Below are 57,671 nucleotides of genomic sequence, written 5' to 3'. Positions count from 1 at the left end.
GACACTCCAGTCTCTCCCGGCCCTAACTTTGATACACCCACCTACCCTTTATATGCGTTTTGCGGAGGGGTAAAGCGTTCTCAGATGTTTATGAATTATATGGATTATGTGGATGACAGAGCTATGTGTATGTTCTCCGCCAATCAAAAAACAAGAATGCGTGCGGTAGTAGCAGCATCCGGACCAAGATCCGGATTAAGATAACACTTTCCTGAATTAAATTTATATAAAAAGTCTGAACGAATGTTCAGGCTTTTTGTTTATCGTCCCAGAACCTTAAAGCTACCGGATCTTAAATATGATCAATGACAACTGAAAACCCGTCTGGAGCTGGCCTCATTCACTATTAAAAACTTTTTTTTCACTTGATTAAGAAATGAAAATGACACTTAAAAATATAAATCATTTTAGATATTATATAGTATTATTTTCAACAAAAATAAAATTAAAGATAAAATAATTAGACACACATTCGTGATATGATTAAAATTCAACTAAAACACCAAAAACATAAATAATATTCAACAACAGATCAAATTAGATGAAAAATATTTAAATATTTTTCAAATTATCTTGTTTATTAATTTTTTATACTATAAATTTGGAGACCAAACCATTAACAATTTATATATGAAAAAGCTATTATTTGGAGCTCTCATCCTGAGCTTCATGTCAGCCTGTAACAGCGATAATATCTCCAATCAGGAGGAAGCTTCACAGGATGTATCTACCTCTTCCGGTATGCCTGCCTCAAAAAGAGCCTGCCCTTCTGATCTTATCAGAGAAAAAGCCCTTAAAAGCGATCCTGCATTAAGAGCTAAGTTCGAGGCTAACGAATTACAGTCTGAAAACTTTTTAAGAGATCTTTCCATGGGTAAAGTACTTGCAGATGGTACTGTTGAAATACCGGTTGTCTTCAATGTTATCTACAATACAGCTGCCCAGAATGTTTCTGACGCAAGAATCGCAGAACAAATCGCAGTATTGAACGCAGATTATGGCGCAACCAATTCTGACATCAATAAAATCCCTGCTGCATTCCAGCCTTCTGCTGCCGGCAACGTAAAAATCAGTTTCAAACTGGTAGCTACCAACCGTAAGCAAAGTACAAAAACAGCATGGAGATCTGATCTGGAAGAAATGAAAAAAGCAACTACCGGAGGGATCAACGCTACAGACCCAACTAAAAATATGAATATCTGGGTAGTGAACTCTATCCTTGATGAGAACAACCAGCCTGGAACATTAGGGTATGCTTATTATCCTGAATCTGCTGGATTATGGTACGACGGTCTTGTAATAGGTTACCAATACATAGGAAAAACAGGTGCTTCTGCTCCGTTCAACTTAGGAAGAACCGTTACACACGAAGTAGGTCACTATTTAAACTTACCTCACCTTTGGGGATCATCTAATGCAGGTTGCCAGACAGATTACTCAAATGACACCCCAACTTCTCCTGGCCCTAACTACGGAACACCATCATATCCTTTAAACAGAACTTGCGGAGGAGTAAGCCGCTCTCAGATGTTTATGAACTATATGGATTATGTAGATGACAAAGCTATGTTTATGTTCTCTGCAAACCAAAAAACAAGAATGCAGGCCGTAGTGGCTGCAGCTGGCCCAAGAGCTGGATTAAGATAATACACACCAAATTAACTTTACATATAAAGAGCCTGAATGAATGTTCAGGCTTTTTTTGTATTAAAACCTCTCAACAAATTCACAAAAAAGAGATTTAACCACCTTATCGTACCTAATAATTTAAATTATAAATTCAATGAAACGTTATTTTTTTTAATGAAAAATAATTAAAATCACAGAATATTGATATAATTAAAAAACAAAACCTCGTTTGATTGCATTTCATATTCAGAGATAATAATTTTATCACACAAACCTAAACCTTAATTTATGAAAAAATTATTATTTGGAGCTCTGGTACTGAGCTTAATGTCTTCCTGTAACAGTGATAATCTATCCAATCAGGAGGAAGCATCACAGAGTGTTTCTACTTCTTCCGGGATGGCTGCCTCAAAAAGAGCCTGTCCTTCTGATATCATCAGAGAAAAAGCCTTGAAAAACGATCCTGCATTAAGAGCCAGATTCGAAGCCAATGAATTACAGTCTGAAAAATTTTCGAGAGATCTTTCCATGGGCAAAGTACTTGCAGACGGGACGATTGAAATTCCGGTTGTTTTCAATGTCATCTACAATACGGCTGCCCAAAATATCTCTAATGCAAGAATCGCAGAACAGATCGCTATATTGAATGCAGATTATGCTGCAAGCAATTCTGACATCTCCAAAATACCTGCAGAATTCAAACCTGCTGCCGCCGGCAACGTAAAAATCAGTTTCAAACTGGTTGCTACCAACCGTAAGCAAAGCCCAAAAACAGCATGGAGATCTGATCTGGAAGAAATGAAAAAAGCAACTACCGGAGGAATCAACGCTACAGACCCAACTAAAAATATGAATATCTGGGTAGTGAACTCTATCCTTAATGAGAACAGTCAGCCTGGCACATTAGGATATGCCTATTACCCCGAAGTAGCAGGATTATGGTATGACGGTCTTGTAATAGGTTACCAATACATAGGAAAAACAGGCGCTTCTGCTCCGTTCAACTTAGGAAGAACAACTACCCACGAAGTAGGCCATTATTTAAACTTACCTCACCTTTGGGGATCAACTGATGCAGGTTGCCAGACAGATTACTCAAATGACACGCCAGCTTCTCCTGGTGCGAACCTTGGAACACCATCATATCCATTAAACAGAACTTGTGGAGGAGTAAGCCGCTCTCAGATGTTTATGAACTATATGGATTATGTAGATGACAAAGCGATGTTTATGTTCTCTGCGAACCAAAAAACAAGAATGCAGGCCGTAGTAGCAGCAGCTGGTCCAAGAGCCGGATTAAGATAATACACACCACATTAACTTTACATAAAACGAAGCCTGAATAAATATTCAGGCTTTTCATTGATACCAACCTGTTTTATCATCAGAGTTTGTAAATGTTTTTTCAAAATAACAGACAAGGCTACATACGAACCAATCGCTTTATGTAATCAGCTTTGTGGACAATAAAATGATTACACCACCCATTCCTACTAATCCCATATGAGTAAACACAAAAAATTAGCATAAATTTCAAAAAATTAAAATTATGTTACATAAAAAAATGAAATCAAAGAATTTTTAAACAAATTCACCAATTACATAAAAATCAATCTGTAGTTAATTTACATATGAAATACATAGTATTTATAATGTTTCATTATCATATAATCAACAAAAAACCAGAAATACCTTGTATAATAATTTTTAATAATATAAATTCACTAACTGAAATTATATAAACAAAAGATTATGAAAAAACTATTATTTGGAGCCATTGTATTGGGTTTCATGTCAGCATGTAACAGCGACAGCCTTTCAAATCAAAACGAAAACCCCGCCAACAAGGAGGATGCATCTTCAGCAGATATGTTTAAAAGAGGCTGTGCATCTGAAGAAGTCAGACAGGAAGCACTAAAAAGCAACGCTGAACTTAGACAAAAATTTGTGACACTAGAAGCGAATACAGAAAAATTTGCTAATGAATTGAAACTTGGAAAAGTTCTGGCAGACGGAACGGTAGAAATTCCGGTGGTTGTAAATGTATTGTACAAAACAACTGCAGAAAATGTTTCTGACGCGAGAATTGCAGAACAAATCGCTGTACTGAACGCAGACTTTACAGGAACGAACACAGACGCAAATAAAATCCCTGTTGAATTCCAGACGGTAAGTGCCGGTGATACAAAAGTAAAATTCAAATTGGTAAATACAATACGAAAAGCTACCACCAAGACAAGCTGGGCAACCAATGATGACATGAAAAAAGTATCTAAAGGAGGAATTGCAGCTACAAGCCCATCAAACTACCTAAATATCTGGATCGTAGGAAAAATGACAAGTCAGGGAAAAACCATTCTCGGATATGCTACATTTCCTGAATCTGCAGGATTGTGGAATGACGGTGTAGCCATCGCCGCACCATACTTTGGAAAAACAGGAGCCTCTTCTCCTTTTAACTTAGGAAGAACTGCCACACACGAGGTTGGGCATTATTTAAATCTCAGACATATCTGGGGAGACGCCAACTGTGGTAATGACCAGGTTACGGACACTCCTACCCAGACAACGGCCAATTATGGAAAACCATCCTATCCGTTATACAACACATGTGGAGGTGTTCAAAGATCCGTAATGTTTATGAACTATATGGATTATGTAGATGATGCTGCTATGTTTATGTTCTCTGCAGGACAGAAAGCAAGAGTTCAATCAGTAATCGCTTCTACAGGAGCAAGATCAGGATTACGACTTTATTAAAATTCAAATTCATATAAACAAAGAGGTTGTACCAATGTGTACAACCTCTTTGTTTTTATAATGATCTTGTATTATTTTCCGGTGTATAATCCATAAAGATATCTCCGTCTAAAGTCACAGATTTCACTTTCTTTTTAATAGGAACGGTAAGGTCTGTCTGTTTCTGGTTTTTCTCCCAGATTCCAGGTGAGAAATGAAGCTTTTCAACAGATCCGTCCTCGTAATTAAGCACGGCATCAAAAGGAATGGCAAATCCGCCTACATTATCTACATTCACAGTAAGAAGGTCGTTAAGCTGTGAAGCACCGGTCACTTTTAAATCTATATAATTGTTGGTATAAAACCAGTTTTGAAAAAACCAGTTCAGATTTTTCCCGGAACCCGTATTCATTGAATTAAAATAATCCCACGGCACAGGATGCTTCCCATTCCAGTTATCCATATAATGAAGAAGCGCTTTTTTAAACAGATCGTCTCCTAAATAATCTTTCAAGGCAAGATAAGACAGAGATGCTTTTACATAAGAATTGTTTCCATATCCTGCACCGCTTACCTGAGTACTCATCGTAATAACAGGCTGGTCCTGCTCAGCGGAGGGGTCTTTGATCCACCTTTTAACGCGGAAGTTTTTATAGAATTCTTTTGCAGCAGCTTCACCGTTTTCATCAATTCCGATCAGGTATTCAAGCGTAGTTGCCCAACCTTCATCCATAAAAGCATAACGGGTTTCATTGATTCCCATATAAAAAGGGAAATAGGTGTGTGCAATTTCATGATCTGCGGTAAGTCTTGCATCGCGAAGATCATCAGGAATACTGGTATCATTGATCATCATTGGGTATTCCATATCCGCATATCCCTGAATAGCGGTCATCACATTATAAGGATATTCCACGCCCGGCCATTTCTTTGAGAACCAGTCCAGATTATAACGCATCCAGTCTACATACTGTTCAAAATCCTTTGCTCCTGTTTTATAGGCTGACTGAACACTGGCTCTTTTTGATTTCAACTGAACACTTGCCGCATCCCAAACATAATGGTTGCTTAGTGCAAAACAGAAATCTGTGATATGATTCGCTTTAAATTTCCAGATATTCCATTTGTTTGGCTTGGTTACTTTTCCGGATCTCATTTCCTGTTCGGAAGCAATTTGAATCACTTTATCGCTTTTGAGAGAAGCTTTGTATCTTTTTAAATATTCAGGCTGAAGTACAGCATCCGGATTCAGAAAGTCTCCGGTAGCCCAAACCACGAAATTTTTCGGAGCAGAGATGGTAAAACTATAATCATTAAAGTCATTATAAAACTCCTGTCTGTCTGAATGCGGAAGCATATCCCAGCCATTATAATCATCATACACGGAAACCCTCGGGAAAGAATAGGCTACATAAAAAGTTTCAGGATCTATCTGTCCTTCTCTTCCACTCTGAACGGAAAGCGGATATTCCCATTCTATTTTGATCTCTGTTTTAGATCCTGCTTTAAGGGCTTTATTCAGTTTTACTTTTTCAACGGTTCCCCAGTCATCACTGTTTACCGCATATTTTTCACCGTTTACGATGAACGATTTGATATGAAGACCTGAAGACAGGAAATCTTTGGACACCGTTCCTGATCTTGGTGATTGTGGTTTGTGAAGATTATTCACAAATCTGATGGCCAGCTCAGGAAGCTCATCCGGACTGTTGTTTGTATACGTGATGGTTTCTTTCCCTGAAACGGTTTTCGTTCCGGCATCCACTTTTACCTCAACATTATAAATTCCTTTATTCTGCCAATAGTTTTTGCCCGGTGCACCGAAAATATCCCGGGTTCCTTTTTCATAGGCTTTTTTAATATTTCTCGGCATATAAAGCTCCTGCGCAGAAACCTGCTGTATCGAAACAGTCACTGCCAGAGCATAAAGAAATCGTTTCATATCTCTAATTTTTAAAAATAAGTATCAAAATTAGCGAAAATGTAACACCGGACCGTTATTTCTTTTTATAATAATGTTTTATGGCTATTAGTTTTTTATTCTTCTTAAAGATTTCAGATATGCGACTTCAGACTTCAGACATCGCCATACTCATCACTTTCGGCGACAAAAACCTTAATTTACAACCATTTAATCTCTCCGGACCGACAGATTCAAAATTTGAATCTCATAACTCAAAACTCATCATTTATAACTCAAAAACGTTCCGACTCTCCCACCCTGTAACATGAACTCTACAACCTATCCTGTTCATCCGTCTTCTTAATTGTTTTGGCATTCTTCACCGCCTGATTTCCAAAATTGAATTTCAGTGAAAGCGTAAATCCCTGTGTGTCTCCGTAGTCCAGGAAGTAATTGTCCTGATTGGCATATTTCGTACTGATCTTCTGCCCCATGGTTCTGAAAATATCATTGACAATAAAGGAGGCTTCCAGTTTTTTATTAAAGAATTTACGGTTCATCACGAAATAAGCAGACCATGCGCTGGAAATCGTGAAAGTTCCCTGTATTCCCGGTGAATAGTATTTGTGCCCTACCTCCATTTTCCAGTCATTGCTTTTATCCAAAGTAACGGCAGTGGAAACATTAGATACCCAATTCCATACTTTATTTTTATACAGGAGACCATCCGTTCCTTTGAAATAATTTTCGTTGTGTTCCAGATTTTCAGAAAGGATAAGTGTCCACCATGGTTTGATCTGGAAGCTTTTGTACAGACTTGCTCCAAAGGCCTGTCCTTTTTCAATATTAGTGAAATAATAGATCAGACTATTTGTGCTTGGTTCCTGATACGAAATTTCCATAGACGGATAAATTTCTTTCCGGTAGTACATATCCAGGTTCCAGCCTTTCCACGAATACGTAAGATTAAGGTTGTGAATGATGGTGGCCTTCAGTTTCGGATCTCCCTGATAATAGGAAAATAAATTATAATATGACTTCGCCGGATTCAGCCATGAATAAGACGGTCTGCTGATTCTTTTTCCATAAGAGAACCCGAATTCATGCTTACTTTCGGTAGTATATTGTGCATAAAATGTAGGGAAAAGATTCCAGTACTTATTTTTATTCCGCTCATAAGGCTCGGAAACGACACCTTCCAGATCTGTCATTTCTGCACGGAGCCCTCCTTTAAAATTCCATTTTCCGAGATTGTAAGCCAATGAAGAATAGACGGCGAAATTATGTTCTTTGTAATCAAACAGGCTGCTTTTTTCAGGACGCAGTTGCATGATTCCGCTTTCATTGTCAGAAAAATCCAGTCCGCTTGTTGTTTTCACAAAACTATATTTCATTCCCGACTCCACTTCCAGTTTTTTATCTTTCCATTGATAATCGGCTTGTGTGGAATATAATTTAACATCAGCTTTATTCCGGGTAAAAAAATTATCTTCCCTCGGTGTCTCACCAGCAAAATTAAGATGAGTAAGAACGTTTTGGTATTTATCCACATTGTTTCCGGTAAAATAATTGATCCATGAAAGGTTGCTTTTCTTGTTCAATTTTCGGTCGATCTGAAAGCTCAGTGAATTATTGATTGTTCTGGACTGGTGATCATTAATAGTAGTATAATCCGACTCAGCAATATTCTGACTGTTGTAGATCAGTGTCGGCACCACATAAGTTCCAAAAGATTTAGGACCGAAGTATCCTGAGTAATTCAGACTCAGATTCGTCAGGCTGTCAATTTCGTATTCCGCATTGAAATTGAGGGTATTCTGTGCATTATTTTTATCTTTCCGGTTCATCGTACTCACCCACCTGGTCTGACTTTCCTGGTAATTGACGAAATCAGTTCCCTCACGGTAGTAGGTTCCAAAACCTCTGTAATAGCTCCCCATTAATGAAAGTTTATCTTTTTTATAATATTGGGATACACCTAAAACTCCTTTTGCATATTGAGTCTGAACATATTTTGAGGAAACAATTCCGCGGTAGCCTTCGATCTTATTTTTCTTCATGATGATATTCAGGACGGCGCTGCCTGAGGCTTCATATTTTGCAGGCGGATTGGTAATCACTTCTACCGATTTGATTTCGTCTCCCTGAGTGTTTTCAAGAAAGTTTTTGAGTTCATCCCCGGTCAGCATTACTTTTTTATCATTGATGGTCACCAAAATCCCCGTACCTCCTTTGATGGCAATCACATCATTGTTGATCGTTACATTGGGTGTTTTCTTTAATATTTCCCATGCGTTAAGTGAAGAAACATTGCTGTTTTCCACATTGAATTCCAGGCGGTCTACTTTTCTGGTGACTACCGGTTTCTGCTTGGTCATCACGACAGCTTCTATTTCCTGAGTCTCTTTCTTAAGGATGATTTTTAAAAGTTCTTTTTCCTTTTGCAGATCTACCATCTTCTCAAATGGAGCATAATCCGTTTTTTTGATGGCTATTTTTATGGAATCATCCGAGATCCCTTCTACACTGAAATAACCGTTTTGATCAGTTTTCAATGTTTTGATCAGTTCATTTTTTAAATTATAAATAGTGATATCTGCGGAAGATATTTTGCTACTCCCGGTATCCGTTACTGTACCTTTAATAATCTTCGGCTGGGCAGACAAGAGCATTGGAAACAGCAGTAAAAGAAAAACTTTATACATAATTAATTCTGAAAAGCATGGATGTGACTATGCTTCCCGGTTCAAAATTCAGTATTTGCAGAGAGAATCTCGGTTAATGGAAGGTTAATGATGGGTTAATGCCAACAAGGGGAAGCCTAAAGTTTTTATCTTTGTTTCAATGATCACCAAAAGCAAAAACCTTATCGCTCTTTTCGCTGCCCTGTTCCTGCTTCTGCTGGGGATACAGGCTTATTTTATGTATAAGACGTATCAGGTAAAGGAACGTGAGATCTACAGAGATGTTCATGCAGGACTTACCAACTATACCGACAGACTGGAAGATCTGGGTGGCATCAAAAGTAGGACAGATGATACCATTCAGAAAATCTTGATCCGATATCATGATAAAAAGATCAGTAAAAAAGATTTTCTGGAGTACTTTAAAAAAAATCGGAAGGAAAATGAAAAGCATCTCAGCGACTACGTAGATACCAGTTTTAAAAAAGAAGGCTATAAAATTGCCACCAAAACAGAATACATTTCCATCATTTATATCCCTGACAGCACCCGCCTGATTGATCAGCCGATCACTTTGTACGAAACCAGGAACAAAGTTTCCAATCCTAAAATTTCCAATACAGGTAAATGGGAAACCACATCAAGATCCACTACCAATGATGACACTCCCGGCAGAAATGACTCTTTTATTCTGAAAAGCAATACCGGTTTCGAGATTTTAAATATCAAAACCATCATATTTAAGGAACTTGCTCTGCTCACCATATGCTGTGCAGCTATCCTCGCCAGTGTGCTGTTACTATATATTTTCACCGTTAAAAATCTAGCCCGTCAACAGAAACAGGTAGAAGTTCTCCATACCGTTGTGGATAATATTTCCCATGAATTTAAAACGCCGATCGCTACTTTAAAAATAGCCTCCAAAACTTTAAAAAAGGAATGGAATCCTGAAACACTGCCCCTCATCGACCGGCAGATCAACCGTCTTGAAAACCTGATGCTTCAGCTCCACAAAGACGAAAATTCTGAGGAAACCCTTTCCATACAGCCAGAAGACTGGAACTTTTTTGTAGAGGATCTGGCTTTCACTTATCCACAAACCAGCTTTGATTTGTCCAATAAGGTCACAGAAGAACTTCCCTTTGATCATCATCTCATGGAAACCCTCATCAAAAATCTTTGCGAAAACAGTGTAAAATATGGAGCTTCCGATGTGAAAATCAATATCAGCAATTCCCTTCAAACTCTTAAAATAGAAATTAGCGACAACGGCTGTGGCATTGAGAAAAAAGAACTTGCCCACATTTTTGAAAAATTTTACAGAATCCAGGCTAATAATATTCACAACACCAAAGGATTGGGACTGGGGCTTTATTTTGTAAAAAAAATCGTCACTAAATACGGTGGCAACATAGAAGTTTCCAGCCTTCCCAAAACTGAAACGACCTTTAAAATATCTGTCCCTTATGAAAACTAAGATCCTTTTAGCAGAAGACGACCCGGATTTCGGGATGATCCTGAAACAGTATCTGGAACTGGAGGATTTTGAAGTAACGTGGTTTCAGAATCCGGAAGACGTTGTTGGTCTTTTAGGTACTGATTTTCCTTTCCATATCGGGATTCTGGACATTATGATGCCTTCCATTGATGGCTTTTCTTTAGCCAAAATGATTTTAAAGGAGAAAAATAATTTTCCTCTGCTTTTCCTCACGGCTAAGAATCAGAAAATAGACCGTCTGATGGGCCTGAAGATCGGAGCAGACGATTATGTTGCCAAGCCCTGCGATCCGGAAGAGTTGGTGTTAAGGATTAAAAATATCCTTAAGAGAACCCAACCTAATGCCCCGGCGAAGATCAAAATCGGGGATTATTATTTCGACACAGAAAAACTGTTGCTTTCCCATCCTGAAGGTAATGTACGGCTTACGATCAGGGAACGGGAACTTCTTCTGTATCTTCTGAAATACAACGGCACCATGATCAAAAGGGATGATATTCTGGATAGTCTCTGGGAAACGAACGATTATTTCACGGGAAGAAGCCTGGATGTATTTATCAGCCGTCTTCGGAAATATTTCATGAATGATCCCCAAATAAAAATCCAATCCCTGAGAGGAATTGGATTTGAAGTTGATTTTCCGTTGAACTGATCTGAAATCAAGTCAGGAAGTTTGAAGTTTGAAGCTGGAAGTTATCGAGGTAAGAAGGTAGAATTACGCGCGGCTTTATTTATCTTTATATTTAAAACCTAATATTAACAATATGTCAGTAGAATTAATATCTCAATTTTTAACCAAGTATCATCGAGCTAATTTGGTTTCTTTTAATAATTACATGGAGATGATAAAATCTAAATCACAGTTAACTAAAGAAGAATTGGAAAAACTTATAATTGATTCAAAGTATAGTCTACAAGGTGATTTTAACTCTAATCTTTATAAAATTGCTGAAGAAATAAATTTTGATTTAGATATAGAAATCACGCATCCTTTCATAAAAGATTTGCAAGTTAAGTTAATCGATTTATTAACAATTATGTCTATTCATTCGACAAACAAAGTAATACTTGAATGGTTTGACAATGAGACAAAGAAATTTATTTATTAGACTTTTCTATTAATTTAGTTAAGGCTTCAATATATTCATTTGATGAAGTATATAAAATTGTAAATATTTGCCTAAACCCTTACATCCTATTACAAGGTTTAACCTTTCAACTATCTTTACGATTCCTTTTAAGAAATCATCTTATTGAATCTTTAATATTGATAATATATGGGCATTAATAATGCTCCTTAATTAGAGCTTTAATTATTTATTTTTGTTGTTATTTTATTAAGTTATATGATTAATATTTGTATTTTTATCTAAACTAAAATCATAAAACTATGGCAAAGATCAGAGACGCAGGAACAGGTAAGTATGTAACAGAAGAATATGGTAAGAAACATCCTAAAACAACTGTTAAGGAAACTGACAAGTCCGCACCTAAAAAATCTCCACCTAAGACTCCAAAAAAGAAGTAATTTCAATTCTTTTACGTAAACACAACCTATTGGTATTCTATGGAGTCCTAAATATTTACCTGTTGATAAGTTAGTTAAGTTAATTCAATTGGTTTGCTAATACTATAAATGAATCTGTTTCTTTTATAATAAATCCAGCCTGTAAAACTGTAAAACTTTCATCAGCAAATATTCCGTTCATTTCTTCTGTATGCAATTCATCAGGAATAGAATATACATCTTCCCACTCAATGTATGTAGGTGAATATTTTTTTTATTATCATAATATAATTTTTAAATATTTTAAAGTATAATTATAAACTCTTTAACTATGGATTTACAAACAATTGCTATGGATTCTTATCAGAGTTCAATGATTATGGCTATTAAGCTAAATGCATTAATAGCCAGTTTGACAGATGAACAAAAAGTTATCTATCAAGATAGCATAAATGAACAAATTGCTGAAATAACAAAAAAATTAGAAAACAAAATGAACACAGAAGAAGTTCTTGAAATATTAAGATCAATGAACAAAATGTGATTTCCTAATTAATGAATTAATAAAAAAGAGAACTCAATCCAAGTTCTCTTTTATTTTTGTTAATTTAGTTTGGTGTATTGTTGGTACATTTGCCATATCTTTTAAGGTAACTGATAAAAATAACTTTCCAATATCAACTTTCCATCCTCCCTCTTCCAAACTTAACCTTATTATCTATTCCTAGCGACCTCTGCTAATTAATAGGAAAGCTCTGCCAATACCGGAAAATGATCCGACGGATACAGCAGATTGTCTCTTCTGTCATTGATATGTCTCTGGGACTTTATTTTAAAACCTTTCACGAAAATATAATCAATTCTGTCTTTTGGAATTTCATTGACATTGAAACCTGTGAATGTTCCTTTGGGTCCATAAGGTTTAGTTTCGGAATGATAAAAGCTGTCATCGAGATTCTTCGAAAGAATTTTTATCGGCTCGGAATCTTCCGTTAAATTAAAGTCACCCGTTAAAGTGACAGGAAGGTTTTTAGGATTCATTTCTTTGATTTTTCTCAGAATAAGTTCAGAGGATTTCACTCTTGCCACATTTCCGATATGATCAAAATGAAGGTTCATCGCCAGGAATTCTTTTTTTGATTTTTTATCTTTAAAAAACGCATAGGTACAGATTCTGTTGAGCGCAGCATCCCATCCTCTGGAAGGTGTTTCCGGTGTTTCCGAAAGCCAGAATGTTCCGGATTTTACAATCTGAAGCCTGTTCGTATCATAAAAAATAGCTGAGAATTCTCCTTTTTCTTTTCCGTCATCTCTTCCTACCCCTACATAGTCGTAATTCTTAAGGCCTGCTTTTATATCTTTCATCTGCTCCGGAAGCGCTTCCTGAACGCCGAAATAATCGGGGTGATAATAATTTAATAAATCCACAGCATCCTGTTTTCTTTCTGTCCAGGCATTTTCTTTATCCGAGGTCACCTGCAGCCTGATATTGAAGCTCATCACTTTAAGATCCTGCGAAAATCCCAGAGCAAAAAACAGCAGGGATACGATTGAAAATCTGAAATTCATAGTCCTATTTTTAAATTAGAATAACAAAAATAGGACATCTTTCTGAGAGGTGATGGAGGTTTGTGTTAATTTTAGGGAAGTTATGAGTTATGAATGATGAGTGATAAGTTTTGGATTGCGGGATATGGAGTTGGAGGATTTTCACATTCCACTTGCGAAGCAAAATTGACCACTCACGTCTGTTCCTCTTCCTTACTCATAAAAAAACCTGAACTTCAAATGAAGTTCAGGCCTCTCAATAGGAATAAGCTATGTTTTATTCTTTAGTAAATTTAAATTCTCTTTCGCCCTGTTTAAAAGCAATTTCTTTTTTGTCCTTGCTGAACACCATCGTCATATCTGCTTCTTCAAATGTAAACTGATTATTTCCTGTGTATTCCAGAGGAAATTCCGGCTGACTTCCTGCTTTAGCGTAAAGCTGACCGTTCTTATCGGTAAACACCAATTTGATAGGGACGCCTTTAGCCGCATAAGTTCCTGTAAAATCTTTTGCATTGATCTTTTCAACAGGTTTCGCCTGTGCGGAAGTCCATGTATTGTTTTTTGCATTCACATCAGGAATCATAGAATCTGGATCCAGCATCACCTCATCAATTTCTTTGGTTGAATTCAGTTTGAGCAGCCATTCCGTATTACGTTTCCAAACTTCAACCGGGATTTTCATGATCTGTTTTGTCCCGTCTTTGAATTTCACCTGAACCGTCGTTGGCATCGGTAGCTGGCCAAGGTTTTCAACAATGATCTGAGCTCCGTTTTTAAAGTCGCCATTCACATATTTCACATCTTTTACAGACTGATCGATTTTCCATTTATTGATGAACCATCCTCTCCAGAACCAATTCAGTTCTTCTCCTGCAACATTTTCCATCGTATGGAAGAAGTCCCATGGTGTAGGATGTTTGAAAGCCCATCTGTCGATATACGTTTTGAAAGCTTTGTCAAATTTTTCAGGACCCAAAATGGTTTCTCTTAAAATCTGCAGCCCCATTCCCGGCTTGTAGTACGCCAAAGATCCGATGTTTCTTTCCTTCATATTATCAGGACCCACCATGATTGGTTCAAGATTATCCCCCATCATAAAACCTCCGGCTCTGGCAATATTTTTCTTGCTGTAGTATTCTCCATTGTTAAAAGCCTTTGTGGATAACTCGTTGATAAAGGTATTGAAGCCTTCATCCATCCAGGCAAACAGTCTTTCATTAGAACCTACGATCATTGGGAACCAGTTGTGCCCAAACTCATGATCCGTAACTCCCCAAAGGTCTTCACCCGCAGAATCCATATGACAGAATACAATTCCCGGATATTCCATTCCACCTTCATTTCCTGCTACATTGGTCGCTGCCGGATAAGTGTATTCGTACCATTTCTGAGAATAATGCTCAATGGCTGCCTTTGTATATTCTGTAGATCTTCCCCACGCTTTTTCGCCTGCACTTTCTGCCGGATAAGCCGATATAGCTACAGATTTTTTACCGCTTGGAAGGTTTATTTTTGCAGCATCCAGAATAAATGCCGGTGATGAAGCCCATGCAAAATCACGGGTCTGGTCTATTTTAAATTTCCATGTTTTGGTCCCGGAAGCCTGGTTTTTCCCGATCTCAGATTCCGGACGGATCATTACTGTTTTATCACTGTTTCTTGCCTGCTCCCAACGGTTATTTTCTTCTTTGCTATACACTTCTTTAGAGTTCAAAAGCTCTCCGGATGCCACCACATAATGGTTAGCAGGCACTGTAATATTAGCAGAAATATGCCCGTATTCCAGATAAAACTCTGATGCTCCAACGTAAGGAAGCGTGTTCCAGCCCATCACATCATCATATACACACATTCTTGGATACCATTGGGCAACGGTAAATACTTTTCCGTTTTTCGTTTTCTGAACGCCCATTCTATCGGATCCATATTCAGGAGAAATAAAGGAATATTCGATTTTAATCTTAGCAACACCGCCTTTAGATTTCAGTTCTTTTGGAAGATCAATCTGCATTCTGGTATCCGTAATCGTGTATTTTACGTCTTTACCATCCAGCTTTACCGATTTAATTTTATAACCGCCTTCCAGTTCTTCACCGTGAGCTCCGTTTCTGCTTCCTGATGGAGGTACAACCGCATTTCCACGGGAATCTTTTGCAAATAAATTCTGATCAAGCTGCAACCATAGGAAGCCCAGTTGGTCAGGACTGTTATTCGTGTAAGTAATATCAGCCGTTCCGGTGATTTCATTTTTCGCTTCGTTAAGGCTTACATTCAGATCATAATCTGCTGAATTCTGCCAGTACGCATGTCCCGCCTGTCCGCTTGCAGAGCGGGTTTCTGTTCCGGTCTGAGGATAAAAGAAGGGTTTGAATGCCTCTACATAACTGTATTTTGGTGTTTCCTGTGCTAAAGCAGATCCTGAAAAAAGGAATAGGGCCGCTGCTGCCACAAGGCCTGGAAGTTTATAATTCATTGGGTTTAATTTATACTATTTCTATGATAAGTTATAAAAAAACCCGGAATCGTTACAAGTCCGGGCTATTTTTATAAAAAAATTAATGAATTGAAGTTCTAATGTGAGTTTGAGAGTCAGAGTGTTTGAGTGTTTGAGAGATGCACATTTGAGTTGGGTCTCATGTCTAAAATCTCATATTTACCCAAAAATATCATTTACTTACGAGGTAAAACTGACGATTAACGTTTCTCTTTGGAATCTCAATATCTTCCCTCTTCCAGCTTCAGACTTCTTGCCTTCTTCAACTAAAAATATTTTAATTTGTTTTCTTCGCTTTGATCATTGCTTCCAATGCATCCCACATTTCTTTTGGAATATCTTCAAGCATATTGAATTCGCCAGCTCCCTGAAGCCACTCGCCACCGTCTATAGTTACAACTTCTCCATTCATATAAGCAGAATAATCTGAAACCAGATAAGCCGCCAGATTCGCAAGTTCCTGATGTTCTCCCACTCTTCTCAAAGGAACTTTTTTCCTCATGTCAAATTTCTCCTGAAGATCTCCAGGAAGCAGTCTGTCCCAAGCTCCTTTCGTAGGAAAAGGTCCCGGTGCAATTGCATTGAAACGGATTCCGTATTTGGCCCACTCTACAGCCAAAGATCTGGTCATAGCCAGAACACCGGCTTTTGCACAGGCTGAAGGAACTACATAAGCAGATCCTGTCCAGGCATAAGTGGTTACAATATTTAAAACAGTTCCCGGACTTTTAGAATCGATCCAGTGTTTTCCGATAGAAAGGGTACAGTTTTTTGTTCCTTTTAAAACAATATCCAAAATAGAATCAAAAGCTGAATGCGTCAGTCTCTCTGTAGGCGAGATAAAGTTTCCGGCCGCATTGTTTAAGAGAATATCAATTCTTCCGAATTCTTTCAATGTCGCTTCCTTCATCGCTTCCACCTCATCCCAGTTTCTCACGTCACAGGCAACACACAGAACTTTTCCTCCGGTTTCCTCTTCCAGTTCTTTTGCAGTCCCTTGTAGTTTTTCCAGATTACGGGAAGTGATCACCACTTTTGCTCCCAGTTCCAGAAAATATTTGGTCATTGCTTTTCCCAGGCCGCTTCCGCCTCCCGTTACAATAGCAACTTTATCCTGTAATGCACCTTCGCGCAACATTGGCTGTGTATATAAATTCATATGATCTTATTTTTTCCTAAAAATACTAAATATTGAATTCATGCCCTTTAAAATAATGGGATAAATAATAATGTTATAAATAGTGATTCTCTTTTCCAGAGATAAAAACAATACCAGCGTTATAGAACTTGAGATAAAAATAAATTTCAAGCTGGAAAAAGTGAACAGATGCAAAATGGCTAAATAACATTGTACGTGTATTTTTTTAACGCAAAGTTTTACATTAACTACGGATATTCTAAGGGTTGCAAAGATGAATCGATCTTTGATCGATTTGATTAAGCGAATGGTTTATCCGTGTCAAGGTTTAAAACCTTGACACGGATTCCAAATGCAGTTTCTAAAAATAAAAAACAACCCTGTAACGAATTACAAGGTTGCTGGATTTATTATGATTGTCTGTTATAAAAACGGATTAGGCTACCACTACTCCTTTGAATGAAAGAGTTTTAGGTGTTTTGCTTTCGCTTGTCGTAACATTCACTGTTTTCATGAATGCTCCTGCTGCTGCCGCATTATAGCTCGCTTCTACAAATCCTTTTTTCCCAGGAAGAATAGGAGTTTTAGTGTAGTCTGCCGTTGTACATCCACAAGATGGAGCTACATTTTCAATAACGATTGGCTTTGAAGAGGTATTTGTAAATTCGAATCTGATTGTTTTTGGTTTTCCCTGAGGAATGTTTCCTACGTCTATAGATTCTGATTTCCATTTAATGGCATCTGCAATTGTTCTTACGATAGAAGCTGTTTCACCTGGAAATACGTTCGCATAAAACGGAGAAAAAGCAAGCACTGCTAAAAGCGCTGAGATTTGTAATTTTTTCATGAGTATATATTTAATAGTTAATAAAAAATCAAAGGAATCTGTTATTATCTTTTGATATAGCAAATATAGAGCAGATAAATCATCCAACTTGTTAATCACTATCAAACATTTGTTAACGAGTTGTTAATGATCAAAGATAAATAGATATTTTTGGATAATATTGCTTCAGGAAATGAAAATCAAAAAACTCAATATTATTATAACGCTGGGATTCATTGCTATTATTGGGATTTTAATAGCACAGCTTCTCTGGACCCGGCAGGCTTATAATCTTGAAGATAAAAAATTCAACCAGAAAGTAAATATTGCGTTAATGGAAGTGGCGGAAAAATTATCCGGCGGAAAAACTTCTTTCACTGAAAATCCGGTACAGATTATTGCCAACGATTATTATGTAGTTAATACCAATAATGAATTTCACCCCGTGGTTCTGGAACACTATCTGAAAACAGAATTCACCCGTTTCCAGGTGAACACAGATTATGTATATGCCTTATATAACTGTCACAGCGATAAAATGGTGTATGGAAAGTATATGTCGAAAAACCAGGAAAGTCCCAGTGATAAGGTGATTAATTTTCCAAAGCATAAAAATCTGATCTATTATTTTTCGATCCGTTTTCCCGATAAAACCACTTATCTGATCAGCTCATTAAGATTTTGGTATGTACTTACTTTTGCCCTTATTATCATTCTTCTGGTTTATGTTTATTCTATTTACACGATTATTCAGCAAAAAAAATTCTCGGAACTGCAGCGTGACTTCATCAATAATATGACCCACGAGTTTAAAACGCCTCTTTCTTCTATCCTCTTGGCTTCAGAATCGCTCAACAAGCAGAATATCGTGCAGGAAAATCCAAAACTACAAACCTACACGTCCATCATTATCAATCAAAGCTACAAGCTCAATAATCATATTGAAAAAATACTGAATATCGCTAAAAATGATACATCCGGACTGTCGTTAAAACCTCAGAAAATCATACTGCTTCCGTTTATTCAGGAAATTGCTGATACTATCCAGCAGAACAATGAAAATATGACGATCGATATAGACATCGAAAACAGTTTCTCCGTGATGGCAGATGAATTTCACTTTACGAACATCATTTACAATATTTTGGACAATTCCGTAAAGTACTGCGAAAAACATCCTCAGATCACCATTTCATCCTATAAAGATTCAAAAGGTTTATATTTAAAGTTTAAAGACAACGGAATGGGAATCCCTGCTAAAAATATTCCTCATATTTTTGACAAATTTTACAGGGTGAATACCAGAAAGAGCGAGGAAGTCAATGGCTTTGGATTGGGATTATTTTATGTAAAAAAAATCGTCCAGCAGCACAATTGGAAAATTTCAGTTGAAAATAATGCTGATAGAGGAATTACCACAACGCTCTTTTTCCCGTCTTAAATTTAATCATGTGTACGTATGGAGAAATCTAAAATTTTATATGCAGAAGATGACGAAACGATAGCCTTCCTGATTCAGGACAGCCTGGAAAGTTACTATGACATCAACTGTTACCCGGATGGAAAATCTGCACTTGATGCATTCAACAGCCAGAATTTTGATATCTGCCTGTTGGATATTATGATGCCGGGACTTAACGGATTTGAACTGGCAGAACATATCCGTAATCAAAATTCAGACATTCCTATTATTTTCATTTCTGCAAAAACCTTAAAAGAAGACAGGATCAAAGGCCTGAAAATCGGAGCCGATGATTATCTGGTAAAACCCTTCAGCATCGAAGAACTGATCCTTAAAATTGAAGTTTTCCTTAAACGCACCAAGAAATCCAATCCATCCCCGGCACAATATAAAGTCGGGAAATATGATTTTGACCCCAAGAATTACACACTACAGGATCCGGAAAACAGCATCACACTTACCCAAAGAGAATCCGAACTGCTTCTATATTTTATACGCCACAAGAATATTGTTGTTAAAAGACAGGACATTCTGAAAGCGATCTGGGGAGACGATGACTATTTTATGGGACGAAGTCTGGATGTATTTATTTCCCGCCTGCGAAAAGTACTTGCGGATGAGCAGACTATTTTAATTGAAAATCTGCACGGAATAGGCTTTCGCTTTTCTGAAAAAAAATAAAGTTACGCGGTACAGGTTTTTTTGTGAGTTATGAGTTTTGAATTATGAGTAATGAGTTTAGGATAAAAGGTACGGAATTTGGGATTTGAAAGTATGGGGATCACCTGCAAAACTTGGAAGAGATAAGTTTTTTTTTCACGCAAAGCTTCATCTTGTTAATGTTTAGTTTTGAGGAAGGCAAAGACTTTGACAGCTCTCGGTATAAAACATCCGCTTAATCGAATCAATGAAATTGATTCCTCTCTTTGCTCTCCTCGTACTGTACGGTATTAGAATAGAACTTTGCGTAAAAAACTTATCTCTTGCTCAGGGTTTAAAATTGATCCAGTATATGGACGTAAAAATAGTTTCTGGTTTGAACCACGAAACCCACATCCCGAAACGTTATCAGGTACTAAGATTCATAAAAAAAGTCTGATGTCTGAAATCTAAAACAAATGTCTTATCCCGAACTCCGGTTAAATTTGGATACGATTGTTTCTAAATTACAATATTCTTTGATTTTTAATTAATTTTAAACTTTGAAAATGAATCCTTAATGAAAAATCACGGAACAACTGTTTTTCTATTCCTTTTATTTTTTGGTTTACACCTTAAAGCCCAAAAATTTGAAAGATTAATACAATACGTCAATCCATTAATCGGGACCGAAAAAATGGGACACACCTATCCCGGAGCCACCGTTCCTTTCGGAGCCGTACAGCTGAGCCCGGAAACGGATACGATTTCTTATGAACTCAATGGCAAATACAACGGCGAGGTTTATAAATACTGTGCAGGTTACCGCTATGAAGACAAAACAATCGTAGGCTTCAGCTCTACGCACTTCAGCGGAACAGGACATTCTGACCTTGGAGATTTCCTCATTATGCCGACAGTGGGTAAACTACAACTGAACCCGGGAACCGCAGCAAATCCTGAAAATGGCTACAGAAGCAGATTCTCCCATGAAAATGAAAAAGCAGAAGCCGGATATTATAAAGTCAAACTTGATGATCACAATATTCTCGCAGAACTGACGGCTTCCACAAGAACCGGAGTTCACCGTTATACCTTTCCAAAATCTGATCAGGCCCATATTATCTTAGATCTTACGGCAGGAATTTATAATTATGAAGGTAAAAACGTATGGACCTACGTTCGGGTAGAAAACGACGGAACAGTGACCGGTTATCGACAGACCAATGGCTGGGCAAGAACCAGAACTGTTTATTTCGCAATGAAATTCTCAAAACCTTTTAAATCTTACGGACAGAAAAATTTTGACGGACCTCAGGTGTACAGAGGATTCTGGAGAAAATTTGATCAGAATAAAAACTTCCCGGAGATCGCCGGCAAAAACCTGAAAATGTATTTTGATTTCGATACCCAGGAAAACGAAGCCGTTGAAGTGAAACTGGCCATTTCTCCGGTAAGCCAGACCAATGCCCTGGAAAATCTTGAAAAAGAAACAGGCAGTCTATCTTTTGATCAGATTAAAGCAAAAGCCCAGGAAAACTGGAATAAAGAACTGAATAAAATTGTCATCAAAGGTTCTGAGACCGAAAAAACGAATTTCTATACCGCGATGTATCATACTTTCATCAGTCCTACCACGTATATGGACATCAATGGAGAATATAAAGGTTTGGATCAGAATATCCACAAAGCGGAAGGTTTTACCAATTATACAACGTTCTCTATCTGGGATACGTATCGTGCCCTCCACCCATTCTTTAATATCATCCAGCCAAAACGCAATAATGATATGGTCAAATCGATGATGGCCCATTATGATCAGTTTTCCATGAAAATGCTTCCGATATGGTCTCATTATGCCAACGACAACTGGTGTATGAGCGGTTATCACAGCGTAAGTGTAGCTGCTGATGCCGTGATCAAAGGAAATTACAACGGTGATCCTAAAGAAGTATTAAAAGCCTGCATCGCAACGGCCAACAAAAGAGATTATGAAGGCATCGGATATTATATCGACATGGGCTATATCCCAGCTGAGAAAAATGGAACTTCAGTTTCCAATACATTGGAATATGCTTATGACGACTGGGCGATTGCTCAGCTGGCCAAACATTTAGGCGAAACAGAAATCTACAATCAGTTTATTAAACGTTCTGAAAACTGGAAAAATAATTTTGACCCTAAAGCCGGATTTATGCGTCCCAGATTAGCAGACGGAAGTTTCAAAAAAGATTTTGATGTTCTAAGCACCCACGGACAGGGTTTCATCGAAGGAAATTCCTGGAACTACAGCTTTTTTGTCCCACAAAATCCTGATGGTTTAATGCAGATGATGGGCGGAAAGAAAAAATTTGCTTCAAAATTGGATGAACTTTTCACCATGCATCTTCCCGATGAATTTTTCGCCGATACAGAAGATATTACCCGAGAAGGAATTATCGGAGGTTATGTTCACGGAAACGAACCGGCTCACCATGTTGCTTACTTCTACAACTGGGCAGGACAGCCATGGAAAACCCAGGCTCAGATCCGCCGCATTTTAGAAATGCAGTACAAAGCAACACCGGACGGTCTTGGAGGAAATGACGATGCAGGACAAATGAGTGCCTGGTATATTTTAAGCTCGCTTGGATTTTATCCGGTAGCTCCGGGTTCTGAAGATTATTCCATTGGAAGTCCGGCCGTAGATCATGCGGTTTTGAATCTTGAAAACGGAAAAACATTTGAAATTGAAGCCATCAATCAAAGTCCGAAGAATGTGTATGTGGAAAAAATACTTCTGAATGGAAAGGAGATTAAGAATTTTACTCTAAAACATTCTGAGATTACAGCGGGTGGAAAACTTACTTTTTATATGAGTGCGAAGGCGAAGAAATAGATTTTTACAGCTCAAACACAAATACCACAAATGATTGATACGAATATCCACAATCATCTGTGCACATCTGAGAAATCTGTGGTCAAAAAAATATTACTAACCACAAAAGTGGCAAAAAGTTCTGAACACTTAAGTTATTTTAAGTCGAATACTTGTCGAATAAGAAGATCACATAAGTTTTAAAAAATCATAGATTTTTATACTGATGAATGCCATTTATTGAACCGACGAAAAATTCCCCTCCTTTGGGGCGTTGGCGAAAATTCAAAGAATTTTTGACGGGGTGGTTTTAGCATCCGGAATTATAAAAACAAAAAGGGCAAATAGTTGTATTTGCCCTTTTATTATTTTGATTTTAATCTTACTATTCTCTTACTTCAAAAAGAAGTCTCTCCCCGAATTTTTCTTCTGCGATATTTCCATTATCATAAACCAAATGTCCATTAACAAAAGTCTGGGTTACTTTAGAATGTAAATTCATTCCTTCCAGAGGGCTCCAGCCACATTTATACAGAAGATTATCTTTAGCTACTGTCCAGTCTGCATTCACATCAACCAAAACAAGATCCGCCTTGTAGCCTTCTCTCACAAAACCTCTTTTCTCAACCCTGAAAAGGATGGCCGGATTGTGACACATTTTTTCAACGATCTTCTCCAAAGAAATTTTTCCTTGATGATAATTCTCCAGCATCACAGGTAATGAATGTTGTACCAAAGGAGCACCGGAAGGGCATTTTGTATACACATTCTGCTTTTCTTCAGCAGTATGCGGCGCATGGTCTGTTGCGATTACATCAATCCTGTCGTCCAGAAGCGCTTCCCAAAGGGCATCTTTGTCTTTCTGAGTTTTTACAGCCGGATTCCATTTGATCAGAGAACCTTTGGTTTCATAGTCGTCATTGGTAAATGTCAGGTGATGAACACAAACTTCAGCAGTAATTTTTTTATCTTTTAATGGAATATCATTTCTGAAAAGCTCCATTTCCTTAGCGGTTGAAAGGTGAAAAACGTGAAGTCTCGCTCCTGTTTTCTCTGCCAGTTCAATGGCTTTTGAAGATGATTTATAACAAGCTTCTTCACTTCTGATCAGGTGATGAAACTTCACAGGAATGTCCTCTCCGTATTCGTCAAGGTAGGTCTGCGTATTGGCTCTGATTGTAGCTTCATCTTCACAGTGAACAGCAATCAGCATTTTTGTGCTGCTGAAAATATTCTCCAGCGTTTCCGGATTGTCAACCAGCATATTTCCCGTAGAAGAGCCTAAAAATAATTTAATTCCCGGAACATTTCTCGGATTGGTCTTTAAAACTTCTTCAAGATTATCATTGGTTCCGCCCATCATAAAACCGTAGTTGGCATATGCTTTCTGAGAACCTATCTCGTATTTATCAGCCAGTAGTTCCTGGGTAACTGCATTGGGAACAGTATTCGGTTGATCGATGAAACTTGTAATTCCACCCGCGATGGCTGCTCTCGATTCTGTTTCAATATCTCCTTTATGCGTCAGTCCCGGGTCTCTGAAATGCACCTGATCATCTATGACACCAGGCAGAAGATATTTTCCGGAACCGTCAATGATCTGATCTGCCTCTTCTGAAATTGAGGAATCTATTCTGGAGATCAGGTCATTTTCTATTAAGACATCGCTTTCGAAGATCTTACCTTCGTTCACGATCTTTACATTTTTAATTAGGGTCTTCATTTTTACTTTAGAAATTAGATGTTAGATATTAGAAGCCAGAGAAAGCTTTGTGTTAAAAATCATGAGTGAAGCATAAAAATCCGCTCACTAACTTCTAACATCTAGTTTCTAACTTCTATTAAAAAAAGCAAAATTAAGGTTTATGAATGAATTTTAATGTCGCCGAATATAAATCAATTTCTAAATATTTACATTTGCATAAAATTTTCGAGTTTGTATAAGAAGTTATTCGGTCAGACCGCCGTGTATGGGCTTAGTTCAGTATTAGTCCGTATTTTCCCGTTCATCATTGCACCTATCGTGACAAAGGCTTTCGGGCCCGCGGCTTCATCTCCCTTTGTAGACTGGTATTCCATCGCAGGAGTCATTACAGTTCTCCTTACCCATGGGATGGAAACCTCTTTTTTCAGGTTTGCACAGGAAGAAAGTATTGATAAAAAAACATTGATTTCAACATGTTCGGTAAGTATTATCAGCATTGCCCTAATCTATCTTGGCTTAGGCTATGTCTTCAGAAACGAACTCGCCATAGCTTTTGAAACGCCTGACCAGGTTAATTATCTTGTCATCTTTTTATTCATCCTTTCTCTGGATGCATTTTCTACCATTCCTTCGGCTATATTAAGGTTGCAGGGGAAGCCTTTCAAGTATATGTTTTCCAAGGTGGCAGGATCTGTTGTTTACTTTCTATTAGTCATATTCTTTATCAGGTGGCTTCCAAAACATCCGGAAGGAATTTTTGGTTTAAAATATGATCCTCAATTGGGGGTTGGTTATGTATTCATCGCCAACTTAGTGCAGAGTATCATTACATTACTGATTGTAGGAAAAGAATTTTTCAGCTTCAGTATTTCCAAATTTGATTTTAAATTATGGAAAAGAATCATGAATTATTCATGGCCGGTAATGATTGCAGGATTGGCCGGAATCGTTAACCAGACCCTTGACAGACAGTTTTTGAAATATCTCCTTCCTCCGGATGAAGCACGCCATCAGATCGGAGTATACGGAGCGGTTTATAAAATCGCGACTTTTATCACGGTTTTCCGACAGGCTTATCAGCTGGGTATAGAACCGTATTTCTTTTCAAGTTTTAAAAATAAAGATTCACATAAAACGTACGCTGTGTTGATGGATGTTTTTGTCATCTGCAGCTGTATTATTTATATGGGACTGATGGTGAATCTTCAGTGGATCTCAGAAAAATACCTGAGCAACCCGCTCTATTATGAAGGGATTGAAATCATCCCGTTTGTGATGCTGGGAGCTCTGTTCCTGGGAATCTATCTTAATCTTTCCATCTGGTATAAATTATCTGACCAAACCAGAGTCGGTTTATATATTTCAGTGATTGGTGCATGCATTACCGTTTTCATCAACTTCTTCTTTATCCCGGAATATGGATACTGGGCAAGTGCCATGGCCGCGCTGATCACCTTTATGTCGATGATGGTCATTTCATACGTCTGGGGGCAGAAACAGTACCCGATTCATTACAATACCGGAAAAATTGCACTCTATCTGGTCTTTACCATTACGTGTTCTCTGGTATCCTTCTATTTTTTCAGAACCAATTACTTTGTAGGAAATTTATTTTTACTTCTTTTCATTGGCCTCGTAGCCTATAAAGAGAAGGCTATTGTATCCAAAATACTAAAAAAGTCTTAGGAGATGGCCTCTAATTTGATACTATTGAGTTCTTTAAAAAAAATTAAACAGCAGTTGGCAAAGATGATAAATATTACGATCAGCAATGATTTAAATTATTACCTTTAGCCTGATCAAAATAAAAACTAACAAATAAAAACATTGTCATATAGTCTATGAAAATAATTGTTCCTATGGCTGGACGCGGTTCCAGATTACGTCCACATACTCTGACCGTTCCAAAACCTCTTATTCCGATTGCAGGAAAACCTATCGTACAGAGACTGGTAGAAGATATTGCTAAAGTAGCAGGTGAAAAAATTGAAGAAGTAGCATTTATCATTGGAGATTTCGGACCGGAGATTGAAAAATCTCTCCTTCAGATAGCCGAAAAACTGGGAGCAAAAGGCAGCATCTATTATCAGAACGATCCGCTTGGTACCGCACACGCTATCAAATGTGCTGAAGACTCTATGCAGGGAGATGTGGTGATTGCTTTTGCAGATACCCTTTTCCGCGCAGATTTCCAGCTGGATAAAAATTCAGATGGAGTAATCTGGGTGAAAAGTGTAGAAGATCCGTCTGCTTTCGGAGTGGTAAAATTAGATAACTATGGTTTCATTACAGACTTCGTGGAAAAACCACAAACCTTTGTATCGGACCTTGCCATCATCGGGATTTATTATTTCAACAGTGCTGAAAAACTGATGAATGAAATCAACTATATTATGGACAATAATATAAAAAACGGTGGGGAATATCAGCTGACAACTGCTCTGGAAAACCTTAGAGCAAAAGGGGCAAAATTCACTCTAGGAAAAGTAAACGACTGGATGGATTGCGGAAACAAAAATGCTACCGTAGAAACCAACAGTAAAATCCTTGCGTACGAGATAGAAGAAATGAATAATTATCCGGCATCAGCGGTGATCGAAAATTCATTGATTATCCAGCCGTGTTTTATCGGTGAAAACGTAAAGATTTCCAATTCAAAGGTAGGTCCCGGCGTTTCATTAGGAAACAATACGATCATCGTGAATTCCAATATCGAAAACTCTCTGATCCAGGAAAACACAAGGATCAACCACGGAAACCTTTCCAACTCTATGATTGGAAATTCTGCACAATACTTCGGAGTGGCCAGAGAAATCTCATTAGGTGACTATTCGGTTTTAGATTTTTTGTCTAAATAAGATCAGAAATAATTAATATAAAACAAGATACCTCCAGACCACACAACATTTTTTGTGTGGTTTGGCGTTAATATTGCAGCGTTTTTTCTTTAATTGAAAGATAAATACATGAAAAACTGGATCCCGATACTTTTACTACTTCTTACCCTTTCATCCTGTAAAACAAGAAATGCAGCCAAAAACAACGGCAAAGCGCAGGACAGCACCGTTGTTGTTACAGATGACAACCGTAATCCTAAAGATGCCAACGAGCCGGTAAGAGATAAGCTTACATTCTATGAGCATGTGGTGGTTCCTTTGAAATTTGATCAGGTTAAGATCAACAGTAAAGTGAATGTGGAAACCGGAAGCTTTATTCCAACCCTGGATGCGGTGATCTATATTGAAAACGATAAAAAGGTATGGATGAACCTTCAGGCGCTATTTTTTAATGTAGCCAAAGGGATCGCAACCCCTGAAGGAATTAAAGGCCAGGATAAAACAAGTAAAACATACATCGATTCCGATTTTGATTATCTGAATAAACTGCTTAATGTCAATTTCATCGATTACAAATCGCTGGAAAAAATACTGATGGGCAGAACTTTTGTCAAGATCAGCGATTCTCAGTTTACCCTGACCCAAAACGCACAGGGCTTTAAAATGGTCTCCAACGCTAATCAAAAAATTACGACGGAAGAGAAAACCAGAGAGTATAAAATTGTGCTTAACTATGATACGAATTATGATCTGCTAAGCGTGAATTTAAAGGATGTTTTATCTACAGACGAACTGGAAATCTCTTACAGTAACTGGAATGAATACGATGGAATCCGCCTTCCAAAAAATGTTAAAATAATTATAAAAGGCTCAAAATCTAGTCAGATTTTACTGGAAAACACGAAATTTGACTTTTCGAGGATGGAAACACCTTATTCTGTACCATCCAGTTATAAGAAAATTGAGATTAAATGATTAAAAAATTTAGCTTTTTAATAGGTATTCTACTGTTCGGCCTGCATCAGGGACAGCAGAACAAGGAACAGCTTCAGAAACAGAATGCCGATCTTAAAAAACAAATTGTACAGATAAATACAGATCTGGCTAAAACCAGAACCGAATCTAAACTTTCAGTGGCCTATCTTACCAACGTTAATAAAAAACTGACGTTGAGAGAAAAAGTATATACCAATACGCAGAAAGAAAAAAGATTCATTGAAGACGAGATCTATCTGCGTCAGCTGGAAATCAACCGTCAGAACAAAGAACTGGTTGTTTTGAGAAAGAACTATGCTGAGGTTTTGGTTAACGCTTACAAAAACAAAGGGGTACAGAACAAAGTAACCTTTATCCTTTCGTCCAAAAATCTGGGTGAAGCCATAAGAAGGGTTCAATACCTGAAACAGTACGCTGACTATCAGGATAAAAAAGCTGCAGAGATTAGCAACGCAGCTGCTCAGATCAAAAAATCAATCGCACAGAAACAAAGTTCCGCAAGGGAAAAAGATAATCTACTGGTTAACCAGCAGAAAGATCTGGCTACCATCAACGCTGAAAGAGCTCAGAAAGAGCAATTGCTAGCGGATTTCAAAAAAAACGAAGCTAAACTTACAGTAGAACTGAAGCAGAAGCAGGTTCAGTCTAAAACTTTGGAAGGACAGATCAGAGCTATCATCGCAGAAGAAATCAGAATAGCAAAGGCGGAAGAAGAAGCCAGGAGAAAAGCCGAGGCCGAAAAAATCCGTATGGCTAAACTGATTGCAGAAAGAGAAAAAGCCAGAATTGAAGCTGAGGCTAAAGCCAGAGCTGAAGCCCTGGAAAGAGAAAGAAAGCTGGCAGAAATAGAAGCTAAAAAAGCCGCTGATCTTGCTGCAAAAAGAGCTGAAGAGGAAAGAAAACGCAATGAAGAGGCTGCAAGAGCTGAATCCAGTGCAAAAGATGAAGCCAGAAGAGTAGCAGCGAAAAAGGCATCTGATGAAGCTAATGCAAGAGCAAAAGAAGCTACAGATAAACTTGTTGCTGCAAGAGCTGCTGAAGCTGCACTGAACAAGAAAAAAGAAGAAGAGAAAAAAGCCGCTGAAACAAAAGCAATGACCAGCTACGGAGTAACAACCTCTACCGGTAGCAGTTTTGCGGACAGCAGAGGAAAATTAGGATATCCTGCGGACAGAGCCGGACAGGTAACCCACCGATTTGGAAGACAACCACACCCGGTTTTCAAAAATATTGTTGAAGATAATACAGGAATCAAAATTGCCGTACCTTCCGGAACACGCGCAAAATCCGTATACCCGGGAACAGTCTCTTCTGTATTGGCAAACAGCGACGGAACAAAAACCGTTATGGTAAAACACGGAAGCTATTTCACGATCTATTCTAACCTTGGAAACGTAAGTGTATCCAAAGGACAGCAGGTTTCCTCCGGTACTCCGGTAGGTACGGTAGCTCAGGATTTCGATGGTTCTTATACCCTTGATTTCCAAGTATGGAACGGAAATACACCAGTTGACCCATTAGGTTGGATTTCGTATTAAAAAAAGCTTTAACTTTGCAAAAATCTTAAGAGATGAATACACTAACAATACTAGCCTTATCTTGGCAGCACATCCTTATCGTAGCGATACTTTTGGTATTGCTTTTTGGAGGAAAGAAAATTCCGGAATTAATGAGAGGAGTTGGTTCAGGAATCAAAGAATTTAAAGATGCGGTGAAGGAAGAAGACAAACCAGGTTCCGACAAAACCTCTTCTACCAACAACAATAATAATACTCCCAGCAACTAAAATTCCTCAGAATTAATGAATTTTACCGAGACTGCATGGAAAGTCTTCAATCAATCTATTGAAGACTATCACGTGTCCGATGACGTTAACGCTCTAATTAATAACCCGTTCGAAAAAGACAGTTTGGAACGGATTTTGTATGCAAAGAACTGGATTGATACCGTTCAATGGCATTTAGAAGATATTATTAGAGATGAAAATATTGATCCCGCTGAAGCTCTTCAATTGAAGAGAACGATAGATGCATCTAACCAGAAAAGAACAGATCTGGTAGAATTTATCGACAGCTGGTTCCTTACTAAGTTTGAAAATATAACTCCTAGACCTGATGCAAAAATCAATACTGAAACACCCGCTTGGGCTGTAGACAGGCTATCAATTCTTGCATTAAAGGTTTATCATATGTCGTTAGAGGCCAATAGAGAATCCGCTTCTGAAGAGCACCGTGCTAACTGCCAGGCTAAACTGGATGTACTGCTTACTCAGAAAGAAGACCTATCAACCTCTATAGATCAGTTGCTTACTGATATTGAATCCGGTAATATTAAGATGAAGGTATACAAACAAATGAAAATGTATAACGATGACAGTCTTAATCCGATCCTTTATCAAAAGGGGCAACAGAAATGAGAAAACTGATTTTTTTTGGAGTACTACTAATTATAACTTCCTGCGCAACGGAGAAGCTTAACCTTTCCCCGTTGTCTAATAATTTTTACAGCGAAACTAAAGGTTCTGATTCCGACAGAGGGGCAAAGAAAGGTTTTGATATCAATATCAAAGAAAATGTAAATGCTTCTGAAATTTCAAATCTGATTTCAACTTTTCCAAAGTTTAAGAATAACGGTTTAAATGAAGAAGTCACAAGCTTGAAATACAGCCTGCAGAATTATTTATATGCCATAGATGCCAACAACTCTAACGGAAAAAACAGGGCCGTTAAAAGCTTCGAAAAATCATACAAGAAAATTCAAAAACTCAGACAGCAGCTTGATAAAGATGATGATGAAGTTCTCAACAGATACCTGGTACGTCTAAAAACCAATATTTCTGTCATAGAAGATTCTTTAAAAGGAAATTAAAAACGAACCACTATTAATGATTAAAATTCAGGCAGAAGCTAATGTTCCTACAGAACACGGCTCTTTCCGAATGATCGCTTTCTCCGAAAACGAAAACGACTGGATGCCACACATGGCCATCGTTGCAGAAAATACAGATTTTTCAAAACCGGTGAACGTACGTTTCCACTCAGAATGCATTACCGGAGAAGTTTTCCATTCAAAAAAATGTGAATGCGGGCAGCAACTGGATGCCGCAATGAAATATACCCACGAGCACGGAGGCATTATTGTTTACCTTCGTCAGGAAGGAAGAAATATCGGGATTATCAATAAGCTGAAAGCTTATTCACTTCAGGAAAAAGGGCTTGACACAGTACAGGCTAACCTTCAACTGGGGCTCCCTGCTGATGACAGAAAATTCGGTGTTGCTATCGATATTCTGAACCTGCTGGATGTAAAAGACATTAATCTTTTAACCAATAATCCGGAAAAGGTAAAATATGTAGTAGACAGCAACATTCATCTCAATTCAAGGATCCCTTTACAGATTCCTGCCAATGAGATGAGCAAAGGCTATCTGCAGACAAAAAAAGATTTCTTCGGTCATTTACTCGATGATAATGACAATTAGATAAAACATAAAAGCTCCGGAAGAAATTCTGGAGCTTTTTATTTTGATTATCCACATCCGATTATAAAGGAGTAGGGAAAAATTTCACAGACCAGTTTCCCCTAAAATGATACTGTTTCCATGTCCCGGATTTGGTTTTTAAACTTCCGGTGAGAACAAAACCTTTTGGAGAAACAGAAGAATTTATAACACCACTTTCATTGGGCTGAAGGCTTGCGGAATATACTTCCTCCACCTTATTATTTACAGTTCTTGTTACCTCCATGCTTCCACTTTTTGAAACATTCAGGATCAAAGTTCCATTCAATTCACCTGAATAGGTTCCCACCCATTTTCCCATATAGGGAGAAACATAATTTTCATCTGGATTATTATCGTCAGTCTCCCTGCATGAAGACAATATGAGTAAAGGAGCAATAAGTAAAAATTTAAAATAACATTTCTTTATCATGGTTTGATTATTCATAGTTTGAAAGTAAAATTAATCTTTTTTATTTCTACGTAAAGAAAAGTTGTACAGAATGAAATAAAAAAGCTTCAGGATTACTCCCGAAGCTCTTAATAATTATAAAAAACTGAAAAGATATTTCTTAATTAGTTAACCTTGGTAGTCTTTACCTTAGTTTCATCAAGGTTGTAGTATTTTACCACAGCATTATAATCACTGTAATCTACACTTGCATTTTTGCTTGATTGTGCAGGAACAAGTACTAATCTGAATCTCTGATTATTTAAATAATCTGTAGTTTCAGCTGGTGTCATTTGTGTTCCAAGATCAAAATTCTGATCATCGATTCTGATTTGTACATTCTGAGAATCGAAAACGAAATTATAATCAAATACTCTGTTTGTCGGTAAAGTCCCTGAATTTGGTAAATAAACAGATTTAGGAATCTGCTGCCATGCATTACCTGCCGCTCTATACACTAAAACCACATCTGTCTGGTTGATATTGATTCCCTGTGTAAACGCATATCCGTTTGCATTGGTGAATGATCCTGTAATATCTCTCATTCTTGAATATGTGTCGCTATCTGAATCATCTTTATTATCACAGCTGAAAATAAATAATGATACAAATGCCAGGAATAGAAAAGGAAGAATTTTTTTCATTTTTAGAAAAGTTTAGTTATTATTTATAAAGCGTATTCAAATCATATACCAAAAATTGCAAAAACTTTGTTTTCATCATTTTTTTAATTGTATTTTTGTTCTTATTCAAAAGATCATGAAGAAATTACTATATACTTCCCTCTTTATTTTTTCTTTAATAAGCTTTACAGCCAAAGCTCAATACCAGCCTAAAAACATTTCCAAAGAAGACCTGAAAAAAGCTCATCACTGGGTAGATAAAACCTACAGATCGCTTTCACAGGACGAAAAACTGGGTCAGCTGTTTATTGTAGCGCTTTATACCAATAAAGGAGAAGACTATATTAACCAGATCAGAAACATCGTCGTTAATGATAAAATCGGAGGACTGATCTTAATGCAGGATGACGCAACCAGAGAAATTACTCTGGTGAACGAATTCCAGCAGAAATCAAAAGTTCCGATGATGATTGGGATGGATGCAGAATGGGGAATTTTTCAGAGAATTGCTACTGCACACAAATTTCCATGGGCGATGACCCTTGGTGCTATACAGGATAAAAGCCTTATTTATCAGATGTCCGCCAAAATAGCGGAAGACTGCCACAGAATGGGGATCAACTGGGATTTCGCACCGGTAGTGGATGTAAATACCAATCCAAACAACCCTATCATCGGGAACAGAAGTTTCGGTTCAGAAGTGGATAATGTGATCAGTTCTGCTTTATCTTATTCCAACGGACTTCAGGACAATACGATCCTTGCAGCCATCAAACATTTTCCGGGACATGGAGATACGAGTACAGACTCTCACCTTGATTTGCCGGTAGTTTCACATAGTTTAGAAAGATTAAATACCGTAGAACTGGCTCCTTTTAAAGCTTTGATGGATAAAGGAATCGGTGGCGTAATGGTAGCTCATTTATATGTTCCGAGTCTTGAATCCGGAAAAGGAATTCCTGCCTCGGTTTCTAAAAACATCATCACAGGGGTATTAAAAGATCAGTTAGGATATAAAGGTTTAATTATCACAGATGCCCTAAATATGGGTGCTGTAGCCAACAAATATAAGCCGGGCGAACTGGATGCACTTGCGTTTAAAGCAGGAAATGATATCATGCTTTTCTCACAGGGTGTTTCAGAAGGCAAAAAATTAATTCAGAAAGGAATTGAAAAAGGTGAAATTTCTCAATCAAGAGTTGAAGAAAGTGTAAAAAAGATTTTACTGACAAAATATTTCCTGGGTCTTACGCAATACACCCCGAAAAATCCTGAAAATATCAATAACGACCTGAATAACGACTCTCACAAAACTTTGGTGCAAAATCTTTATGCCAATGCTTTGACCCTGTTAAAAGATGACCAGAAACTTCTTCCGATCACCGGAAAGCAAACCTATTATGTTCCTTTGGAAGAAGCTCCTTATCAGACTTTCGCGAACCAACTAGGATCTAATGTGACCACGAAAAAAGCCAACGAAATCAATACCATCCCTGCAGGTTCTACCGTAATTGTAGGATTTCACAAGGATAATTCTACAGCATACAAACCTTATAAAATTTCGGCAGAATCAAAGAAAGTTCTTGCTGATCTTACCAAAAACCAGAATGTTATTTTAAATGTATTCGGAAGCGCGTACGCTTTAAAAGATATTGACATTTCAAAAGTATCTACCGTCCTTGTTTCTTATGAAAACAATGACGACTCTATGACCGCTGCAGCCGCTGCGCTGAACGGAAAAACAAAAATATGGGGCAAACTGCCCGTACTGGTGAACGACCAGCTGAAAGCAGGAATGGGAATCGAAAAGGCTCCTTCTGCTTCGAATGTGAACACCACAGTTTTTACAACATCAAAACAACAATAATCTAATGAAAATAGGCATACTTTGCTATCCGACCTATGGAGGAAGCGGAATCGTAGCAACAGAACTTGGAATGTCTCTTGCCAACAAAGGCTATGAGGTTCACTTTATAAGTTCTGCGCTCCCTGCGAGACTGGACATTACCAACCCGAACATTTTCTTTCACCGAGTGAATGTACAGACTTATCCGCTTTTCCAGTATCAGCCTTATGATATTGCATTAAGCTCCATGATTTACCGCGTTGTGAATCTATATAAACTGGATCTGCTGCACGCCCATTATGCCATTCCATATGCATATGCTGCATTTACGGCTAAACAGATGCTGAAGGAAGACAATAACGATATTCCACTTGTGACTACACTTCACGGAACAGATATTACCTTAGTTGGACAACATCCAAGTTATAAACATGCTGTAGAATTTTCAATCAACCAGTCAGATGCCATCACATCGGTTTCTGAAAGTCTGAAAAAGGATACCCTGCAGTTTTTCAATATCAAGAAACAGATCCAGGTGATTACCAATTTTATTGATAATTCTGAATTTGACGACTGTACGGAATGCCAACGAACACAGTTTGCAAACCCGGATGAGAAAATCCTGATCCACGTTTCAAACCTTCGTCCTGTAAAGCGTGTAGAAGAAGTATTGCAGATCTTCAAGAGTGTTGAGAAAAAGGTAAAATCTAAACTGATCATCATCGGTGAAGGGCCGGATATGGAAAAAGTAAACCAGTTTCTGGAAGAAAATCCTGAGCTTATCTCAAAAATACGTTTGTTAGGAAAAGTAAATGATCTGTATAAAATCTTACAGCTTTCGGATGTATTTTTACTTCCTTCAGAACAGGAAAGTTTCGGTCTGGCAGCACTTGAAGCGATGGCAGCTTACACGCCGGTGATCAGCTCCAATGCAGGAGGAATTCCTGAAGTGAATATCCAGGGAGAAACAGGATTCTTAGCTGAAATTGGAAATGTAGAAGCGATGAGCAACTATACGATCAAGCTTTTAAGCAATGAAGAGCTTTTAACCACCATGAAACAAAACGCTAAGGACCAGGCTATCAAATTTGATCTGAAAAACATTCTTCCTATTTATGAAGAAATGTACAGAACCACTATAGAAAATTTCAAGAAGGAGCTGACTAAAGCTTAATTCCAGCAAACAGACAAAATGTAATCTCTATTCCCGCAGGCCAGATATGGAACTGACAGACAATACGAAAGGATTTAAAGATGAGTTTTCTATCATCCGCCTTGACGGGAATATGGGTTATAATCACCAACCACAACGAACTGCCGTTAACCGGATCTATATTTATCAGAATGGTATAGGATCTGTAACCATCGACAAAACCTCTCTTCATCTCGAAAAATATCAGGTTCTCCTTATCGCTAAGGGACAGATTTTTTTATTCTCCGAAGATTCTTCACTGGCTGGTTATGAAATTACTTTTACGGATGCATTCTGGGAAAAAGCCCCTGAAAGTGCTAGCAACTGCAAATCTGTCCTGTTTAATCTGAATGCAGACAACCAGGGACTGGCAGCGGAAAAGAATGATCTTGAAGAACTTTTCTCTATATCATCCATGTTGAACAGGGAGTTCCAGACTGAAAACTACATCAATAAAACAGATGCTCTGGCAGCTTATCTAAAGATCATCATGATCAAGACCGCCAATATTAATTTTTCTCTGCAGGAGCGGTACAACAATTCCGACAGAAAAATCTACACGCATTTCCTGGAGCTCGTTTCACAAAATTATCAGAAGACCCGCGAAGTTTCAGCTTACGCAGGATTTCTGAATATAACCCATAAGCAGCTTTCCGGTATCTGCCATAAACAGGGTGGCAATCCTCCAAAGAAAATAATTGCAGGCATGATCATCAATGAAGCCAAAAGAATGCTGTATTTCTCTGCATCACCTGTCAAAGAGATTGCTTCCGTCCTTAATTTCTCCTCAACGGAACAGTTCAGTCATTTTTTCAAAAAACAGACTTCTTTATCACCTCAGACTTATCGGAATTTAGGTCAGTTTTGACATGTGAAGGGAAAAAACTGATATTATCCGCGCGCTTCGATTGATTTAATTTTGTAAAAAAAGTTATGACAGCAAAGTTAAAATCAGCCGCAGGCATCATAATCCCCGACAGCACCATTGCAGAACAGGCAAGAGAACTTCTTTTGGAGCACGGCAATGAATTTTTATACAATCACTCGATGAGGGTGTTCCTTTTTTCATCTTTAAATGCTAAACGAAAAGAAATTTCCTATGATTCTGAATTATTGTATGTTTCCTCTCTATTTCATGACCTTGGTTTAACCGCACATTACAGCAGTCCTGATCTCAGATTTGAAGTAGACGGAGCGAATGCAGCCAGAGATTTTCTTAAAGGGCACGGACTTCCCGAAAAAAGCCTTCAGCTTGTATGGGATACCATTGCCCTGCATACCACGATAGGAATTGCCGAACATAAAGAAGCAGAAGTTGCCCTGATGTATTCCGGTGTAGGACTGGATGTGATGGGTGAAGGATATGAGCATCTGTCTGAAGCAGACCGTGAAGAAATCGTTGGTTTTTTCCCAAGAACAGATTTTAAGAAAAAAATTATTCCTGCGTTTTTCTCAGGCTTTGAGCATAAAACTGAAACAACATTTGGAAATATTAAAGCTGACGTATGCGCTTTTATGATTCCGAATTTTCAAAGAAAAAATTTCTGTGACTGTATTCTGCATTCGCCTTGGGCGGAGTAGATTGGGTTTGGAGAAGTTATGACTTATGAATTATAAGTGATGTGATCTGGGTCCCGGAGTTGGAAAATTTTAAAAATTCACCATTCACTTGCGAGGCAAAATTGACCATTTATATTTCTAATCTCAGCCTTATAGTGATACATTACATTTAGACTCGATACCTTCCGTCACTGTATGGAGGGTATTTTTTTTAATCTAATATTGTGGATATACCCTATTCTAAGTATAATCATTTACTCTTATTTTAATTAACAACAAAAATAAATAAACAACTAAAAATCAAACAATTAAAATAAAAAATATTAACGTTTTTTCGATAGAAAGGACATGGTCACCTAACAATTATTAACAACAAAAATGTAATAATTTCTGCCTTATTTTTTAAATTTATAAAACTATTGCTATAGTCCCCATCATCAATTTAACACCAGTTACTATGGATTGTACGGATTGAACTTAAAAATTTGATTTCAGGAACATTTAATTTTTAATCTGTTTAAAATAATTATAACCAGCATTCTACTTTGCAGCATGATCAAAGAACAATTTTTAATCGTCCTTTTTTTTTTATTCTTTGGGAAGCACTCATCTCAAAATATTAATCTGGCATTAGGAAAAACTGTCACTTCTTCTTCTATAGAGAATCCAATATACCCTAACTCCAATCTGACTGATGGTAATTTCATTACATCCGCAAAAACAGCTTCTGCTCTAAGTCCACCTAATGCTGAATGGTTTCTTATAGATCTCGGAACTGATTATTTCATTCAAAATATCACCTTAGGCACTGTGGTACCAGATAATGGGCTATCCAGGAGATTTATGATTATTACCTATCCCGGAAATCTTCAAAATTTGGGAAATAATCCGCGAACTTATATTTCCGCAACCAATATAAGCCCACAATATAACAGATTTATTTATACCTCCAGGCCGCCGAGCTTTGATTTTGGAGAAACCGCAACTAATCCCAATATCCCGGGAAATGCAGGTCAAAACCTCGGTCCTGTCTTTGTTAATGGTATTTTTAATGTCAATTTAGGGATCCACAGAGCCAGATTTATCCTCATTCTGAATCTTCAGGATACCAGTCTGGAGTTTACAGAATGCCAGGTAGCGCCAGGTCCTGTCGCAGTCAGGACTTTTATCAATAATGGATTTGAACAAGGAAGTACTTTTAACAATTCCTCACTTATCCCAGAAGGTTCGGTGCCGGGCTGGAGCACTACAGAGGCCGTTAATAGCAATGAAACCACATTTTCCTTAGGGGGTAATATTGAATTCTGGAAATCAGGATTTCTGGGGGTTCAGGCTTATCAGGGAAACTATTTTATAGAGCTGAATGCCTACAGCAATTCCAAACTGGAACGCTACCCTATCTGCATTCTCCCGAATGAAGTATTTAACTGGTCACTTGCCCATAGAGGAAGAAATGGAACGGATGTCATGCGACTCGTTATAGATGATATAGATGTAGCAGAGTTTACAGATAGCAATTCTCAAACCGGAACTCATACTAAAACTATCTTACCCGGAGGTACAGAATCTTCTCTTACCATTGCCAACGATCCTACAACCACCACAGGATGGACCCGGTATTACGGCACATGGAAAAATACAACCGGGATTTCCAAACAGATTACTTTTGGATTCAGAGCAGTAAGCAGTGCTGGCGGAAGTATTTCTGCAGGAAATTTTCTTGACGACGTGAGAATATCCGGTCTGACAGCAATCATGTCCCTTGATAAATCAAACAAAAATGGCAGTGAGAATATCGCCAGTGCAAATCTCCCCAAAATTCTGATCAATGGCATTCTTACCGTCCCAAGAACCATTCAGGTTAGCATTATCGGAGGAACATCTGTGCGGGGGATAGATTATACCACAACTCCCGCTTCAGGACCTTTAAGCATTACGATTCCTGCAGGTAATTATGACGGAACAGAGGCTACAGCAGTCAGTATGGCATCTGTATTACAAATTGTTCAGGACTTTACTGCAGAAGGGGATGAGACTATTATTTTAAAGCTTGAAAATCCAGGAACCGATGATTTTCAAACTGCCGACAATTCTTCCTGTCAGGGAGCTGTACTTACTTCTACCTATACCATAACAGATCCTGTCTGTTATAAAAACCCCTTAACTACAGGTATTGCACTGCCTACCCAAATGGGAATCACCGCATTCAACAGAGCAGGAAACAGTACTTCAAACTGGCCCAAAATAAGGACAGGAGGATATCTTGTATTGGAATCTTCTACGAAAGGAATGGTCATCACCAGAACGGTTAAAGAAAATATTACAAACCCAGTGATAGGAATGATCATTTATGAAACAAATGACAATTGCATCTCGATATATACTTCATCAGGCTGGAGATGTTACAGGTCACTTGCCTGTCCGGACTAAAACCCTTTAAAATACGTTATGAAAAAAACAATATCCACATTATGCATCTTGGCAAATGTTTTTTCGAATGCTCAAATTCTGATCAATACGACATCTTCTTCATCAAACCATACCCTATCTTCACCTTCTGTATTGATAGAGTTTTCCAATAATGCGAATAAAGGACTCATCCTTCCCTGGTTAAAAGGTGATATGCCCAATCCTGTAAACGGAACTTTTATTTTTAATACCGTTATAAAAAAAATTAAAGTATACATTAACAATACCTGGATAGACTTCACCCGTGATGCATCTACTTTAAATCCTATCGATATTACCCTGCAAAACACTCCTGAAAATACCAAAGCACGTGTAATTATTGGTAATAATACTTCTCCCACTGAAGGCATTCTCGTTCTGGAAAGTTCGGATAAAGCTATGGTACTCCCTAAAATTGCCAGCCCTCATCTTAATATTGTTAATCCAGCACCCGGAATGATCGTATTTGACACTGCTAAAGAATTGCTCTGCCTGTACAATGGTACCCAATGGAGTTTTATACAGAAGGATAAAAATTAATAATCTATTATTCTTATAAAAGAAAGTCACAGTGAGTTAATAATATCCACACACAAACCACTATTAAAAACATCTGTTCTATTGATAAAGAAACATGTAGAACAAATTAAAACATGACTAACGATCTCTTAAAGTTTTACAATTTCTATTATATTTAGAGCAACACCCATGACGGAAAAACTGCTGCAATATCTCTGGAACTATAAGGTTTTCAAAAACTATGACTTCAAGGACCTTGAAGGAAATCCCGTTGAAATCATCCATTTTGGAAGATGGAATACAGATGCAGGACCGGATTTTCTCAATGCAAAAATTAAAACAAAAGGGCTCGTCATTGCCGGACATATAGAACTCCACATCCGTACCTCAGACTGGATTTTCCACAACCATTCCCAGGATCCCAATTACCAGAATATTATTCTTCATGTGGTCTATAAAAATGACACAGAAATCGATGACCTCATCCGAAAAAATGTTCCGACACTGGAGCTTAAAGATCATATCGACTCAAATATGCTGTGGAAATATGAAAAGCTGATCAATGGAACTCAATTCATTCCCTGTGAAAATATTTTTGAAGCCAATACAATTCCCATTCATTTTCATGAAGGCAATGTTCTTAAAAAACTGGATGAAAAGTCCCATGAGCTGGAGAAAAGCTTGGAACAGCACAAAAATAATTTTGAAGCCGTACTTTTTCACAGCCTCGCCTATTCTTTCGGGTTAAAAGTAAACGCCCATATTTTCAGACAGATCGCAGAATCTATAGATTTCAGTGTTATCAATAAGATCCGGCAAAATGCATTACAGCTGGAAGCTCTTCTGTTCGGTATTTCAGGTTGGCTGGATCATCCGAAAGACACACAAATGATGATCTGGAAAAGAGAATTTGAATTCATCCGAAAAAAGTTTAACATTTCCAATCTGACACTTCATCCCAAATTCCTGAGATTGCGCCCATCCAACTTCCCAACAATCCGCCTTTCCCAACTGGCAGATCTTTATTACAGACATCAGAATTTATTTTCAAAAATTATTAAGGCGAATCATACGGATCAGCTGTACGAAGTTTTCGAGCCTGTAAAAGCTTCGGAATACTGGGATTTTCATTTTAATTTCGGAACCATTTCAAAGTTCCAGCGTAAAACCTTAAGCCAGGATTTTATTGAATTAATTATTCTCAATACGGTACTTCCCTTAAAATATACCTATCACAAATACCATCGTGAAGAAATTACAGAGGAAATCCTCGATTTGTACAGAAACAGTGCCGCCGAAAAAAATTCTGTAACCACCTCATGGAAAAAACTTGGATTAAAGGTTAATAATGCTTTAGAAAGCCAGAGCCTGATTTATCATTATACCAATTTATGCACAGAAAAAAAATGTCTCAACTGCAGCATAGGATTTAATCTGTTGAAGCAGTCTTTGGACAGCTGATATTTTTCCAATAAATCCATTACATTGTATAGCATGATTTTATATTTAAATCAATAAAAATACTTTCTACATCGGATAATTCTCCGTTCGTCATCCTGTTCTTAAACCCCATGGATTTATTTGAATATTTACAGAAATAAAACTGATCTGCTTTTCGAAATTCATTCTTAAAAATAAAATCCTATGAAAAACATGAGCGTGCTATTTTGTGTTTTACTTACATTTTTTTGTCGTGCACAAAGCTATACAAAACAAAAAAATGAAATTCAAAACCTTGTAAAAGAAGTTAGACAACATATTATTAAAAAGGATACCGCAGCGTTTAAAGCCTTATTTACCAAGAACTCTTTTAACTGGACTGCTGTCATGAGAGATAAGACCCAGCAGAAAAGGCTGAAAAATAAAACGTCAAATCCTTCCAACTTATTCACAAAAAAATTTCAGGATTTCCATTTGTTTCTTATGGATAAAGGCAAACAGGATGAATTGTTTAAAAATGTGCATATTGAAAACGATGATGTTATTGGCTCTCTTACCTGTGATTATACTTTCCTTTTGGATAATAAAGTAACGAATTACGGCAAGGAATTCTGGCAGCTGGCAAAAGTCAATGGACAGTGGAAAATTATCAGTGTGATCTATAGCATAGAGCTTGATTGATCTCTTTAAAGCACCAGAGACCTGATCAAGATCAATTTATTGTCCGCAAATCGGATGGGTAGAAAAAAAATTGCTTAAATTGCGGTATTGGATTTAAACTTTTAAAAGAATCTTCAAATGTTTGATAATATCCGCCACAAAATGGAAAGAGAATGGTTTGGGGTCCTTACGAGAACCGGAGCCAAACTGGGGATCCCTGTATCTAAATTAAGGATCTTCTTTATCTATTCTACTTTTGCCACTGCCGGCTTTTTCTTTCTGATCTATCTGGGACTGGCATTCACGCTTTGGATCAAAGATATTTTTATCACCAGAAGGCCGAGCGTTTTTGATTTATAATTATGGAATTTTTACCGATTACTTCTGCAGAAGACTATAGAGTTCAGGACATCTATAAGTCATATTCCAGCACATTTCCCGCAGATGAGCAAAGGGACTGGAACCAATTTACCGCATTATTTTCCAATCCTCATGTGAAGGTCATATCTGTACTTCATGAATCTCAGGCGATAGGGTATCTTATTATCTGGGAACTGAGTTCTTATGTTTTCGTGGAACATTTTGAAGTTTTTGAAGCCTTCAGAAGCCAGAAACTGGGATCACATATTACAAGATATCTGTTTGAAAATTATCCGAGAATTATTCTGGAAATAGAGCCTGATCATTTGGGAGAAGATGCGAAAAGACGCTATTCTTTTTATCAGAAAAATGGATTTACCCTGATCGATGAGATGTATGTACAGCCAAGTTATGGTGAAGGAAAAAAACCGCTGGATCTTTGGCTACTGGCCAATTACACTCCTGAACATCTGAAGAGTGTAAAAGACGAGATTTATGATGTTGTGTATCATTAAAATATAAAAACCGCCGGAGATGTTCATGCGGTTTATTTTTATAGCATCCTGTAAAATTTTTTATCTTTTTTCTTTAACCACTGATTTCACAGATTTTCACAGATGATTGTGTACATTACTCCGATAAAATCTCTGATTAAAAAAACTTATGTGAACTTCTTATTCTCAAAGTATTAAACTTCAAAATAACTTAAGTGTCAAAAAAACTTTTGTCCCCTTTTGTGGTAGATATTTTTTAACCACAGATGACACTAATTTTCACAGATGTTTACGGATATTATTCCGTATTAAATCTTTTATTTTTTTTAAAAAACTTATGTGAACTTCTTGTGCGCAAAGCATTAAACTTCAAAATAACTTAAGTGTCAAAAAAAATTTTGTCCCCTTTTGTGGTAGATATTTTTCGAAGATGATGATCTTAATTGACTTCGTATTCAAGTTTTATGGTGATGTTCGCTTCTTTCTCTTTCGAGGAAGTGTTGAATGTTCCACCGTAGGAATAATCTTCATTAGAATTGGGTTCTGTAATCTGAATCACTCCCATGGTTGCTTTTTTAAGATTTCCCAGACTGCTGCCTGAATTTTCTGCAATTTTCTCTGCTCTTTCTTTAGCATCTTTCGTGGCGCTGGCAATCATTTCCTGCTTTACCGTAGCTAATTTGGTATAAAAATAGGACGGTGATGATGAAGTGAATTCAATCCCACGGTTGATGATCTCCGTGATATTTCTTGAAAGGTTTTCGATTTTTACGACCTCTTTGCTTTCAATGGAAACTTTTTGGGTAAGGTTGTACCCGGAAAATTCACCCTGTACATAATTTCCATTAGAGTCGTTGTAACTTCTGAACTGCTTCTGAATATCTACGGAAGAAAATACAATTTCGCCCTGCTTAATTCCTTTTGAAACAAGATAATCATTGATGACCTTTCTGTCTATAGCCAGCTCATCATAAGCGGCTTTTAAGTCGGAATTATTTTTGGAAAAACTTCCGGACCATGTGATCAGATCAGACGTAAACTGTTTGGTACCCAATCCCGTCACGGAAATAGTGTTTTCAGATTTATTTCGGTTTTTAATAGCATTCCCTAAAAAACCAAGCCCAAGGACAAATCCCAGCGCTCCGACTGCTACCGCAATAATATTTTTATTCATAAAACTTGTGATTGTATTGATTCTGTGTAGCAGTACATCAATTTCTATTCCGCTTTTTAAGAATTCTTTAACATTATTCCTTGTTTTTCCTTTGCTTTAATCTTTCCAGATAAGCCGGCATGGTTTCCTCCATTCTTAGTAACACCCCGGCAAGGTTTTTTGCTTTCACATAGGTTCTTACCTGTGGTTTAACTTCAAAAGAATACTGAATGAATTCTGAAATCCGTTCTTCCGGGATTCCGGCATCGGTAAAGTAGTCATTATCTACCCGGTTTCTCACCCACATGATGTGTTCCTGCAGGTCGTCATACCTGTACTGTCGTTTCTGACGTCTTGCTTTTCCACTGATCAGATCATACGTACCCTGCACATCTAAGCTTCCTAAAAGTATTGGAAGGAGCACCTGTTTCACCTCTGCGGGTTTTTCACGCATCTTGCCAACTGGTTGTGGCAAGCCTACCGCCTGTTGTACGATCTCTCCTTTATTTATTTTTGCGGCCAATCGGGAATCTGTTTCAAGATCTCCGGTTGGTTTTTTAACGATCTTCACCTCTCCAACGTCTCTCGGTATCGGAATCATGGTCACCAGCAGCTGAGGATTGTAGCCACCTGTAAGAACTCTTGTGGACACTCTGTTGAAATCTGCTTTTACAAATCTCAGTTCGTCATTGGGAGAGGCTTCAATAGAGAATATTCCTGTAGCATCGGAAGAGGTTTTCACATCGGTAGACATATTGATTACAATGACTGAGCTTAAATTTGCCCCGTCATCATCTGTGATACGCCCACTAACCGTTTGCTGTGCAATGAAACCGTTAAACGCGAAAATCAGAAGGAAGAATATTTTCTTCCAGTCAGCAACAGTGATATTTCTACATCCAACATTCATCTTTGTGTTTTTAAAACTAAATATTACTCACCTTGCGGGTTTTCCTGTATTCAGCAAATGCTGCTCTCAATTCATATTCCACGGCATCTGTCTTAAAGTTTTTTCTGAATTTTTTCGCCATCATTCTTGTATCATTGGCATAAATCAGGAATTCATCGATCTGTTCCTCATCCATTCCATATTTTTTCAGAAATTGTAAATCTATTTCGTTTTTTATTCTTTGGATAAAATCCTGGGTTTCCTTATAATTGGCTTTGGTTATTTTAAGTTCCGTCGCTTTTTTGAACAAACCCACAGCGGCATCCAGAACCCCTAAAATACTTACCTGTCCGGCATTATAATCCGGTTTGAAGGTTTTCGAAATCGCATTATCCGGTAAAGCTTCATTCAGCGGGCTTTTCATATATTCATCAAGCTCCGATCTTAAAGAAACCACTTTCCGGGATTCGTTAAGATGCTTATTATCTCTTTCAAGATTGCCGGTAGGTTTATAGACGATCTTAACTTCCGGGATTTCTATTTCTGCCCTTTCAAGGTTGATCATTAAAGGAGAACTGAAATCTTCCTTCCCCATTTTTTTATTGAAACGGTAATATCCTTCCTTTACAAAACGTAATTCATCATTTTCCGATGCTTCTATGCTAAATTTTCCTGAAGTATCACTTACAGCGCTTTTTTGACTGGTGATATTGATAATTAAAACCGGATTAATATTGGTTTTACTGTTATCCGTTACAACTCCGTTTATCTGCTGTTGGGAAAAAAATTCAGCAGACACAAAAAGCGGAACTGCGTAAAGACTTTGTTTAATATACGTTCTCATCTGGGCCTATCTTTGGGTCTGCGGAGCACGGTAAGACGAAATTCTTGTCAGCACAAATCTTTGAAACCTGTACAAATCTGCATCGCTGCAGAACCCGTACTTCAGAATACTTTTCCGCTCGAAACCGCCTGCGAGAACATAACTGATAAAATGCTCAATCTGAGGTTTCTCTATTTTAAGATCGGTAAAATAGTCATCTCCCAATGCTGAATGCAGGTAGCCCATCAAATCAATATCATCCCATTTGTTCTTCACTTTTCCAATGGAGAAGCCTTGTCCTTTCGGCTGTACAAATTCTCCCGGTCTCGCTGCCAGGATCCGCGGATCCGATTTCTTAGCGATGTATTGATCAATTTCTTTGACGAGTTTCTCTACTTTTTTAGGGCGGTTAAGGTTTTTGGTGTCAATTTTCAGATCACCCGTGAGTCCCTGCTTAATTTCTACTTCAGGGATTAATATGGTTTCTCTCTTTAAAGTAATATTGATGGGAGCATCTATAATCTCTTTGGAAATTTTTTTAACGATACGTTCATAACCCGCCTTTATAAGCCGGAGTTCATCCCCTGCTCTTCCGGAAACCATGAAATGTCCGTCCCGGTTGGTAAGCGTTCTTTCATCCGTTCTGATATTAATGACCGTTACATCCTGAATCTCTGCACTGTCTTCAGAAATCACTTTTCCGAAAATGTAATTCTGAGCATTGATGTTAATGAAAAAAAGGGTAGTAAAAAAAAAGAGTAGTTTAAGTTTCACGGACAGTTTTTTATTAAGCAAATCTAAAATTATTTTTATATTAATTGACAAGTTTAACCACAGTTAACGCGTTTTGGGATTTCTTTTTGATTTTTGCGGATTAAACTGTTAAATCGACGCTCCAAATTGTTAAAATTTCACTTAAAAATTAGCTAACTTGCAGTCTCAATTCTAAATTCAGTAATGCAAAATTCTTACACAGTGATCAATGCTTCGGCCGGGTCGGGGAAAACATATGCCCTTGTCCAGAGGCTTTTGATGATCTGTCTCCGGTATCCCAATCAACAGCAATCGATTAGGAATATTCTCGCGCTTACCTTCACCAATAAGGCAGCCAATGAGATGAAGGAGAGAATTCTGTCGTGGCTGGGAAATTTTTCAGCGGATAATTTTGCAGAAAACGGTGACTTGAAAAATATCCAGAAAGCATTTGAGGCTGATGGTTTAAAAATAACCATCGATGAGCTTCATAGCCGTTCCAAAAAACTGCTGGATTACGTTCTTCACAATTATTCAACCCTGAATATCGGAACGATTGACCGTTTTAATTCAAGACTGGTAAGAAGTTTTTCCTATGAATTGGGTTTAGCGAAAAATTTTAATCTTGAAATCGATGCAGAGCCTTTTCTGATCGAAGCTGTGGATAAAATGCTCGACCAGATCGGTGAAAATGATAATATCTCCAATTCTTTCATGGATTATGTGGATTACAGTCTGGAAAACAATGAAAGGATCAATCTGAATAAAAGCCTTTATGATTCCGCCAAGGAGTTCGTAAAAGATATTCACTACGAACATCTGAAAAGCAACAAAAGCTTTGATGACACGAATTACGAGAATATAAAAAATACGCTCAGAAAAGAGATCGTACAGAATAAAAAGAGGTCTGCAGAAGTTGCCACAGCCTCGGTGGAACTCTTCCGGTCCAGAAATATTGAGATCGAAGATTTCGCACAGGGCAAAAACGGGATTGGAGGATTTTTTACGAAGGTTCAGGATTTCTATAACCAGAAAAGGTCCGGTTTTCCTTTTCCTACCACGCAGGAAGAGTCTGTAGTCAACAATTACAGAAAAGGGGCCGCTACGAAATCGAAAAGTAAAGAACCCGAAATACTAGAAATACTTGATCAGCTTCTGGACAACAGGATGCAGCTGATTCTTCTTTATATTGAAACGCAAAAGAAAGAAAAGATTTTATCCGCCCTCCTCCCGTTGAAGGTGAACAAAGATATTCAGGATGAACTCAAAAAAATTGAGGAAGAGAACGATCTGGTTCTGCTTTCAAAATTTAATATTCTGATCAATGAAAACCTTAAGAACGAGCCATCAGCCTTTATTTATGAAAAAGTAGGTGCGCAGTTTCAGCATTATTTCTTTGATGAGTTTCAGGATACTTCAGAATTGCAGTGGCAGAATTTTGTTCCGCTGCGGGATCATAGTGTTTCCTCGGAATACACGTCTTTTACGCTGGTAGGTGATCCCAAACAGAGTATTTACAGATTCCGTGGTGGAGAAAGTAAACTGATGCTGGACATTATCAACAAAAAGGAATTTTCGCCCAAACAGGCAAGTCTTCTAGTTTTAAAAGATAACTGGCGAAGTGCCAAAAACATAGTACAGTTCAATAATGAGTTGTATCGTTATCATTCGTTAAACCTGGAAGAAGAACACCGCAATATTTTCGGGGAAGATGCAGAGCAGAGTCCAAGATCGCAGATCGATGGACGTGTAAAAGTAAGTCTTATCGAAAATCTCACCAATGAGGATTTTTATAATGATACTTCCGAAAAAATGCGGAACGATATTCAGGAAAGCCTGGATAACGGTTTCAAATTTTCAGACATTACGATTTTATGCCGGGGTAATTTTGATATTTTCAGTTATTCTCAAAAACTGGGAAATCTGAAAGTCAAATATCGTGGTGAAGAAACCAATATCAAAACAATTTCCGACAAAGGTCTTACGCTTGAACTTTCCAACACGTTAAAAGCGGTCATTGAATTTCTGCGATGGGAAATCAATCCAAAGAACAAACCCAATCTGATCATGATGATGTATTATCTGAATACATTGGGAAGAATTAATATGGCAGATTTTACGCTGGAAATGAAAGAAGTTCTGGAACTTGAAACACATGAGGAAATTCTTCAGTTCATCCAAAATAGATATTCATTAAAACTGAAACAGGAAAATTTCCCAAGATTCAACCTGTATAATTTTGTGGAATATTACATCAATGAATTCGCAGTAGAGCATAAGGAGACGGATTTCCTTCTGAATTTCCTGGAAATGCTTTTCAATTTTACACAAAATGCGGGGGCCAGTACGAAAGAATTTCTGAAATATTGGGATGAAGAGGCTTCAGCGTATACGATTCAGGCTTCAGAAAACATTGATGCGGTTCAGATCATGACGATCCACAAATCAAAAGGGCTGGAATTTCCGATTGTATTTATCCCGATGATGAATAAAAACCGGGACAGTGAATTTACAAACTGGTTTGACACCAATAATGATGATGCTTTGAAATCGGTCAACATCAATCAGTTTAATAAAAATCTTGAAGTCTATGATCAGGAAATCGAGGCCTTCAACAAAAAGAATTCCTACAAAAACCTCATCGACAGATTATGTCTTCAGTATGTCGCTACGACACGTCCTGTAGAACAGCTGTTTTTCTATCTTCAGAAAGCGAATAAGACGTCCAATAATCTTGAACTGCTGGAATTCTTTAACGGAAAAAACACGGAAGGGGCTGATGAATTTGATCTGTATGAGGTTCGTCCGGAGATGCTGAAAAAACATTCTAAAGATAAAACATCATTATTTAAGACCAAGGATATTCAAAACCTTAAAAATATTAATGAAAACAGGTCTTCTATAAAAATCGCTACGCCATCTAAAAATTATCAGGTACGGAACGAAAAGGTAAGGATCGGGCTTTTCGTGCATGAATTACTGTCTAAAATCAATACAGAGAAAGATACGGCCAAAGTTCTGGAGAGTTATGTATTGGATGGACAGATTACGCGAGAGGAAAAAGATGAAATTCAGGAAACCCTGATTCAGATCATTCAGAAATATGCGGAGTTTTTTGACGAGAAGTGGGAAGTGATCAATGAAAAAGATATTATGATTTCGGACAGAGGTCAAAGCCATATTTTCAGACCCGACCGTATTCTAAAGAGCGATGAAGGTTATATCATTGTCGACTTTAAAACTGGTGAACAGACGGAAAAAAACGAACACCAGATCGAAAGGTATAAAAATATACTGGAAAGCCTGGGAAGAAAGGTTTTAAAGACCCAGCTTATTTATTTGTAAAATAGGTTTTCCACAAAGTTTTCCACAATCTAATGTTGATAACTTACAAAAAACACATCAATATACTGATTAACAAACCAATACCTTTAGCAAAAAAGAAAATACATTCCTCATAACTGTGGGGAAATCCTGAATCACTGTGGATAACTTTGCCTCTTATCAACATTGTCAGATTATATGTAAAACTTGGGGAGCAGCTAAAGTTTTTTTAACACAAAGAAAATTATAACCTATTCTATAAAATTAACCACGGATGACACAGATTTTCACAGATGTTATGTTATCAGACTGCTTGATCTGCATAATCTGTGAGAACACACCATTATAAACAGTCTTTTGTGGTTAAAAAACTTTTAGGGATCACAAAAGGCATGTTTTAGATAACGAAACCTTATAGGTTTTGAAAACCTATAAGGTTTGATTGTGTGTATTTTTTATTTTAGTCTCAAAGTTTTAGAATTGATCAATATTTATCCCCATTTGATGTTCAGTAAAAACAAAACCGCCCGGCCGTTCTTCGAACGGCCGGGCGGCTTCTATCTTTTCTATTAATTAAGCTGTTGTCGCTGGTACAAAAACTCTTTGAGACAATTCCTGGTCAAAAAGATATAATGCAGATGGATTGTCGCAAACCATCTTGATTTTTGTAACATACTGTGAAGCGCTGGCTTCTTCCTCTACCTGCTCGTTGATGAACCACTGCATGAAAGATGTCGTTGCAAAATCACCTTCGTCGTTTGCATTTTTTACGATGTTGAAGATGCTTCTTGTTACTTTTTTCTCGTGCTCCAATGCTTTTTCGAAGATATCTGTTGCATTTTCGAATTCATGAGGAGGTTTTGCAATTTCTCCGATGATGATTTCTCCGCCTACATCATTTAAAAAGTCAAACATTTTATCTGCGTGCATCAATTCTTCTTTGCTCTGAACTCTGAAATAATTTGCAATACCATCAAGATCTTTTCCTGAGAACCAGGCAGACATTGAAAGGTAATATTGTGCGGCATATTGTTCGTGAGCTATCTGTTCGTTAATTAACGTTGCAATTTTTTCGCTGATCATAAGTATAAATTTATATTCAAAAATAAGGAATAAAAGCCCGACATCAAAAGTTTTAATGAAATTTAATACAAAAAGGACGGGTATTTCCCCGTCCTTCTCACATTAAAAAATCAAAATTATGAACTCTTATTTAGCTTCCGGAGCTGCAGTATTCATAGGCTTCTTCATCATTTTTCTATCCTTCATTGCGGTCTTTCTCTGCTCCATTTTAGCTTTTCTGTCAGCCTGCCATTTATCATACTGATCAGGGGTAAGAATCTTCTTCATATCGGCATCCATCTGAGCTCTTTTAGCTTTCATATCTTCCATTTTGGCCTGTCTTACTTCTTTATTCTTATCGAAGTCAGCTTTCATTTCAGACTTTCTTTTTTCATGAAGACTTTTTATCTGTGCTACCTGAGAATCGTTCAGATTCAGATCTTTTTTCATCTCATCAAGATGCTTCTGATGCTTCTGCTCCATTTTCTGGTGCATCTCTGCTCTTCTTGCTTCTTTGTCCTGTGGAGTTGTTGTCTGTTGCGCCATGGCAAGACCTCCTATTCCGATAAATGCTATTGCTAAAACTAATTTTTTCATCTTAAAAAAATATTTAATTAATTGTTATACATATCTTTGATTATTAGTTAAAAGATAAGTTAAACTGAAATATTCATAAAAAATGTTAAATTATAGTATTAAAATAATAAAATTGAAAAATAAAAAAGGACAGATCCTAAAACCTGTCCTTCACACCACTTAAATATAATATATGAAAATTATTTACTGCTTACCAGACTGCCTCTGAAACCACCTCCATTGCTGTTTTGTGATCTTGAAGGCTGACTTTCAGATCTGGAACTTCCGCCATTTCCTCTGAATCCTCCGCTGTTATTTTCTCTTCGGGGAGCACTTTCTCTTTTTACTTCACCGCTTCCTCTGAAGCCTCCATTATTTCCAAATCCTCTTGTTCCGCTATTTTCAGAACTTCCTCTGAAACCACCATTATTTCTTTCTCTGGTGGTTTCGTTACGGAAACCTCCTGAATTTTCAGATCTTCTGTCATTATTTCCAGCCTGATTTCTGAAACCTCCGGTATTACCGCCGTCTCTTACCGGTCCTCTGAATCCGTTATTTGGTCTGTCGCTGGTCCGGATCACATTGAAGGTAGGGTTATCCATTCTTCTGAATCTTGATCTGTCTACCCTGTACACATTGATATTTACATTTCTGTATCTCGGCATTACGGAATATCTCGGCGTGTAATACGTTCTTCTGTAATTCTGGAAGTAAACGATCGGGCTTGATCCACGGTAATAATTGTTTTGGAAAACAACAAACACCCTTGGTCCTAATATTCTTTCCAGTGCGTAGAATCTGTCATAGTACCATCTGTCCGGATTATATCTGTAAAAATTATCCCATGTAGAGAAACTTACATATAAATTGTTCAGACTCATGATCTGATCCATCTGCCAGCGGTTTAGTCTGTTTTCTCTGAAGAAGACATTCCAGTTGATATTGGTGATACTGTTTCTGTAATCGTTGTAATATCCCTGATAGTAATCGCTTGGGTAATAGTCCTGAGGATAGTTATAATAATAATCGTCCGGAAAATAATTTCTGTCATCTTCATCGGTATAGCCGCCGTTCTGGTAATACCCGTCATCTCCCCATCCGTTATTTGGATACTGCTGGGCGGAAGACAAAGCTGCCAGTCCCAAGGCAAATCCCAAAAGTATTTTTTTCATCTCTATAGTCGTTAATTGGTTAGTATATAGCAGAATATCTCTATTCTATCTTTTGGATGTAAATAAAAAAAAGAAGTTAAATCCTAAGATCAAACTTCTTTTAATTTATCATTAACTAATTGATAATCAAATGTTAAATTTATGCTCTTCCACTATCTTTTATCCAATAAGCTATTTTTTCATTGAATGCTCTCTTTCCTTTCAGATCCTCAAGGTTCAGATGCATCCTGTATCGCCAGTAATGCGGGAAAACCGCAGGATTATTAATCCTTTCGTTATCCACATTCGGATTGGTAAGTTCCGGATCAGTTGCAAGGAACTCCTGAATCGGGAAAATAGCCAGCATCGCATCATTGTAAAGATGCTGTTTCATGATAATTTCAGCTAAGTGAGAATCCATTTCTTCAGGAGCTTTTCCATATTGGATCAACTGCTGATTAAAATACTTCTGGGTCAAAGCCGGATCTTCTTTCCACCACTGTCTCAGTGTAGAACTGTCATGAGAAGATGCAGTGACTACATTCATATAATCCGCATTTTTAGGATTGTAGAACGGAATATTATCCGAAGGCATACGCTGAACTTTTAACGCGATAATCGCCAGTTCGTCCATCGCTATAGGCACGCACGCAGGAACCATTCCGAGGTCTTCACCACAGATCAGCATTTTGGTAGCATTCAGAATCACCGGAAGTTTCTCCATTGCTTTTTCATACCACAAATGATCCTGTCTTCTGAAGAAATAGTCGTGATAGAGGTCATAGATTGCTTTTTGTTCCCATTCAGGAAGGTATTGATAAGAATCTGTACTGTAAACGTTAAATCTTGGATGATAGACTGTTTCCCCATTCCTCTCTTCATTCAGGAACAAAACGTTTGCGCAGAGTGAAACCAGTTTTTCTTCAATAGCACCTTTCGGATTCTTTTTGAAAAAATCGGTGAGTTTTCTCTGGGTATCGAATTCTTCTTTGAATAAATAGGTCCCGTCATTATTATTGTTAAGAAATTCAAGCGCAGCGCTACTCTCTTCACCAAAATATTTCCACAGAATTTTATCATTGATGAAAGGTTTACAATACCGGTTAAAATCAAACGGAATATGTCTTGCCTTAAATTCATCCGCAACAACAGGAACAGCGGGATAAAAGTACCCTAAAATCCCTTGGGTAGCAGATACAGGCATTCTCCAGATCCTGAAAAACCCTAATATATGGTCAATTCTCATCGCATCGAAATACTGTTCCAGTGCTTTGAATCTGTTTTTCCACCATCGGTAGTCGTCTTCCTTCATTGCTTCCCAGTTGTATGTCGGAAATTCCCAGTTTTGTCCCAGTTCTGTAAACTGATCCGGCGGTGCTCCGGCCTGGAAATCCATTCCGAAAAGCTCAGGTTCTGTCCAGGCTTCCACAGAATATCTGTAAATACCAATCGGAAGGTCACCTTTTAATGAAACGCCTAAACTGTGGGTATAGTCTACAGCGTCTTTCAGCTGTAAATGTAACTGGTATTGCACCCACGCATGAAGCATTGAAGCATCATAATCTTTACTTTTTACGGCAAAGAACTGCGAAATCTTCCCTGCAATATATTTCTTGTGGGTTTTCCAGTCATTGAAGTTCGGGGTTTTATATTTATCCCTCAGCACGCAGAAAGCAGCATAAGGAACGAGCCAGTGCTCATTGTCTTTTATAAATTTCTTGAAGCCTCTGTCCTTATAAATTTTTTCTTTTTCAGCGTTAAAAACCGCTTTTAAAAACTTCCATTTGCCGGCAATTACTTTTTCATAATCTATCAGATCCAAAGCGTTTAAAGCCTCTTTCTCAGACTGATATTCAGAAACTAATTCTTTCGGTAAATTAAAATCAAGGTTTTCCAGTGAAATATACTGCGGATGCAATGCATAAACAGAAACCGCTGCGTAAGGATAGGAATCTGTCCAGGAATAATTGGCCGTGGTATCATTAATCGGAAGAATCTGGATAATTCCAAGATTGGTTTCACTGGTCCAGTCGGCAAGGTTTTTAAGATCTGAAAATTCTCCAACTCCGAAACCGCTCTCACTTCTCAAAGAAAAGACAGGAACCGCTACTCCTGCATCATGATACATCTGATAGGACCTGAATTTAAAATAATGATTTGAAACAATCTGCAGAACATCCGGAAGCGGATTGGCCAGAGTGAAACGGTTTTCCCCGGTTTCCACATCAATTACTCTACCTTCTTTTGTATCGTAAAGGCAATATTTAAACTGGATAAACTCGTTCTCCGGAATTTCAACGGAAGCTTCCCAGATTCCAAAATCGGTCTGCGAAAGATGAATTACTTTTTCATAATTCCAGTTTCCTAAAGAAGCCGTACTGCCGAACAATACAATTTTCCAGTCCGGATTATAGACAGGCGCTTCTATTCTGAATAAATGGGTATGCTTTTTTAAAACCGTCGCTTTTTCAGGAACAAACTGATTGAGCTTATTATAAAGAATTTTATTGTTTAAATAGTTTTCAGGGAAATTCTTATTACTCCATTCATCAAAAATAATAAACTCCTTATAGTTATGGGGGAAATTAAGATGATGCAGAACAAATTCTTCTCTCAGAATATTTCCTTTTTCGTCTGAAACCTGATATTTATAGGATACTGATTTTGAGAAATAATCTACCTCACATTTCCAAATGCCGTTTTCTGCATAAAATAAGGTATAAGTCTGGACAGCAGCGCCTTTGTCATCTACAATCAACAGCTGCAGATTCTGCCCGGCCTTTGCATTATATCCTACATTAAAGTATAACTTCATCTATATTTTTTTATAAAAATACATTTTAATATCGAAAAATAAAACTTATTGAAGATCAAATAATCATTAAAAAACCTTTCCAAAATAAGTTGAAAAGGTTTTAAATTTTAATAGAGTTTAATGAAATCTCTGTCTTTATTATTCCGTAACCAGAATTTTTTTGTTGAATAAAGCTTTACCGGATTCATCTGTAATGTTAACGATATACGCTCCATTGACAAGGCTTTTCAAATAGACCTGTTGATTGAGCGAGCCGCCTTTTACAGACAGCTTCTGTTTCATCACATTTTTCCCGGAAATATCGAAAACATTCAGGAGAATATTTCCTTTTATCTTTTGATCATTGACATTGATGTTAATATAATGTTCATCCACTTTCGTTGGATAGATATCGATATTCGCCAATGCATTAACTAAAGTTGCTCTGTCATTAGCAAAATATTTACTCGCCAGATCATAAATATGCGGCTTTTCACCGCCAGGAAGTACTTTTGCCTGAAGAGTAGTTAAGTCTACTTCATATAAACTGTCTCCTTTAGCGCTTGCAATAACTACTTTTCCACTGGCATTAACTGCAGATCCGTTGACTGAATAATTTTCCGGAAGACCGGAGATCTTACCCACAAATTTTGCTTTCAGTTCTTTGGCTACCACTTTAAAGACATTTCCAGAAGCAGAGAAGACATAGAAATTATTTTCAGCATCCGCGATCATGTCGCCGCCAAAGCCTGTTTCAATAGCCGTGAATGAATTCTTTCCATTGGCAGCATCATCTTTAATAATCCCAAGATCATTAACGGTGTACTGGCTGCCTTTTCTGCTAATCTGCAAAAGCTGAGATCCTGCATTATTCAGGGCATAGATATTTCCGTCATATCCCGCAGTCATTCTTGTGATATGGGAATTGATATCGCACGATGTAACTTTGGTCACCGTATTGTCAACCAATGTAATTTCCTTTGTCTTCGCATTCAAAATATAAATATTGGACGAAAACATCGGCATATACACCAGGTTATTGTTCATCGGATCATAAGCCAGAGCCGCCATGGTAGTCGCCTGGGAATGGTTGTAGGAATTTTTATCTTCCGACACATTACCTTTTCTTTCCTGAGAAAATACTTTGGCCACAGCATCAGCTGAGAAGAGTTTATCTCCGGAAGTTCCATTAGTGGCATCCATCACACGGAAATCACTGAAAACAATGCTGGAAGTATCTTTTCCGGCAATCGCGAAAAAATCCTGCTGTGCCTGGGCGTTGGCACCTAACACAAGCAGGAAAAGAGGGAATAAATGTTTTTTCATACAATGTAGAATTTAGATTCGTAATGATTTTAGTATGACTAAGTTACATAAATTACCAATGGTATCATAAAAAAATAGCAGTATTTACATAGTATTTACAATCATTTAATGTAAACGTTGATATTATGATAATCTATTTTTTCTAAAAACATAAATAGCACGATTTTATTCATTAAACTTCAATGTAAACACAAATAGCACAAATGTGTTCACAAATATCACTAATGAAAGACTGTAACATTCGTGTTATTCGTGAAAAAGGA

49 protein-coding genes (1 of these 49 only partly in view) are annotated in these 57,671 nt (G+C 37.5%); 31 read left to right on the top strand and 18 right to left on the bottom strand.

Annotated elements, in window-relative coordinates; all coding sequences use genetic code 11:
* The 4 genes from BM143_RS15255 to BM143_RS15240 all read left to right on the top strand — a co-directional run.
* On the top strand, positions 1-204 hold the end of the coding sequence (locus BM143_RS15255; RefSeq protein ID WP_090025296.1) for a zinc metalloprotease. The gene continues 813 nt to the left of window position 1, outside the view; the window shows 204 of its 1,017 coding nt (coding positions 814-1,017); its start codon lies beyond the left edge, outside the window; it ends in the stop codon at positions 202-204.
* A gap of 426 nt (positions 205-630) precedes the next feature.
* Entirely contained in the window at positions 631-1,647 is a 1,017-nt protein-coding gene (locus BM143_RS15250; protein WP_090025294.1) for a zinc metalloprotease, read from the top strand.
* Positions 1,648-1,917: 270 nt separating this feature from the next.
* On the top strand, positions 1,918-2,934 hold the full coding sequence (locus BM143_RS15245; RefSeq protein WP_090025292.1) for a zinc metalloprotease: 1,017 nt from the start codon (positions 1,918-1,920) through the stop codon (positions 2,932-2,934).
* Positions 2,935-3,381: 447 nt separating this feature from the next.
* Positions 3,382-4,389 (top strand): zinc metalloprotease, encoded by a 1,008-nt coding sequence (locus BM143_RS15240; protein ID WP_090025291.1) that lies wholly within the window; start codon positions 3,382-3,384, stop codon positions 4,387-4,389.
* A gap of 55 nt (positions 4,390-4,444) precedes the next feature.
* Here BM143_RS15240 and BM143_RS15235 read toward each other — a convergent pair whose 3' ends face one another.
* Positions 4,445-6,310 (bottom strand): M1 family metallopeptidase, encoded by a 1,866-nt coding sequence (locus BM143_RS15235; protein WP_090025289.1) that lies wholly within the window; start codon positions 6,308-6,310, stop codon positions 4,445-4,447.
* A gap of 293 nt (positions 6,311-6,603) precedes the next feature.
* Entirely contained in the window at positions 6,604-8,976 is a 2,373-nt protein-coding gene (locus tag BM143_RS15230) for an outer membrane beta-barrel family protein (RefSeq protein WP_090025288.1), read from the bottom strand.
* Positions 8,977-9,115: 139 nt separating this feature from the next.
* On the opposite strand from BM143_RS15230, the gene BM143_RS15225 reads away from it, so the two are divergent.
* The 5 genes from BM143_RS15225 to BM143_RS15205 all read left to right on the top strand — a co-directional run bounded on the left by BM143_RS15225 (position 9,116) and on the right by BM143_RS15205 (position 12,504).
* Positions 9,116-10,432, top strand: coding sequence for a sensor histidine kinase (locus BM143_RS15225; RefSeq protein ID WP_090025286.1), 1,317 nt, complete (start codon positions 9,116-9,118; stop codon positions 10,430-10,432).
* Positions 10,422-11,105 carry a response regulator transcription factor gene (locus tag BM143_RS15220; protein ID WP_090025284.1) on the top strand — a complete coding sequence of 228 codons (684 nt, stop codon included), beginning with the start codon at positions 10,422-10,424 and terminating at the stop codon, positions 11,103-11,105. Before BM143_RS15225 ends, BM143_RS15220 begins: the two co-directional genes overlap by 11 nt.
* Before the next feature lie 112 nt (positions 11,106-11,217).
* The gene (locus BM143_RS15215; protein WP_090025283.1) at positions 11,218-11,562 is read left to right on the top strand and encodes a hypothetical protein; all 345 of its coding nucleotides are present in this window, start codon (positions 11,218-11,220) and stop codon (positions 11,560-11,562) included.
* Positions 11,563-11,843: 281 nt separating this feature from the next.
* On the top strand, positions 11,844-11,981 hold the full coding sequence (locus tag BM143_RS15210; protein ID WP_072924947.1) for a multidrug transporter: 138 nt from the start codon (positions 11,844-11,846) through the stop codon (positions 11,979-11,981).
* Positions 11,982-12,291: 310 nt separating this feature from the next.
* Positions 12,292-12,504 carry a hypothetical protein gene (locus tag BM143_RS15205; protein WP_072924944.1) on the top strand — a complete coding sequence of 71 codons (213 nt, stop codon included), beginning with the start codon at positions 12,292-12,294 and terminating at the stop codon, positions 12,502-12,504.
* A gap of 197 nt (positions 12,505-12,701) precedes the next feature.
* On the opposite strand, the gene BM143_RS15200 is transcribed toward BM143_RS15205, so the two are convergent.
* The 4 genes from BM143_RS15200 to BM143_RS15185 form a co-directional block, all read right to left on the bottom strand.
* Complete coding sequence (locus BM143_RS15200) at positions 12,702-13,529, bottom strand: endonuclease/exonuclease/phosphatase family protein (RefSeq protein WP_090025281.1); 828 nt, start codon at positions 13,527-13,529, stop codon at positions 12,702-12,704.
* 256 nt (positions 13,530-13,785) lie between these two features.
* The gene (locus BM143_RS15195; RefSeq protein WP_090025280.1) at positions 13,786-15,984 is read right to left on the bottom strand and encodes a M1 family metallopeptidase; all 2,199 of its coding nucleotides are present in this window, start codon (positions 15,982-15,984) and stop codon (positions 13,786-13,788) included.
* 298 nt (positions 15,985-16,282) lie between these two features.
* Complete coding sequence (locus BM143_RS15190; RefSeq protein ID WP_034725829.1) at positions 16,283-17,164, bottom strand: SDR family oxidoreductase; 882 nt, start codon at positions 17,162-17,164, stop codon at positions 16,283-16,285.
* A gap of 415 nt (positions 17,165-17,579) precedes the next feature.
* On the bottom strand, positions 17,580-17,990 hold the full coding sequence (locus BM143_RS15185) for a DUF1573 domain-containing protein (RefSeq protein WP_034725831.1): 411 nt from the start codon (positions 17,988-17,990) through the stop codon (positions 17,580-17,582).
* A gap of 172 nt (positions 17,991-18,162) precedes the next feature.
* Between BM143_RS15185 and BM143_RS15180 the strand changes: the two genes are divergently transcribed.
* The 3 genes from BM143_RS15180 to BM143_RS15170 all read left to right on the top strand — a co-directional run bounded on the left by BM143_RS15180 (position 18,163) and on the right by BM143_RS15170 (position 22,948).
* A complete protein-coding gene (locus BM143_RS15180; protein ID WP_090025278.1) occupies positions 18,163-19,410 on the top strand; it encodes a sensor histidine kinase in 1,248 nt (415 codons plus the stop codon).
* A gap of 18 nt (positions 19,411-19,428) precedes the next feature.
* A complete protein-coding gene (locus BM143_RS15175; protein WP_090025277.1) occupies positions 19,429-20,112 on the top strand; it encodes a response regulator transcription factor in 684 nt (227 codons plus the stop codon).
* 538 nt (positions 20,113-20,650) lie between these two features.
* Complete coding sequence (locus BM143_RS15170) at positions 20,651-22,948, top strand: GH92 family glycosyl hydrolase (protein ID WP_090025275.1); 2,298 nt, start codon at positions 20,651-20,653, stop codon at positions 22,946-22,948.
* 364 nt (positions 22,949-23,312) lie between these two features.
* On the opposite strand, the gene BM143_RS15165 is transcribed toward BM143_RS15170, so the two are convergent.
* Positions 23,313-24,650 carry a dihydroorotase gene (locus BM143_RS15165; protein WP_090025274.1) on the bottom strand — a complete coding sequence of 446 codons (1,338 nt, stop codon included), beginning with the start codon at positions 24,648-24,650 and terminating at the stop codon, positions 23,313-23,315.
* Between the two features lie 213 nt (positions 24,651-24,863).
* On the opposite strand from BM143_RS15165, the gene BM143_RS15160 reads away from it, so the two are divergent.
* The 8 genes from BM143_RS15160 to ribA all read left to right on the top strand — a co-directional run bounded on the left by BM143_RS15160 (position 24,864) and on the right by ribA (position 31,946).
* A complete protein-coding gene (locus tag BM143_RS15160; RefSeq protein ID WP_090025272.1) occupies positions 24,864-26,318 on the top strand; it encodes a lipopolysaccharide biosynthesis protein in 1,455 nt (484 codons plus the stop codon).
* 155 nt (positions 26,319-26,473) lie between these two features.
* Positions 26,474-27,490, top strand: coding sequence for a sugar phosphate nucleotidyltransferase (locus tag BM143_RS15155; protein ID WP_090025271.1), 1,017 nt, complete (start codon positions 26,474-26,476; stop codon positions 27,488-27,490).
* Positions 27,491-27,598: 108 nt separating this feature from the next.
* Complete coding sequence (locus tag BM143_RS15150; protein WP_090025269.1) at positions 27,599-28,444, top strand: lipoprotein insertase outer membrane protein LolB1; 846 nt, start codon at positions 27,599-27,601, stop codon at positions 28,442-28,444.
* The gene (locus tag BM143_RS15145) at positions 28,441-30,003 is read left to right on the top strand and encodes a peptidoglycan DD-metalloendopeptidase family protein (RefSeq protein WP_090025268.1); all 1,563 of its coding nucleotides are present in this window, start codon (positions 28,441-28,443) and stop codon (positions 30,001-30,003) included. The genes BM143_RS15150 and BM143_RS15145 overlap by 4 nt, the downstream gene beginning before the upstream one ends.
* Positions 30,004-30,035: 32 nt before the next feature.
* Entirely contained in the window at positions 30,036-30,251 is a 216-nt protein-coding gene (locus BM143_RS15140) for a twin-arginine translocase TatA/TatE family subunit (RefSeq protein WP_034725845.1), read from the top strand.
* A gap of 15 nt (positions 30,252-30,266) precedes the next feature.
* The gene (locus tag BM143_RS15135; RefSeq protein ID WP_047454412.1) at positions 30,267-30,881 is read left to right on the top strand and encodes a DUF4254 domain-containing protein; all 615 of its coding nucleotides are present in this window, start codon (positions 30,267-30,269) and stop codon (positions 30,879-30,881) included.
* Positions 30,878-31,333: a hypothetical protein gene (locus tag BM143_RS15130; RefSeq protein WP_090025266.1), complete on the top strand. Its 456-nt coding sequence runs from the start codon at positions 30,878-30,880 to the stop codon at positions 31,331-31,333. Before BM143_RS15135 ends, BM143_RS15130 begins: the two co-directional genes overlap by 4 nt.
* 16 nt (positions 31,334-31,349) lie before the next feature.
* A complete protein-coding gene (gene ribA / locus BM143_RS15125; RefSeq protein ID WP_034725848.1) occupies positions 31,350-31,946 on the top strand; it encodes a GTP cyclohydrolase II in 597 nt (198 codons plus the stop codon).
* A gap of 61 nt (positions 31,947-32,007) precedes the next feature.
* Here the strand turns inward: ribA and BM143_RS15120 are convergent, their stop codons facing one another.
* Both BM143_RS15120 and BM143_RS15115 read right to left on the bottom strand, forming a co-directional pair.
* Entirely contained in the window at positions 32,008-32,397 is a 390-nt protein-coding gene (locus BM143_RS15120; RefSeq protein WP_139222054.1) for a hypothetical protein, read from the bottom strand.
* Between the two features lie 143 nt (positions 32,398-32,540).
* Positions 32,541-33,059, bottom strand: coding sequence for a hypothetical protein (locus BM143_RS15115; protein ID WP_090025263.1), 519 nt, complete (start codon positions 33,057-33,059; stop codon positions 32,541-32,543).
* A 115-nt stretch (positions 33,060-33,174) separates the two neighbouring features.
* Between BM143_RS15115 and BM143_RS15110 the strand changes: the two genes are divergently transcribed.
* The 10 genes from BM143_RS15110 to BM143_RS15065 all read left to right on the top strand — a co-directional run bounded on the left by BM143_RS15110 (position 33,175) and on the right by BM143_RS15065 (position 43,578).
* Positions 33,175-34,905: a glycoside hydrolase family 3 protein gene (locus BM143_RS15110; protein ID WP_090025261.1), complete on the top strand. Its 1,731-nt coding sequence runs from the start codon at positions 33,175-33,177 to the stop codon at positions 34,903-34,905.
* Positions 34,906-34,909: 4 nt separating this feature from the next.
* Positions 34,910-36,058, top strand: a complete 1,149-nt coding sequence (gene bshA / locus BM143_RS15105) for an N-acetyl-alpha-D-glucosaminyl L-malate synthase BshA (protein ID WP_090025259.1) — start codon at positions 34,910-34,912, stop codon at positions 36,056-36,058.
* Positions 36,059-36,104: 46 nt separating this feature from the next.
* The gene (locus tag BM143_RS15100; RefSeq protein WP_090025258.1) at positions 36,105-36,944 is read left to right on the top strand and encodes a helix-turn-helix domain-containing protein; all 840 of its coding nucleotides are present in this window, start codon (positions 36,105-36,107) and stop codon (positions 36,942-36,944) included.
* A 65-nt stretch (positions 36,945-37,009) separates the two neighbouring features.
* Positions 37,010-37,657, top strand: coding sequence for an HD domain-containing protein (locus tag BM143_RS15095; protein ID WP_090025256.1), 648 nt, complete (start codon positions 37,010-37,012; stop codon positions 37,655-37,657).
* 531 nt (positions 37,658-38,188) lie between these two features.
* Positions 38,189-40,066, top strand: a complete 1,878-nt coding sequence (locus BM143_RS15090; RefSeq protein ID WP_090025254.1) for a hypothetical protein — start codon at positions 38,189-38,191, stop codon at positions 40,064-40,066.
* Positions 40,067-40,084: 18 nt separating this feature from the next.
* Complete coding sequence (locus BM143_RS15085) at positions 40,085-40,624, top strand: hypothetical protein (protein ID WP_090025253.1); 540 nt, start codon at positions 40,085-40,087, stop codon at positions 40,622-40,624.
* 168 nt (positions 40,625-40,792) lie between these two features.
* Entirely contained in the window at positions 40,793-42,064 is a 1,272-nt protein-coding gene (locus tag BM143_RS15080; RefSeq protein ID WP_090025251.1) for a DUF2851 family protein, read from the top strand.
* Between the two features lie 183 nt (positions 42,065-42,247).
* Positions 42,248-42,724 carry a hypothetical protein gene (locus tag BM143_RS15075; protein ID WP_090025249.1) on the top strand — a complete coding sequence of 159 codons (477 nt, stop codon included), beginning with the start codon at positions 42,248-42,250 and terminating at the stop codon, positions 42,722-42,724.
* 117 nt (positions 42,725-42,841) lie between these two features.
* Complete coding sequence (locus BM143_RS15070; RefSeq protein ID WP_034725857.1) at positions 42,842-43,063, top strand: PspC family transcriptional regulator; 222 nt, start codon at positions 42,842-42,844, stop codon at positions 43,061-43,063.
* Between the two features lie 2 nt (positions 43,064-43,065).
* Entirely contained in the window at positions 43,066-43,578 is a 513-nt protein-coding gene (locus tag BM143_RS15065) for a GNAT family N-acetyltransferase (protein ID WP_090025247.1), read from the top strand.
* A 418-nt stretch (positions 43,579-43,996) separates the two neighbouring features.
* Here BM143_RS15065 and BM143_RS15060 read toward each other — a convergent pair whose 3' ends face one another.
* The 4 genes from BM143_RS15060 to BM143_RS15045 all read right to left on the bottom strand — a co-directional run bounded on the left by BM143_RS15060 (position 43,997) and on the right by BM143_RS15045 (position 47,196).
* Positions 43,997-44,731: an SIMPL domain-containing protein gene (locus BM143_RS15060; RefSeq protein ID WP_034725860.1), complete on the bottom strand. Its 735-nt coding sequence runs from the start codon at positions 44,729-44,731 to the stop codon at positions 43,997-43,999.
* 73 nt (positions 44,732-44,804) lie between these two features.
* A complete protein-coding gene (locus tag BM143_RS15055; RefSeq protein WP_090025246.1) occupies positions 44,805-45,620 on the bottom strand; it encodes a carboxypeptidase-like regulatory domain-containing protein in 816 nt (271 codons plus the stop codon).
* A gap of 16 nt (positions 45,621-45,636) precedes the next feature.
* Complete coding sequence (locus tag BM143_RS15050) at positions 45,637-46,443, bottom strand: hypothetical protein (RefSeq protein WP_090025244.1); 807 nt, start codon at positions 46,441-46,443, stop codon at positions 45,637-45,639.
* A 6-nt stretch (positions 46,444-46,449) separates the two neighbouring features.
* Positions 46,450-47,196 (bottom strand): hypothetical protein, encoded by a 747-nt coding sequence (locus BM143_RS15045; RefSeq protein ID WP_090025242.1) that lies wholly within the window; start codon positions 47,194-47,196, stop codon positions 46,450-46,452.
* A gap of 183 nt (positions 47,197-47,379) precedes the next feature.
* Between BM143_RS15045 and BM143_RS15040 the strand changes: the two genes are divergently transcribed.
* Positions 47,380-50,520, top strand: a complete 3,141-nt coding sequence (locus BM143_RS15040; RefSeq protein WP_090025240.1) for a UvrD-helicase domain-containing protein — start codon at positions 47,380-47,382, stop codon at positions 50,518-50,520.
* A gap of 552 nt (positions 50,521-51,072) precedes the next feature.
* On the opposite strand, the gene BM143_RS15035 is transcribed toward BM143_RS15040, so the two are convergent.
* The 5 genes from BM143_RS15035 to BM143_RS15015 form a co-directional block, all read right to left on the bottom strand.
* Complete coding sequence (locus tag BM143_RS15035; RefSeq protein WP_034725863.1) at positions 51,073-51,582, bottom strand: ferritin; 510 nt, start codon at positions 51,580-51,582, stop codon at positions 51,073-51,075.
* A gap of 126 nt (positions 51,583-51,708) precedes the next feature.
* A complete protein-coding gene (locus BM143_RS15030; protein ID WP_090025239.1) occupies positions 51,709-52,158 on the bottom strand; it encodes a hypothetical protein in 450 nt (149 codons plus the stop codon).
* A gap of 179 nt (positions 52,159-52,337) precedes the next feature.
* Entirely contained in the window at positions 52,338-53,309 is a 972-nt protein-coding gene (locus BM143_RS15025; protein WP_090025237.1) for a hypothetical protein, read from the bottom strand.
* Positions 53,310-53,448: 139 nt separating this feature from the next.
* Positions 53,449-56,103, bottom strand: a complete 2,655-nt coding sequence (locus tag BM143_RS15020) for a 4-alpha-glucanotransferase (protein WP_090025235.1) — start codon at positions 56,101-56,103, stop codon at positions 53,449-53,451.
* A 138-nt stretch (positions 56,104-56,241) separates the two neighbouring features.
* Entirely contained in the window at positions 56,242-57,408 is a 1,167-nt protein-coding gene (locus BM143_RS15015; protein WP_090025232.1) for a T9SS type A sorting domain-containing protein, read from the bottom strand.
* Positions 57,409-57,671 lie beyond the last annotated feature (263 nt).

Source organism: Chryseobacterium oleae (assembly GCF_900115055.1).
GTDB lineage: Bacteria > Bacteroidota > Bacteroidia > Flavobacteriales > Weeksellaceae > Chryseobacterium > Chryseobacterium oleae.
This window is presented reverse-complemented; position numbering and strand designations above follow the sequence as displayed.

What these genes read in the sequence shown, in the direction of transcription:
- BM143_RS15250 (WP_090025294.1), top strand. Translation starts at nt 631, where the DNA reads ATGAAAAAGCTATTATTTGGAGCTCTCATCCTGAGCTTCATGTCAGCC.
- BM143_RS15245 (WP_090025292.1), top strand. Translation starts at nt 1,918, where the DNA reads ATGAAAAAATTATTATTTGGAGCTCTGGTACTGAGCTTAATGTCTTCC.
- BM143_RS15240 (WP_090025291.1), top strand. Translation starts at nt 3,382, where the DNA reads ATGAAAAAACTATTATTTGGAGCCATTGTATTGGGTTTCATGTCAGCA.
- BM143_RS15235 (WP_090025289.1), bottom strand. Translation starts at nt 6,310, where the DNA reads ATGAAACGATTTCTTTATGCTCTGGCAGTGACTGTTTCGATACAGCAG.
- BM143_RS15230 (WP_090025288.1), bottom strand. Translation starts at nt 8,976, where the DNA reads ATGTATAAAGTTTTTCTTTTACTGCTGTTTCCAATGCTCTTGTCTGCC.
- BM143_RS15225 (WP_090025286.1), top strand. Translation starts at nt 9,116, where the DNA reads ATGATCACCAAAAGCAAAAACCTTATCGCTCTTTTCGCTGCCCTGTTC.
- BM143_RS15220 (WP_090025284.1), top strand. Translation starts at nt 10,422, where the DNA reads ATGAAAACTAAGATCCTTTTAGCAGAAGACGACCCGGATTTCGGGATG.
- BM143_RS15215 (WP_090025283.1), top strand. Translation starts at nt 11,218, where the DNA reads ATGTCAGTAGAATTAATATCTCAATTTTTAACCAAGTATCATCGAGCT.
- BM143_RS15210 (WP_072924947.1), top strand. Translation starts at nt 11,844, where the DNA reads ATGGCAAAGATCAGAGACGCAGGAACAGGTAAGTATGTAACAGAAGAA.
- BM143_RS15205 (WP_072924944.1), top strand. Translation starts at nt 12,292, where the DNA reads ATGGATTTACAAACAATTGCTATGGATTCTTATCAGAGTTCAATGATT.
- BM143_RS15200 (WP_090025281.1), bottom strand. Translation starts at nt 13,529, where the DNA reads ATGAATTTCAGATTTTCAATCGTATCCCTGCTGTTTTTTGCTCTGGGA.
- BM143_RS15195 (WP_090025280.1), bottom strand. Translation starts at nt 15,984, where the DNA reads ATGAATTATAAACTTCCAGGCCTTGTGGCAGCAGCGGCCCTATTCCTT.
- BM143_RS15190 (WP_034725829.1), bottom strand. Translation starts at nt 17,164, where the DNA reads ATGAATTTATATACACAGCCAATGTTGCGCGAAGGTGCATTACAGGAT.
- BM143_RS15185 (WP_034725831.1), bottom strand. Translation starts at nt 17,990, where the DNA reads ATGAAAAAATTACAAATCTCAGCGCTTTTAGCAGTGCTTGCTTTTTCT.
- BM143_RS15180 (WP_090025278.1), top strand. Translation starts at nt 18,163, where the DNA reads ATGAAAATCAAAAAACTCAATATTATTATAACGCTGGGATTCATTGCT.
- BM143_RS15175 (WP_090025277.1), top strand. Translation starts at nt 19,429, where the DNA reads ATGGAGAAATCTAAAATTTTATATGCAGAAGATGACGAAACGATAGCC.
- BM143_RS15170 (WP_090025275.1), top strand. Translation starts at nt 20,651, where the DNA reads ATGAAAAATCACGGAACAACTGTTTTTCTATTCCTTTTATTTTTTGGT.
- BM143_RS15165 (WP_090025274.1), bottom strand. Translation starts at nt 24,650, where the DNA reads ATGAAGACCCTAATTAAAAATGTAAAGATCGTGAACGAAGGTAAGATC.
- BM143_RS15155 (WP_090025271.1), top strand. Translation starts at nt 26,474, where the DNA reads ATGAAAATAATTGTTCCTATGGCTGGACGCGGTTCCAGATTACGTCCA.
- BM143_RS15150 (WP_090025269.1), top strand. Translation starts at nt 27,599, where the DNA reads ATGAAAAACTGGATCCCGATACTTTTACTACTTCTTACCCTTTCATCC.
- BM143_RS15145 (WP_090025268.1), top strand. Translation starts at nt 28,441, where the DNA reads ATGATTAAAAAATTTAGCTTTTTAATAGGTATTCTACTGTTCGGCCTG.
- BM143_RS15140 (WP_034725845.1), top strand. Translation starts at nt 30,036, where the DNA reads ATGAATACACTAACAATACTAGCCTTATCTTGGCAGCACATCCTTATC.
- BM143_RS15135 (WP_047454412.1), top strand. Translation starts at nt 30,267, where the DNA reads ATGAATTTTACCGAGACTGCATGGAAAGTCTTCAATCAATCTATTGAA.
- BM143_RS15130 (WP_090025266.1), top strand. Translation starts at nt 30,878, where the DNA reads ATGAGAAAACTGATTTTTTTTGGAGTACTACTAATTATAACTTCCTGC.
- ribA (WP_034725848.1), top strand. Translation starts at nt 31,350, where the DNA reads ATGATTAAAATTCAGGCAGAAGCTAATGTTCCTACAGAACACGGCTCT.
- BM143_RS15120 (WP_139222054.1), bottom strand. Translation starts at nt 32,397, where the DNA reads ATGATAAAGAAATGTTATTTTAAATTTTTACTTATTGCTCCTTTACTC.
- BM143_RS15115 (WP_090025263.1), bottom strand. Translation starts at nt 33,059, where the DNA reads ATGAAAAAAATTCTTCCTTTTCTATTCCTGGCATTTGTATCATTATTT.
- BM143_RS15110 (WP_090025261.1), top strand. Translation starts at nt 33,175, where the DNA reads ATGAAGAAATTACTATATACTTCCCTCTTTATTTTTTCTTTAATAAGC.
- bshA (WP_090025259.1), top strand. Translation starts at nt 34,910, where the DNA reads ATGAAAATAGGCATACTTTGCTATCCGACCTATGGAGGAAGCGGAATC.
- BM143_RS15100 (WP_090025258.1), top strand. Translation starts at nt 36,105, where the DNA reads ATGGAACTGACAGACAATACGAAAGGATTTAAAGATGAGTTTTCTATC.
- BM143_RS15095 (WP_090025256.1), top strand. Translation starts at nt 37,010, where the DNA reads ATGACAGCAAAGTTAAAATCAGCCGCAGGCATCATAATCCCCGACAGC.
- BM143_RS15090 (WP_090025254.1), top strand. Translation starts at nt 38,189, where the DNA reads ATGATCAAAGAACAATTTTTAATCGTCCTTTTTTTTTTATTCTTTGGG.
- BM143_RS15085 (WP_090025253.1), top strand. Translation starts at nt 40,085, where the DNA reads ATGAAAAAAACAATATCCACATTATGCATCTTGGCAAATGTTTTTTCG.
- BM143_RS15080 (WP_090025251.1), top strand. Translation starts at nt 40,793, where the DNA reads ATGACGGAAAAACTGCTGCAATATCTCTGGAACTATAAGGTTTTCAAA.
- BM143_RS15075 (WP_090025249.1), top strand. Translation starts at nt 42,248, where the DNA reads ATGAAAAACATGAGCGTGCTATTTTGTGTTTTACTTACATTTTTTTGT.
- BM143_RS15070 (WP_034725857.1), top strand. Translation starts at nt 42,842, where the DNA reads ATGTTTGATAATATCCGCCACAAAATGGAAAGAGAATGGTTTGGGGTC.
- BM143_RS15065 (WP_090025247.1), top strand. Translation starts at nt 43,066, where the DNA reads ATGGAATTTTTACCGATTACTTCTGCAGAAGACTATAGAGTTCAGGAC.
- BM143_RS15060 (WP_034725860.1), bottom strand. Translation starts at nt 44,731, where the DNA reads ATGAATAAAAATATTATTGCGGTAGCAGTCGGAGCGCTGGGATTTGTC.
- BM143_RS15055 (WP_090025246.1), bottom strand. Translation starts at nt 45,620, where the DNA reads ATGAATGTTGGATGTAGAAATATCACTGTTGCTGACTGGAAGAAAATA.
- BM143_RS15050 (WP_090025244.1), bottom strand. Translation starts at nt 46,443, where the DNA reads ATGAGAACGTATATTAAACAAAGTCTTTACGCAGTTCCGCTTTTTGTG.
- BM143_RS15040 (WP_090025240.1), top strand. Translation starts at nt 47,380, where the DNA reads ATGCAAAATTCTTACACAGTGATCAATGCTTCGGCCGGGTCGGGGAAA.
- BM143_RS15035 (WP_034725863.1), bottom strand. Translation starts at nt 51,582, where the DNA reads ATGATCAGCGAAAAAATTGCAACGTTAATTAACGAACAGATAGCTCAC.
- BM143_RS15030 (WP_090025239.1), bottom strand. Translation starts at nt 52,158, where the DNA reads ATGAAAAAATTAGTTTTAGCAATAGCATTTATCGGAATAGGAGGTCTT.
- BM143_RS15025 (WP_090025237.1), bottom strand. Translation starts at nt 53,309, where the DNA reads ATGAAAAAAATACTTTTGGGATTTGCCTTGGGACTGGCAGCTTTGTCT.
- BM143_RS15020 (WP_090025235.1), bottom strand. Translation starts at nt 56,103, where the DNA reads ATGAAGTTATACTTTAATGTAGGATATAATGCAAAGGCCGGGCAGAAT.
- BM143_RS15015 (WP_090025232.1), bottom strand. Translation starts at nt 57,408, where the DNA reads ATGAAAAAACATTTATTCCCTCTTTTCCTGCTTGTGTTAGGTGCCAAC.